This is a genomic window from Leifsonia sp. Root227, assembly GCF_001428745.1.
Lineage (GTDB): Bacteria > Actinomycetota > Actinomycetes > Actinomycetales > Microbacteriaceae > Leifsonia.
On the sequence record NZ_LMIO01000002.1, the window covers coordinates 1 to 56712 of the forward strand.

The window sequence follows — 56712 nt, forward strand, 5'->3', positions numbered from 1 at the left end:
ACTGCAGGGGGGACCCTGTGGGAGAGTAGGACACCGCCGGACTTCTTTTCACGAAATGGCCACCCACCGGGTGGCCATTTCGCATTTAACAACCAACACCACCGTCTGTATGCCGTTTCGGACATGAAGAAAGGGCCACCCGATTCCGGGTGGCCCTTTCTGCGTTCTGTGGCTGCTACTTGTGGCGCGGCTTGCGGGCGGGACGGTCGTCGCGGTCGGCGCGAGGAGCGCGATCGTCGCGGTGCACGGTGCCTCCGCGGCGGTCGGGGCGCAGCTCGATGAGCTTGCCGCCGATGCGGGTGCTCTCCAGGCGCTGCAGGACGTCACCGGGCAGATCGGCCGGCAGCTCCACCAGGGAGAACGCCGGGAGGATCTGGATGGCGCCGAAGTCCTCGCGGCTCAGGCCGCCCTCGTTCGCCAGCGCGCCGACGATCTGACGCGGTTCCACCTTCTGACGGCGGCCGACCTCCAGCCGGTACGACGCCATCGGCTTGCCGCTCGGACGACTGCGGCGCTCCGGACGCTCCGGGCGCCCACCACGGTCTCCGCGGGCGTCGCGGGAGTCCCGCCCGTCGCGGGAGCCACGCTCACGGGAGTCGCGGCCGTCGCGCTCCACGCGACGGGCCAGCTCGTCCTCCGGGGAGAGCAGCAGCGGCTCCTCCCCCTGGGCCACCACGGCGAGGGCGGCGGCCACGTCGGCCTCCGGCACGTCGTGGTGCTCCACGTAGTGGGCGATGATGTCGCGGAAGCGGGTGATCCTGTCTTCCTGGCCGAGCGCATCCGTGATGGCGTCGTCGAAGCGGGCGAGGCGAGTGACGTTGACGTCCTCGACCGTCGGCAGCTGCATCTGGGTGAGCGGCTGGCGGGTGGCCTTCTCGATCGCGCCGAGCAGGCGGCGCTCGCGCGGCGTGACGAAACTGATCGCGGCGCCGCTGCGACCAGCGCGCCCCGTGCGGCCGATGCGGTGCACGTACGACTCTGTGTCGATCGGGATGTCGAAGTTGACCACGTGGCTGATGCGCTCGACGTCCAGGCCGCGGGCGGCGACGTCGGTGGCCACCAGGATGTCGAGCTTGCCCGACTTGAGCTGGTCGACCGTCCGCTCGCGCTGTGCCTGAGCCACGTCTCCGTTGATGGCCGCAGCGGAGTATCCGCGGGCGCGCAGCCGCTCGGCGAGCGTCTCCGTCTCGTTCTTGGTGCGGACGAAGACGATCATGCCCTCGAAGTTCTCGACCTCGAGGATGCGGGTGAGCGCATCCACCTTCTGCGGGTACGAGACCATCAGGTAGCGCTGCGTGGTGTTCGCCGAGGTGGTGGTCTTGTTCTTGACCGTCACTTCCTCAGGATCGTGCAGGTACTTCTTCGAGATGCGGCGGATCTGCGCGGGCATGGTCGCCGAGAACAGGGCGACCTGCTTGTCGTCCGGGGTGTCCGCGAGGATCGTCTCGACGTCCTCCGCGAAGCCCATCTTGAGCATTTCATCCGCCTCGTCGAGCACGAGGTACTTGAGCTCGGAGAGGTCGAGGGTGCCCTTGGCCAGGTGGTCCATGATGCGGCCGGGGGTGCCGACGACGACGTGGACGCCACGGCGGAGCGCGGAGAGCTGGACGCCGTAGCCCTGGCCGCCGTAGATCGGCAGCACGTGCACGCCGCGCAGGTGCGCCGCGTACTTCTCGAACGCCTCGCAGACCTGCAGCGCGAGCTCGCGCGTCGGTGCGAGGACGAGGGCCTGGGGGGTCTTCTGCGAAACGTCGAGCCGCGACAGGATCGGCAGGGCGAACGCTGCCGTCTTGCCCGTGCCCGTCTGTGCGAGGCCGACGACGTCGCGGCCCTCGAGGAGGAGCGGGATGGTCGCGGCCTGGATCGCGGACGGGGTCTCGTAGCCCACGTCCTTCAGTGCCTTCAGCACAGCCCCGTCGAGTCCCAGCTCGGAGAAAGTCGTCGTTTCGCGGGCAGTCTCTGCCTCGTCCTGCGCTGTATCCGGTGCTGTCATGCTTCAACGGTAGTCCCCAGCGGAGCAGACCGCTCGCGCGGGGCTGGCCTGGGACCCCGCGGAGGTCGATGATGGCAGGTGTGAGCATCGTGGATGCACGGAGCGGTCGCCAGCGATGAACCCGGCCTCGCGCAGGGTGCAGCGCATCTACCTGACCCTTCTGCTCGGGAACACCCTTGCCGCATCGTTCATCTGGGGCATCAACACGCTGTTCCTGCTGGACGCAGGGCTGACCAATTTCGAGGCGTTCGCGGCGAACGCGTTCTTCACCGCGGGGATGGTGGTCTTCGAGATCCCGACCGGCGTCGTCGCCGACACCGTGGGGAGGAAGGCGTCCTACCTGCTCGGCACCGTGACGCTGTCGGTGACCACCGCGCTGTACTGGATGCTGTGGCTCTGGCACGCGCCGTTCGTCTGGTGGGCGCTGGTTTCCGTGCTGCTCGGTCTCGGGTTCACCTTCTTCTCCGGCGCCGTCGACGCCTGGTTGGTGGATGCGCTCGCCTCCACCGGGTACACAGGGAGCCTGGAGGCGGTGTTCGGCCGCGGTCTCGTGGTGGAGGGCATCGCGATGTTCGCCGGTTCCGTGCTCGGCGGCGTGATCGCGCAGGCGACGAACCTCGGTGTGCCGTTCCTGCTGAGGGCGGTGGTGCTGGTCGTCATGTTCGTCTTCGCGTTCGTGGTGATGAAGGACCTGGGGTTCACGCCGGACAAGACGATGGGCCCGCTGAAGGCGACGAGGAACGTGCTGGTCCAGTCGATCGACCACGGTCTGCGCAAGCGGTCTGTGCGGTACGTGATCCTGTCGGCGCCTTTCGCCTCCGGGGTCGGCATCTACGCGTTCTATGCGCTGCAGCCGTATCTGCTGCAGCTGTACGGCGACCCGTCCGCATACTCGGTTGCCGGCCTGGCCGCCGCGATCCTCTCGCTGGCGCAGGTGGCAGGCGGGGTGCTCGCCTCGCGCATCCGGGGGCTGTTCGCCAGGAGGACGACGACGGTGATCGGCGCGTCGCTGGCGAGCGTCGTGGTGCTGGTGGTGCTGGGGATCACGAGCCTGTTCTGGCTCGCCGTGGTGTTCCTGGTGGTGTGGGGGTTCGTGTTCGCGGTGGCTGGGCCGGTGCGCCAGGCGTACCTGAACGACATGATCCCGTCCAAGCAGCGCGCGACGGTGCTCTCCTTCGACTCGCTGTTCGGGAGTCTTGGCGGGGTGTTCATCCAGCCGGCGCTCGGACGTGCCGCCGATGTCTGGGGGTACGGGACGTCGCTGGTGATCGGAGCGGCGGTGGAGCTGATCGGCGTGCCGATCCTGTACCTGAGCAGGCGGCAGCGCGATCCGGCGGACACGAACACGGTGCGCACCTGAGCGCGTCGGGTCAGGCGTCCGTGGCGAGGGCCTCGGCGACGGCCTGCTCGACGGTGAGTTCGCGGCCGGCCGCGATCGCCGCATCCAATCGCTCGCCGTCACCCGGGGCGGTGAGGCGGTCGAGATACGCCTGGTGGAACGTGAAGGTCGGGCCGTTGTGCAGGCCGCTGCGTTCCCGCAACGCTCTGGATGCACCGGCGAGCCGCCCCGCGCGAACGACGTCTCCGCCGATGGCCGCGATCGCGACCATGCCTTCGAGGCCGTACGCGAGACCTTCGACGTGGCCGAGCGTGGCCGAGACGGCGACGCTGCGGGCGAAGTCGGTGCGCGCGTCGTCCGTCTCGCCGAGCATGAGCTGCGCCCAGCCCAGGTGGTATGCGGCGATCCGCTCGCCGACGGCGTCGCCCTCGCGCTGGGTGATGGCGAGGCTCGTGGCGAACCTGTCGCGCGCCTCTGGGATGTCCTGCTTCCGAAGCGAGACGCGACCGAGGAGGACGAACGCCATCGACTCGCCCCAGGTGTTCCCACTGGACCGGAACAGCCGGAGGCTCTCCTGCATCACCTCTTCGGCGCGGTCGGGGTCCGGCTTCGCTCCGGTCAGCAGCGCGAGAGCAAGCGAGATGCGCGCGAGACCTTCCCCATCCGGGTCGCCGACGCTGCGGAAGAGGTCGGCGCTCTCCGTGAGCTCGGCGGCGACGCTGCCGTCCGGGTCCTTCCAGAACATGATCGTGCGGGTGAAGTAGAGGGCGATGGCCCTGGTGCGATCGGAGAGCGTGCTCCCTGAGTCGAGGGCCTCGTCCATCCAGGTGCGCACCTCGCCGAGCAGGCCGGACACCCACCAGTAGAGGTAGAGGCTGAACGCGAGGTGGGCTGCGCGATCCCAGTCGCGGGAGCCGAGCAGGAATCGCTCGGCGGCGCGGAGGTTGTCCCGCTCGTCGCCGAGCCGCGTCAGCCACTCGCGTTGCCGCCCGGCTTTGAGGTCGTCCTTCGCACTGTCTCCGAGACCGAGGAAGTACCCGGCGTGTGCGTCGCGGGCGGCATGCAGGGCGCCGGCGTCCCACAGCTGTTCGCGGGCGTACTCGCGCACGATGGCCTGCATGGCGAACCTGGCACGCCCATCCCGATCGTGCTGGCTGACCATGCTGCTGTCGACGAGGGCGGCGAGGTCGCCGAGGACATCCGACGACGGCGCGCGCCCATCGCCGTGGCCGTCGAGCTCTGCGGCTCCGACCGCCTCCGCCGCGTCGAGGGTGAAGCCGCCCTCGAAGACGCCGAGGCGCGCGAGCAGCGTGCGCTGGCTCTCCTCCAGGAGCTGGGTGCTCCACTCGATCGTGCGGCGCAGCGTCTGCTGCCGCTCCGGGAGGTCGCGGGAGCCGCCGACCAGCACCGCGAGGCTCCTGTCCAGCCGGTCGAGCAGGTCGTCGGGGGAGAGCACCCTGATCCGCGCGGCGGCGAGCTCGATGGCGAGCGGCATCCCGTCGACCGCCGCGCACACCCCGGTGACGGCGGCGCGGTTGTCATCGGTGACCTCGAAGTCGGGTTTGACGGCGTGGGCGCGTTCGACGAACAGGTGCAGGGAGGAGTCCTCGGGGAGCGGGCCGACCTCGAAGCTCTGCTCTGCGCTCAGCCGGAGCAGGGCGCGGCTGGTGACCATCATCGACACCCCCGGCGCGGCGGCGAGAAGCGCCGTCAGGGTGGGAGCGGCGGTGAGCACCTGCTCGAAGTTGTCGAGGACCATGAGCAGGTGCCTGTCGTGGAGGGCGGTCTCCAGGTTCTCCATGATCGGGGCGTCACCGGTGTCACGCACCCCGAGCGCCTGCGCGATGGCGGCGGGGACGCGCTCGGGGTCGTGGACGGCGGACAGATCCACGAACACGGCGCCGTCGACGAACGCCGGGGTGACCGCGCGGGCGGCAGCGAGCGCGAGGCGGCTCTTGCCGATGCCGCCGGGACCGGTGAGGGTGACGAGGCGGGCGCCGGCGCTGTAGAGATTGCGGATGGCGGTCAGATCGGCCTCGCGCCCGATGAGGCCGGTGAGCGGTTTCGGCAGACGGACGGGCTCCGCCACCCTGTCGGCGTCGGCAGGCACGTCGACGACGGTGAGCGATCTGCTCTGCTCGAAACGCTCGGCGAGGAGGGTGGCGAGGTCGGCCTCGACCAGGCGGGAGAGCTCTTTGGCCGACTCGAAGTATTTGTACGCCGCCCTGTCGTCGTCCCTGATGCGGTTGAGCAGGTCGGTCAGCTTCGGCTCGCGGTTCTGCGCCGGCGTCTTGACGTAGAGCAGGCGCGGAAGGTCGTCCGGGCAGAGGTTGTACTCGTCTTCGAGGCCGGAGACCTCCTCCTCAGGGGCGACCCAGCCGTAGCGCTCCCAGTAGAGCCCGAGGAAGACATCGCTCTGCTCCAGATAGGCGCGGTACAGGTCGCGCGGCGGATGCGGGCGGGCGCCGAGCTCGAACATCACGGGCGCGAGGTGCAGGCGCTCGATGGCGCTGCGCGCCGCTCGGCGTTCGTCCGCGAGCTCTTGCAGGGTGGAACTGACGAAGATCCGCAGCCGTTGATCCGGCGTGCGGATAACATGAGCGCTCCTCATAACGGCATTCTGTTGCGGCCGACAACAATAGTCCAGTGTTTACGGGCAATCCGGGATGCGCGGGGTGGCCGTGGCGGGCAGGGGAGGCGCACAGTGAACGGGACGACAGGACGACGGGAGACGAGGGCCGGGCGATGAGCGAACCGGGAGGAGACCGGTGGGAGCGCGGCGACGCATACGAGCGGTTCGTCGGTCGGTGGAGCGCGCTCCTAGCGGTGCCGTTCCTGGACGGACTAGGGGTCGCAGACGGGCTGGACTGGCTCGACGTCGGCTGCGGCACGGGGGCACTGACGGAGGCGGTCCTGGAGCGGTGCGCGCCCGCATCCGTCGTCGGGGTGGAGCCATCGGCCGGGTTCCTGAGCGTGGCGGCGGAACGGCTGGGCGGGAGAGCCGAGCTGCTGCGGGGGAGCGCTGACGCGCTGCCGGCGCCGAGCGCATCCCGCGACGCGGTGGTGTTCGGGCTGGTGCTCAACTTCGTGCCGGATGTGCAGGCGGCGCTCGCCGAGGCCGTCCGCGTCGCGCGGCCGGGCGGGACGATCGCGGCGACCGTCTGGGACTACGGCGCTCGGATGGAGTTCCTGCGCATCTTCTGGGATGCGGCGGTCGAGCTCGACCAGGAGGCGGCGGCGCTCGACGAGGCCGTACGCTTCCCGCTCAGCGATCCGCGCGCCCTCCGCCGCGCGTTCGAGACGGCCGGGCTCACCGGGATCGTCGTGCTGGCGATCGAGGTGCCGACCGTGTTCGCCGATTTTGACGACTACTTGCGGCCCTTCCTCGGCGGGCAGGGCCCCGCGCCCTCGTACGTCGCCGGGCTGGACCGTGCGGCGCTGGACCGGCTGCGCGACCACCTGATCGGCCATCTTCCGGTGGCGGACGACGGCACGATCCCGCTCACGGCGGGCGCCTGGGCGATCAGCGCATCCCGGGCCTGGTAGTCGGCGCATCCTGGTGGGATGATGAGCCATACCGATTGCACAGACTTGGAGGTCGTGCGATGTGTAGATGGCTTGCATACTCTGGGGCTCCGATCAATCCATCGACCCTGGTGCTCGACGCGCAGAACTCGATCGTCGCGCAGTCGCTGAACTCGTCGCTCGGGGCGGAGCCGGTCAACGGCGACGGCTTCGGGCTGGGCTGGTATCCGAGCGGAGGCACACGCGAGCAGACGCCTGCGCTGTTCCACAGCACGGAGCCCGCGTGGAACGACGCCAACCTGCGCGAACTGTCCACCGCGATCGAGAGCCCGATGTTCTTCGCGCACGTCCGCGCGGCGACGCACCCACCGATCCAGCAGACCAACTGCCACCCGTTCCGCTTCGAGCACTGGATGTTCATGCACAACGGCGCGATCATCGACTTCCCGAAGATCAAACGAGAGCTGACCTTCGCCGTCGACCCGGAGCTGTATCCGCACATCGAGGGGACGACGGACACCGAGGTGCTGTTCTACCTCGCCCTCACCTACGGGCTCCGCGACGACCCGATCGCGGCAGTGGGCGCCGCCATCCGGAAGATCGAGGAGGTCGGGCACGCCGCCGGCATCCGGTTCCCGATGCAGGGCACGATCGCTGTCGCGGACGGGTCGACGATCTGGGCGTTCCGGTACTCGACGCAGCACCAGACGCGGTCCCTGTTCCACGCGGTGGACATTCCGACGCTGCTGCAGATGTACCCGGACATCGAACGGTTCCGCATCTTCGATCGCAGCGCCCATCTCGTGGTGTCCGAACCGCTGAACGACCTGCCTGGCGTCTTCCTCGAAGTGCCGGAGTCGACCGTCGTGGTGCTCGACGGCACTGGATACCACCACGAGGCGTTCCTCGACGACGCGTGGGTGCCTGCCAGCGGAGTGCCGACGTCACACGGCTAGACTCCTCTGCATGCCGCAGACCACCGCGACCGCGCTCCTCCGCTGGATCTCCGACGACCGCATCAGCAGCGTGTATCAGCACTATGTGATCGAGGACTCCGAACGCTGCATCGCCCTCTGGCAGCCGGCAGGCACGGTCGGACGGGTCGCCGTCGGGGAGCGGGGAGGACCGCGTGGCCGCAACATGGTGCCAGGCGGATGGAGCGGGAGCTACACCGAACACGAGTGGACGGGCGACGGCGTGCTGCGCATCCACGTGCCCGGACAGCCGTGGTCGACGTGGCGCTGGCTCACTGCAGACGGGTGGACGGAGCACGCGTACGTGAACCTCGAGACGCCGTGGACGCGCACCGGCCTCGGGTTCGACACCGCCGACTGGATCCTCGACGTGATCGCCGAGCCGGACGGCAGCCACAGCCTGAAAGACGAGGACGAACTCGCCTGGGCGGCTGAGACGGGCAAGTTCGACGCCGCGAAGCTGGCCGCGGTCGAGGACGCGCGACGCCGCGCGGTCGCTGCCGTCGAGGCGCACGCCTTCCCGCTCGCAGCCGACTGGGACGCCTGGGGCGCGCTTCCCGCCGAACCGCTGCAGCTCGCGGCGGGCTGGGAGATCGTCGCCCCGCAGCCCAGCCGTTCTCCCTCTCCGACGCTGGACTGAGCCGAAGACGCCTGGGCTCGATCGCGTCGGAGCTCAGGATTCGGGCAGAGGTTCCTTGGGGAGCTTGCGCACCTTGTGGCGACGGCGGCGCCGCTCGGGGATCATCGAGCGCATCTCCTCGAGCCTGCCGAAGCAGAGGAGGCGGTCTCCCGCTTCCAGCTCGACGTCGCCGCGCGGGTTCGGGATGACGGTCGCGCCGCGGTGCAGGGTGAGCACGGTGATGTCGCGGTCGCCGAGACCGGAGTCGCGCATCCGCTTGCCGACGAGGTCTGCATTGCCGTGCACGACCAGCTCGGCGACGCCGTAGCCGGTGGAGACACTGAGGCGCTGACGCACGTCGATCTCGGGGAACGCCACCTGGTTGTCGATGAAGTCGATGATCGCGCCGGCCACGTCCAGCCCGGTCGCCGTCTCGATGCCTTCGAGCCCCGGCGAGGAGTTGACCTCCATGACCAGCGGGCCGTCGTTGCCCTCGAGCATGTCGACCCCGGCGACGCGCAGCCCCATGATCTGGGCGGAGCGCACGGCGGCCTGCTCGTACTCCGGCGTCAGCTCGACCGGCTCGACGGAGCCGCCGCGGTGCACGTTGGAGCGGAACTCGTCGCCGTTCGCCCTGCGGCGCATGGCGGCGACGACCCTGTCGCCGACGACCAGTGCCCTGATGTCGCGGCCGCGGCTCTCCGAGATGAAGCTCTGGATGAGGACGTTCTGCTTGGTGGAGTGCAGCGTCTCGATGATCGCCTCGGCGATCTTCACCTCTGGCGCGAGGATGACGCCGATGCCCTGGGTGCCTTCCAGCAGCTTGATGACGACGGGAGCGCCGCCGACCTTCTCGATGGCGAGGCGCACGTCGGCGCGGCTGTGCACGAACGCGGTCGCGGGCATCCCGATGTTGTGCCGGGAGAGGATCTGCGTGGCCCGCAGCTTGTCGCGGGAGTTCGTGATGCCGTTCGCCGTGTTGGGCGTGTACACATCCATCTGCTCGAACTGGCGAACGACGGCCGTGCCGAAGTAGGTGATCGAGTTGCCGATGCGGGGCAGGATCGCGTCGTAGTCGGAGAGCAGCTTGCCCCGGTACTGCAGGTCGGGCTCCTCGCCGGAGAGGTCGATGGCGAACCGCAGCGTATCCAACACCTTGACCCTGTGCCCGCGTTGCAGTGCGGCCGCTCGGAGCCGCTGAGTGGAGTACGCCTGCGGGGCGCGCGAAAGGATCGCGAGTTTCATCGGGGGTGTCCTGCCAAGATGGTGGGTGTGAAAGACGACCTCCATTCAAGCACCATCGTGGGCTGGCGCGAATGGGTGAGCCTGCCCGATGTCGGCGTGCCCTGGATCAAGGCCAAGCTCGACACCGGCGCCCGCAGCTCGGCGCTGCACGCGTTCGACATCGAGGAGCTGCCGGGGGAGGGCACCCCCGATGGAGAAGGCACCGGCGGCGATCGCGTGCGCTTCCGGGTGCGTCCCTGGCAGCGGTCGGAGGACGATGTCGTGACCGTCGAGTGTCCCGTGCACGACAGGCGGACGGTGCGCAGTTCGTCCGGTCACGCGGAGGAGCGCATCGTCGTGCTCATCGACGTGCACCTGTTCGGACGAACGATCACGGCCGAGACCACGCTCAGCAACCGTGACCAGATGGGCTTCCGGATGCTGATCGGGCGCGAGGCGCTGCGCCAGGGCTTCGTGGTCGATCCGGGCCAGTCGTTCCTCGCCGGGCGCGCTCCGCGCCAGGTGCGGCGGAGGAACCGCGGGCGCGAGTAGCCGGTAAGCGGCGGTAGACGCCCGTCGCTCAGACGACCAGCGGAGCGAGCGTCTTCGCGATGGCGGTCGCTCGCGTCGCCACCGTCTCCGAGGTGCCCGTCGCTCCGGTCTCGGCCCACTCGCGGAGGGCGATCCGGATGCTGCCGATGCAGGCGACGACGACGAGCTCGGCCTGAGCTTCGGCAGGGACGGGGCTGTCCGCATCCACCAGCTGTTCGCGGAGCATCAGCTCGGCGATGCAGCCGACGAGGCCGGTGCGCAACTCGTCGAGGCGACGCATCCTGCTCTGGATGAGGCCGGGGTTGCGGGAGGCGATGATCATGCGCGCCTCCTGCAGGTCGGGGTCGGCCGCTGAAGGCAGGCCGCGGACCAGGGTCTCGACGACGCAGGCCACGATGCTGCCCGCATAGGTGCGCGCGAGGTGCTCGCCGACGAGCTGTGCGTCACCCCAGGCGTGACGGAAGCCGAGGAGGGCGTCCTCTTTGCAGTCGAAGTAGTTGAAGAACGTCCGGTGCGAGACGGGGACGGCGGCGCAGATCTCGTCGATGGTGACGTCGTCGATGGGGCGCTCGAGCACGAGGGCGACGGCGGCGCGCTCGAGGCTGGCGCGGGTCTGTGCCTTCTTGCGCTCGCGGAGGCCGGGCTCCGGCGCGGGAGGAAAAGTCTTCATAGTTTGAAATATTGCAGCAATGCAGAAAGTTAGTTGATTTCGGTCATCTAATTATATATGGTTGCTCATCGTCAACCAATTGCGAAGGAAAAACATGTCACGATCTCTCACTCGAGAGGAAGAGGCGCCCGCGGGAGCCATGTCGCACCGGCAGGTGCTCGAAGCGCTGTCCGGCCTGCTGCTCGGGATGTTCGTCTCGATCCTCGCCGGCACCGTCGTCTCGTCGTCGCTGCCGCGCATCATCTCCGAGCTGGGCGGCGACCAGTCCGCCTTCACCTGGGTGGTCACCAGCACACTGCTCGCGACGACCGTCTCCACGCCGATCTGGGGCAAGCTCGCCGACCTGCTCAACCGCAAGCTGCTCATCCAGCTCGCCCTCGGGCTGTTCGTGCTCGGCTCCGCGCTCGCCGGGTTCTCGCAGAACCCGGAGATGCTCATCACGTTCCGCGTCGTCCAGGGCCTCGGCGCCGGCGGTCTGACCGCTCTCAGCCAGATCATCATGGCCGACATCATCAGCCCCCGCGACCGCGGGCGCTACATGGGCCTCTTCGGCGGCATCATGGCCGTCGGCACCATCGGAGGGCCGCTGATCGGCGGTCTCCTCACCGACTCCATCGGCTGGCGCTGGAACTTCTTCGTCGGCGTGCCCGTCGCGATCCTCGCGATCATCCTGCTGCAGCTCACCCTGCGGCTGCCGAAGCGCCCGAAGGGCAAGGTGCGCATCGACTACCTCGGCGCCGTGCTCATCGCCGGCGGCGTCTCGCTGCTGCTCATCTGGGTGAGCATGGCGGGTAGTCAGTTCGAGTGGTGGAGCTGGACGACCGCGTGGATGGTCGGAGGGTCCGTCGTGATGCTGGTCGCCGCCGTCATCACCGAGCTCCTGGTGAAGGAGCCGATCATCCCGCTCACGCTGTTCAAGAACCGCACGTTCACGCTCGCGGTGATCGCATCCATCTCGGTGGGCGTCGCGATGTTCGGAACCTCGGTCTTCCTCAGTCAGTACATGCAGCTCGCCCGCGGCGCGACGCCGACCGAGTCCGGTCTGCTGACGCTGCCGATGATCGGCGGTCTCCTGATCTCCTCGATGGTGGTCGGAAACCTGATCAGCCGCTTCGGCAGGTGGAAGCCGTACATGGTCGTCGGTTCGATCATGCTCACGGTCGGTCTCTACCTGATGAGCACGATCGAGTACGACACGAACTACGTCATCGTCTCCGTCTACATGTTCATCCTCGGCGCCGGCGTCGGCATGGTGATGCAGAACCTGGTGCTGATCGTGCAGAACACGGTCGACCCGTCGCAGCTCGGCGTCGCCAGCTCGTCCGTGGCGTTCTTCCGCAGCCTCGGCGGCACGGTCGGCGTCTCGGTGATGGGAAGCGTCCTCGGCACCAAGGTCGTCTCGATGCTCGCCGACCGTCAGCATGACCTGCAGGCCGCGATCGGCAAGCTCGGAGCTGCGGGCGCCGACGTTGCGAAGTCGCTGCAGAGCGGGACCCTGCCGGAGGTGAACAAGCTGCCTGAGGGTGTGCGCGTCATCATCGAGTCGGTCTACGGCCAGGCGGTCGCCGACATCTTCCTCATCGCGGTGCCGCTGGCGATCGTCACGATCGTCGCGATCCTGTTCCTGCCGAACCTGAAGCTCGGCACGCAGACCGCCATCGAGAAGATGCGAGAGCGTACAGGTCACAGCGGTGCGGAAGAGGCGGAGGAGAGCCTGGTCGAGGTCGCGGAGGCCATGATCGCCGCGCCGGTGACGGGATCGCTCGGCGCCGTGCATCCCGGGCAGGACGAACGACAGGATGCGTCGGCCGTCTCTTCCAAGGAACGGCGTTAGCCGGTCGGTTATGATCGCGGCCATGAGCAACGTGGAACGGGTGGTGGCGCCGGATGGCGCCGCCACCCGCGCGAACGACGAGGCGATCGCCTCCGTCGAGGAGCAGTTCACTCTCCTCTTCAACAGGGTGAGCGTCGGGATGCGCGAGCGCGCCGCCGGCGTGCACCCGGATCTGCAGCCGGTCGGCTTCAAGATCCTCTACTCGCTGGTGCGCAGCGGACCCACCCACTCCGGCTCGCTCGCCGAGAAGCTGTCGACGGACAAGAGCGTTGTCAGCCGCCAGGTGCGCATCCTGGAGGACCTCGGCTTCGTCGAGCGGCGCGTGGACCCCGCCGACCGCAGGGCCAGCTACCTCGTCGCGACGGTCGCGGCCATCGAGAAGGTCAACGAGGTACGGGCGAGCGACCAGCAGCTCCTCTACAGCAACCTGCGCACCTGGGACCGCGGCGACGTCGAGCAGCTCGCCGCGCTTCTCTCGCGGGTGAACACCCCCGGCCGGGCACGCGGCCGCACCCGCTGACCCGTAGCTCGATCGCCTGTAGCTCGATCGCCCGTAGCTCGATCGCCCGTCGCTCGATCGCCCGTAGCTCGATCACTCAGGGCGGTCGTAGCATGGGGGATGGCCAACCCGGTTGTGCACTTCGAGATCATCGGCCCGGACCCTGACGCGCTCCGGGCGTACTACGCGGCGCTGTTCGACTGGGATGCGCCGCCAGGCGCTCCTGTCGCCGCCGAGGTCTCCGACCAGGACGCGTACTCGTTCATCGACGCGCCGGGCGGAGCAGGCATCCCCGGTGGGATCGGCGGCGGCCCAGGCCGGCCGCCTCGCGTGAGCTTCTACGTCGGCGTGCCGGATGTCGAGGCAGCGCTGCGCGACGCGGAGCGGCTCGGCGGCAGGCGCGTCCTGGGGCCGGTGCGGAACGAAGGAACCGGCGTGGTGGTCGGTCAGTTCACCGACCCGGCCGGCAACCTGGTCGGCGTCGCGGGACCGCAGTAGCGGACACTCCGTCTGGCGGTCAGCTGCAGAGGGAGACGCCCGCCGAGGTGAGGATGACAGAACGGTTCTGCTCGGCGAGCGCGTCCGAGTACTTCCCCGACGCGTCGGTCTCGCTCTTCCAGCCGCACCAGTCGTAGCCGACCCCGGCCGTGGTGAGCAGACCCGACGGGACGCCGAGCTGCACGAGCGCGGCCTTGACGGCGTCCGCGCGCTTCAGCGAGAGGGCGGTGTCCGCGGTGTTGCTCGTCGCCTGGTCTTTGGAGGCCGTGCCGGTGATCGTGACCTGCTGGCCGTTCTGCTCGATCGACGGCACGAGTTCGCCGAGGACGCTCTGCGCCTTCGCAGGGTCGGCGAAGGTGGCCGTGTCCTTCGTGAACAGCAGATCGCTGTTGCGGATGACGATGGGATGCGTCCAGTCGGTCTTGGTCTGCACCGCATCCACGGGGACGGCGGAGACCGACGGAAGGCCGGACGCCGCTGCACCGGATGCCGGCTCAGGCAGCAGGGACAGCGTGCCGCCCGCCGCCTTGACGATGGCGGTCCAGATGGCGGCCAGGTTACTGCGCGCCGGGATGGTCAGCGGCTTCTGCGCGCCGGCAACGTCGCCCATCCCCGACCAGTAGACGGTCACGCCCTTGAGGTCGGTGGGGAGCAGCCCCCTGGACTGCAGGTCGCTGACGACCTGCGCAGGGTCGGCGTAGAGCACGCCGCTGGCGGAGAAGTTCAGCGGGTCCGTGGTCTGCAGGCCGCTGCCGACCACGAGCACGCCCATCGGGTTCGAGCCGAGGTTGCGGGCCGCCTGGTCGATCGAGCCGAGGAAGTCGACCTCGGGGGCGGAGGCCTTGAGGCCGTTGATGTACGCGGTGATCTGGGTGAGCTTGGTGCGCTGATCGTTCTGACAGACCACCGCGTCCTGAGCCGTCGAGCCGATCACGGTCGTGCCCATCACCTGCGGGGAGCCAGAGGGGACGACCACCGTGACGCTGCCGTTGCTCTTGCCGACGGCCTCGAGCTGGGCGACGGCGGAGGACGGAAGGCTGGTGACCGGCGCGTTGGCGGTGCTGCCTGCGACGACGCCCATGTTGCGCTTCTGCGACTGGTCGCAGGATGCGCCGGCAGCGGTCGCCGACGCGCACGCGGTGAGGCCGGCGCCCAGGGAGAGAGCGGCCGCGATGGCGACGCAGGCTCTGACGAGGTGTCGGGAGGTCACGGGGTGGTCCTTTCGGGGTGGGGCACAGCGGCGGGAGGGGGCGCGAGCGCAGCCGTCAGTCGGTGAGCCGGCCCGGCTGAGCGCCCTGGCCGAGCTCGGCGTCGCTCGCCCGCCTGGCGCGGAGCTCGCGGATGATCTGGCTGGTGCTCTCAGGGTCGCGCTCGTGCTGGGCGAGGCGGGTGGCGAGCTGCGCGCGGACGACGTCCAGACGGGAGGCGAAGGTGATCCTGGCGCCGGTGTACCTGGCGTGGTCCGCCGCATCCAGGTGCATGGCCTGGATGGTCTCCTCGCGGGCGGCGACCGCCTCGCCGAGCAGCCGGTCGCGGTAGCGGCGCAGCTCGTCGACGTGCGCGTGCGCCTTCTCGCTGGCGAGCAGGAGCGGACGGGTGGTGAGCCAGGCGACGATGAAGCTGATCGCACCGGACGTGGCGAGCACGCCGAGCATCAGGAACGCCATGATCGTGTCGGGGGCCGTCCAGGAGAATCCGGTGGTGGCCGGCGCCGTCGAGCCGCCGACGAGGCCGGTCAAGCCGCCGGCGTTCTGCGCGTCGATGCCCGCCTTGATCCTGGCGATGGTGATCGCGGTGAGCAGCGCGACCCAGACCAGGCTCATCAGCACGGCGGCGATCGACCAGCGGCGGTCCATCACCCTGGCCTGGATGCGCCGCATCACGATCGCGACGACGTGCGGCAGTGTGACCACCGCGAGCGAGATGCCCAGCGTGATCACGTACATCTGCAGCCCGATAGAGCCGTACTGGCTGTCGTTGCGCAACAGCAGCGTCAGCGCCTGGGAGAGCAGGACGTAGTCCACGGTGATCATGCCGAGGAGCAGCAGATAGACGAGCACGTGCGCGAAGCGCGACATGTGCCCGACGCGGGAGCGGATGCGCGGTGGTCTCGCGACGATGTCTCTGGCCATGGTGTCTCTCCTTCCGTCTCAGGCGAAGTTGTGCAGGTCGGGGTCGTGGCCGAGCAGGCGCGCGTCCAGCCGCTCAGCGGCGACTTCGGCGCGTTCGAGCTGACGCTCTGTGCGCTCGATCGAGCCGCGGATCAGCTCCTCGCGCTTCTGCGAGGCGATGACGCGGGCGGCGGCCGCCGCCATGTTGCGGGTGCGCTGGCGCTCGATCTCGGCGACGCCGCCGCGCTCGAACGCCGCGAGCTCGTGCTCGAAGACCTCGAGGGTCTCGACGTCGACGGCGGCGCGCATCCTGCGCAGCCGCCAGAACAGGCGACGACGGAGTCGTGCGGTCTTCGGAACCGTGTAGTCGGCGGGCAGCCGGTCACGCTTGGGCATCGTTTCTCCCCTGCCAGAGTTCGAGCAACCTGGTGTTCTCTTTCGTGGTGAGCCAGTCGGAGCGCTGAAGCACAGGCGCCCTGTCGAGCGTGCGATCCGGGGCGGCGGCGCGATCGGCCGCGAGCTCGCGCCGGTATGCGCCCCAGTAGACGGCGAGCTTCTCGTCCGCGTGGTCGAAGTAGCGGTTGGCGCGCAGCTTCGCGGCGGTGAAACGGGAGTGGATGAGGGCGGACAGCTCGTCGACGCGGCGCTTGCCGCGCGTGATCCGGCGCTCCAGCCTGCGCAGCTCTTCGAAGCCGGGGCCGGATCCGTTCGCGATGAAGTCGCGGTCGTCGAAGGAGATGTCGCCTGTCAACCTGTCGTAGGCGGCGAGGTCGGTGTCGAGCGATCGCGACAGCACCCGGTACTCGGTCAGCTCGCGGTCGATGCGCACGAAGAAGCGCTGCTCCTCGCGCCTGGCGTACGCGGCGGCGTGGGCCTGCATGGCCTGTACGTGCGGCGTGGTGGGCTCGCCATGGTCCCCATCCCGTGCCGCACCCTGAGCGGTCGCTGCCGCATCCAGCCTGGCCTGCTGGGCGAGGCGGCGGCGGGCGAACGGGCCGACGCGGAACGGCCGGCGGTCGGCGCGCGGCGCAGGAAGCGTCCGTGTCGTCATGCGTTTCCCCTCCGTACGGTGAAGCCGACAGTGCGGCGGACCTCGAAGGTTACGCACGCTGGCTGGCAAAGAACTAGGCGAATGTCGTATGCCAGCCGATAGCCGACCATTGCGGCCACGGCCGTGGGGGGAACATACTGACCCCGAGGAGCCGCGCATGAAGAAATGGTCGGTCGTGATCGTGCTGGGCGCTGCCCAGTTCGTGATGGTGCTCGACGGCACCGTGATGAACGTGTCGATCTCGACCGTCGTCGCCGATCTGCACACCACGGTCGCGGCGATGCAGGCGGCGATCACCTTCTACACGCTGACGATGGCGGCGTTCATGCTGCTCGGCGCGAAACTCGGCGACGTCTGGGGGAGGCGCAGGGCGTTCGTCATCGGGGCGTGCGTGTACGCGGTCGGATCGCTGCTGACGGCGCTGAGCCCGAACATCGAGCTCCTGTTCCTCGGCTGGTCGGTGATCGAGGGACTCGGCGCCGTGCTCGTCATCCCCGCCATCGCCGCACTGATCGCCGACAACTACCGCGGCCACGACCGGATCACCGCGTACGCGATCATCGGCGCCGTCTCCGGCGCCGCCGTCGCCGCCGGCCCGCTGATCGGCGGGTACGTCACCACCTATCTCGACTGGCGGTACGTCTTCGTCGCCGAGGTGGTCATCATGGCCGTCGTCGTGATCTTCTCCAGGCTGGTGAGGGACGAGACAGGCAGGACCAAGTCTCGGATCGACATCGCGAGCGTTCTGCTCTCGGCGTTCGGCCTGGTGTTCGTGGTCTACGGGATGCTGCAGAGCAAGACCTGGGGGTGGCTCATCCCCCTGCACTCCCCGGTGGTCGGCGGCGTGCCGATCAACCCGTTCGGCATCTCGCTGACGGCCTGGTTCATCCTCCTCGGCGGGGTGCTCATCGTGCTGTTCGCCCGGAGACAACGGAAGCTGGTCGACGCTGGGCGCTCGCCGCTGGTGCACATCGAGATGTTCTCCATCCGGCAGCTCCGCAGCGGCCTCAGCGTGCTGGGCGCGCAGTACGCCGTGACGGCCGGGCTGTTCTTCATGGTGCCCGTCTATCTGCAGATGACCCTCGGCCTGGATGCGCTGTCCACCGGGCTCAAGATCTTCCCGCTGTCGGTGTCGCTGATCCTGTTCTCCGTGCTCGGCACGATGCTGTCCAGGTTCTGGTCGCCGCGGCGGATCGTGCGGGTGGGCCAGATCATCCTGGTGCTGAGCTCCATCTTGCTGCTCGGCGCGGTCACGCCCGACCTGCGGAGCTGGCTCTTCGGTATCGGGATGTTCCTGGCGGGCGGCGCGCTCGGGCTGCTGGCGTCGCAGCTCGGAAACGTGAACATGTCGAGCGTCGGGGAGAAGCAGACGAGCGAGGTCGGCGGCCTGCAGGGGGTGTTCCAGAATCTCGGCTCATCGCTCGGGACAGCGCTCATCGGCTCGATCCTGATCGGCGCGCTCGCGACCTCGTTCGCCTCCGGCGTCGCGGCGAGCAGCCTGCCGGACAGCGTGCAGTCGACGATCGCTGAGCGGACGAACGGCGGCGTGGAGATCGTGCCGGCCGACAGTGTGCAGAAGATCGGCGAGGACGCCGGACTGTCCACGAGCGACGCCGACACGCTCGAGTCGATCTACCGGGACTCGCAGCTGTCGTCGCTCCGGGTGGCGCTCTTCGGCCTGATCGCGATCTCGCTCGGCTCGCTCGCGTTCTCCCGCGGCATCCCGACCGAGGTGCTCGGCCGCACCCGCGAGGACGAGACCGTCAGCTGAACGCCTGCGTGCCGAGCACGCCGAGCAGTGCGAGCTTCTCCGCACCCTCGGTGCGGGGAGGGGCGGTGAGGACGAGCAGGCACTGGGACTGGTCCTCGGTGAAGAGCACCTGGCAGTCGAGCTCGATCGGGCCGAGCTCCGGATGCACGAGCGTCTTGTGGTCCTCGAACCTGGTGGCCACCTCGTGCCTCTCCCACAGCTCGGCGAACTCCTGGCTCTCCCGCAGGAGGGTCCGCACCAGCTCGCCCGCCTGCGACGCCGCGCCCATCGCCCCGTACGCGACGCGCAGCGACGCGACCTGCGCGCGGCTCTGCCGCTGCCTGTCGTCCTCCGGGTAGTGGCTGCGCTCGGTCTCCGGATGCACGAACCAGCGGTACGACTCGAACCGCTCGATGCCGGTGTATCCGGAGCGGTCGCCGAGCAGCGCGGCGGACAGCCGGTTCTGCACCAGCGTCTCTCCGAGGTTGGAGAGGATCAGCGCAGGGGTGTCGTCGAGGCGGTCGAGCACACGGAGCAGCGCTGGGGCGACGTGCGACGCTCCACTGAGGCGATCGGGCGGGTTGTGGCCGGCGGCGCGGAACAGGTAGTCGCGCTCGTCCCCGCTCAGGCGGAGGGCTCTGGCGAGCGATGCGAGCATCTGCTCGCTCGGCTGCGGACCTCGCTGCTGCTCCAGTCGCGTGTAGTAGTCGGCCGACATGTTCGCCAGCTGCGCCACCTCCTCGCGCCGCAGCCCAGGCGCCCGACGGCGCGCTCCCGAGGCGAGCCCGACGTCGGAGGGCTGGAGTTCCTCGCGGCGTCTGCGGAGGAAGTCGGCGAGGGAGGAGCGGTCCATGCATCCATCATCCGCTGTCGCGGCCCGCGCAACCAGGGATCGCGGGTCCCCCGATGACCGCTCTCTGCCTGGATGCGCGCGGCCGGCAGACACTCGAAGCATGAACATCACAGGAAACACTGTCTTCATTCCCGGCGCGACCAGTGGCATCGGTCTCGCCATCGCCGTCGCGTTGCAGGCGAAGGGCAACGCCGTCATCGTCGGCGGTCGCCGAACCGAACTGCTGGAGCGCATCGCGGCCGAGCACCCCGGCATCCATACGGTGCGGATCGACACGACGGACGCCGGCAGCATCCGCGCGGCGTCCGCCCAGGTGATCGCCGCGCATCCGGAGCTCAACGTGGTTGTCGCAATGGCCGGCATCATGCGCGTCGAGGACTGGACCACCCCGTCGGGGTTCCTCGAGACGGCGGAGGCGACCGTGACCACCAACCTGCTCGGGCCGATCCGGCTGATCGCCGCGTTCGTCGAGCACCTGCAGACCAGGCAGGACGCCGCGATCGTGACGGTCTCGTCCGGGCTTGCCTTCGCGCCGCTCGCCGCGACCCCCAGCTACAACGCGACGAAGGCAGCCATCCACCAGCTGAGCGAGAGCATCCGGCTGCAGCTCGCCGACACCAGCGTGCAGGTCATCGAACTCGTGCCGCCCGCGGTGCGCACCGGACTCCTGCCTGGACAGGAGGAGAGCGAGGTCGCGATGCCGCTCGACGACTTCGTCAGCGAGACGATGACGCTGCTCGAGACCCAGCCGGACGCGCGGGAGATCCTGGTGGAGCGGGTGAAGTTCCTCCGCTACGGGGAGGCGCGCGGTGACTACGACACGGTCGTCGCCGCGCTCAACGCATCCGACCCGCACGGGAAGAAGCCGGCGCAGGTGAGCTAGGACCGTACCGTCCTGCGCGCGTGGCCGGCGTCACGCGCGCTCGACGGCGAGGCCGAGCCAGTCGGCGAGGTCGGCGATCTCCGCGTCGACCGCGCTCCTGGTGGACCGGGTGAACGGCGTGTCCTCGTGCACCGCGGCCACCCGGAGGACTCCCGCCTTCCTGTCAGCCGTCGCGTCGAGCTTGCCGACCAGGGAGTCGCCGTGCAGGATCGGCAGCGCGAAGTAGCCCCAGCGGCGCTTGGCGGCGGGCTTGTACATCTCCAGCAGATACTCGAACTCGAAGACCTCGAGCGTGCGCACCCTGTCGTGGATGAGCCGGTCGAACGGCGAGAGCAGCGCGGTGCGGCCCGTGAACGCGCGGCCGGAGCCGAGCGCATCCAGAGCGGCAGGATCGACCCGCCACAGGCGGGAGCTGCCCTCGATCTCGACCGGCTCTCCCGCATCGCCGACCATCGCGGCGCGCGAGACGCCCTGCGAGCGCAGCCGCGCGGCGTCCCTGATGCCCTTGGCCTCCTCTTCTGGGACGACAGCGATGCCCGACGGGTACACCCTCTCTGCGATGTCCCAGGTGCGCTGCCTGCCGATGCGGCCCGCGGTGGCGATCTCGCCGCGGGCGGACAGGAACTCGAGCATCCTGGTCACGTTCTGGTTGTGGGTCCAGCCCGTCGACTCCCACGGAGCGGCGGCGGTGTCAGGGATGTCGCGCGAGAGGATGGGACCTTCCGCGCTCAGCAGGGCGAGTACATCCAGGCGGAACTGCGCGTTCGCCTCCAGCCAGGCCTGCACGCGGCTGCCGGCCGACGGCCAGCGCGACATGGCGTCGAGGTGCAGCCGGAGAGCAGAGGTCGGCCGCAGCATGGCGATGGGCGGCGTGCTCTCGTCGTCCTGGGCCTTCTGCTCGAACAGGGTGCGGTCGACCTCGACCGCCCGCTGCAGGTGCTCAGGGCGGTACGACGAGCCGATGCGGGTCCACGCGATCAGATCGGCGGCCGGGGCGATGGCGGCAGTGGGGTCGAGTTGCAGCAGAGTGAGCTGTTCGACCAGCGGCAGCAGCTCGGTGGGGCGGTCAGCGTCGAGGCGCTGAGCACGGACGGCGATCCTGCGGGCGTCTGCGCGGCTCAACCGGGGGACAGCCATCAGCCCTGGTGCCCGGCGTCCGACAGCTCGTCCACGATGTGCTGGTATAGGGCGGCGGAGATCAGGCGGCGTCGCAGTGCCGTGGCTGCCACATCCATCGGCCCCCCACCTCCCTGGCCGGACGAGTTCTGGCCGATCGGGATGCCGTCGAGCGGCACAGGGGGGATCTCGCGCAGCCGGGCGACGAGCTCCGCCTCGTCGAGCCGGCCCTGGCCATACGCCTCGAACAACCGACCGGCGTACGCACCAGCATCCCGGAGGGCGGCGACCCTGGCGCCGACCTCGTTGAGATAGCCGAGCTCTCGCCACTGCAGGATGTTGGCGTGCGCCTTCCTGGCGGCGTTCGCGACGGCCGATTTGGCCTGCGCAGGCGGGGTCGACAGCGGGACCCTGGCCCGGAAGGCGGCGAGGGGGAGGTCGCTGAACCGCACGAGAAAGCGGGCCGCATCGTGCTCGACGGAGACGGTGTCAGGGTCGGCGTGCATAGGCGACTGGAGCGCTGACGCCACCGCGTCGTACAGCGCCCTCGCCTTGGCATTCGCGACGCCATTCCTGGAGCCGACGCGACCTTCCATCCCTCAAGGTTAACGCGACGCGGAGCGGTCGGCGCACGCGCCACGGCTTCGCACCGGCTTCTTGGCGGCTTCTCAGAGAGGTCGCGGCGGCGTCGCCGCGCTGCGATGCCGAGGCGTTTTCGGCGGCCACGGGAATATCAAGAACCCCGAAGCGTTGAACTTGAGTGCAGTTCACTCAACTTTCAACACACAGGAGATTTCGTGCCCGAAGACTTCACTCCCGACAGTGACGGCGGCAACTCGTTCGACGAGTTCCTCGCCCGTTACCTCGCGGGTGAGCGTGCGCGTACCGCGCGCTCCATCGACATCAGCCGGTTCCTGAGCCGGCGCACGCAGGAGACCCTCGCCGAGGCCGGCCGGTTCGCGCTCGAACACGGCCACAGCGAGCTGGACGCCCTGCACATCCTCCGCGTCATGGCGACGGAGGAGCCCGCCGCGGACGCCATGCGCCGCATCGGCGCCGACCCGCAGGCGGTCGCCGCCGCGGCTGAGCAGCGGCTCCCGCGCACGGGCGACCCCGTGGACGCGGACGCCGCATCCATCACCCCGTCCGCCCAGCGGGCGCTGTTCCACGCGTACCAGGTGGCCCGCGCATCGGGTTCCACGTACATCGACCCTGAGCACCTGTTCTTCGCCCTCGTGATCGTGCAGGACGCCCCGGCCGGGCAAGTGCTGCAGGCCGCCGGTGTGACACCGGATGCGCTCACCTCGGCCATGCGCCAGACCGCGACGGTCGGTGCGGGCGCCGCAGGACAGGACACGCAGGACGACGGTGCTGACGCATCCACCACTCCGATGCTCGACAGGTTCGGCACCGACCTCACCCAGCTCGCCCGCGACGGCAAGCTCGACCCGGTGATCGGCCGCCTCGACGAGATCGAGCAGACGGTGGAGATCCTGTCCCGCCGCACCAAGAACAACCCGGTGCTGGTCGGTGAGGCAGGCGTCGGCAAGACCGCCATCGTGGAGGGGCTGGCCAGCGCGATCGTCTCGGGCGACGTGCCGGAGCAGCTGCGCGACAAGCGCGTCGTCGCGCTCGACCTCGCCGGGATGGTGGCGGGAACCCGCTACCGCGGCGACTTCGAGGAGCGCCTGACGAACCTGATGGACGAGATCAGCGCGGGAACGGACGAGCTCATCGTGTTCATCGACGAGCTGCACACCGTCGTCGGCGCAGGCGGCTCCGGTGAGTCCGGCGGCATGGATGCGGGAAACATCCTGAAGCCGCGGCTGGCCAGGGGCGACCTGCACCTGGTCGGTGCGACGACCCTGAAGGAGTACCGCCGCATCGAGAAGGACCCGGCGCTGGAGCGCCGCTTCCAGCCGGTGACGGTCGGCGAGCCCAGCGTCGAGGACGCCGTGCTCATCCTCTCAGGGCTCCGCGGAGCGTACGAAGAGCACCACGGGGTGCAGTACACCGACGACGCGATCCGCGCCGCCGTCGAGCTGTCCGCCCGCTACGTCTCCGACCGCTTCCTGCCGGACAAGGCGATCGACCTGATCGACCAGGCGGGGGCACGCCTCCGCCTGCGCCTCGGCAAGCGCGTCGACACGACAGCGCTGATGAGCACGCTCGCGACGCTCGAAGCGGAGAAGAACTCCGCCGTGGCGGCAGAGCACTACGAGGAGGCGTCGCGCCTGCGCGACGAGATCGAGAGCGTCCAGCGCTCACTCGACGAGCTCGGCTCAAGCCCGCGACCGGATGCGGTGGTGGGGGAGCCGGAGATCGCGGCCGTCATCTCTCGGGCGACGGGCATCCCGGTCAGCCGCCTCGGAGAAGCAGACCGTGAGCGCCTGGCGAAGCTCGAATCCGAGCTGCACGAGCGCGTGATCGGCCAGGACGACGCGGTCGTCGCCGTCGCCAAGGCTGTGCGCCGCAACCGCACCGGCCTCGGAGACGAGCGCCGCCCCGTCGGAAGCTTCCTCTTCCTCGGCCCGACCGGTGTCGGCAAGACAGAGCTCGCGAAGGCGCTCGCCTCCTCCCTGTTCGGCGACGAGAAGGCGATGCTGCGCTTCGACATGAGCGAGTTCGGCGAACGCCACACGGTCGCCCGCCTGGTCGGCGCCCCTCCCGGATACGTCGGCTACGACGAGGCAGGACAGCTCACAGAGCGCGTGCGCCGCAACCCGTACTCCGTCGTGCTGTTCGACGAGATCGAGAAGGCGCACCCCGACGTGTTCAATCTGCTGCTGCAGGTGCTCGACGACGGACGCCTGACCGACGGTCAGGGACGCACGGTCGACTTCCGCAACACGGTCGTCATCATGACGTCGAACCTCGGTTCGGAGTTCCTCGCATCCCGCAGCGGTGCCCTCGGCTTCGTCCCGGTGGGCGGAGACGCCTCCGTGGCCGGCTTCGCCTCGGAGAAGGACCTGCGCGACAGGGTGATGGGCAAGCTCCGCGAAGCAATGCGGCCCGAGTTCCTGAACCGGATCGATGAGATCGTGCTCTTCAGGAAGCTCGACGCAGAGCAGCTGCGCGACATCGTGCGCCTGCTGCTGACGGCGACCTCCGGCCGCCTCGGCTCCCGTTCCATCTCCTTCGACGCGACGGACGCGGCGGTCGCCTGGATCGCGGACGCCGGCTACGAGCCGGAGTACGGAGCGCGACCGCTGCGCAGGGTGATCCAGCGCGAGATCGACGACAGGATCGCCGAGCTGATGGTCAGCGGAGAGCTGACGGACGGCGGCACGGTGACGGTGGATGCGCAGGGCGACGAGCTCCGCGTGACCGCCGGTGCGCGTGCGGGCGAGTGGATGCGGGCGGCGGCGTAAGCGGCGGCTCTGCCCCCGCGCGACGGGGGTGAGAAGAGGCGGTGATCCCGGACGGGGTCACCGCCTCTTCTGCGTGATGCGGCGCGGTCAGACGAACGCGCGGGAGAACGTCCAGCCGAAGTACGCAAGGGTGGCGACCCCCAGGATCACCCCGATGATGGCCGTGACCTTGCCTGAGTATCGGACGACGGAGGACAGCTCACCGGACCTTGCCCAGCCGATCGAGGAGAACACGATGCCCAGAATGCTCAGGATCGCGAACGGGTTGACGATGAGCCCGAGCAGGGAGAAGACGAGCCCCAGGTAGGCCATTGGGTTGTTACGACGGACCTGACGATCCTTCTCGCCACGAGCGATCGTCATGCGCGGCTCGCGCGTGTATGTGGGCTGCGCTGTCTGCTGCCAAGAGGGCTGCGCTGTCTGGTACTGCTGTCCGAACGCCGGGTTCGGAGGCTGCGGCGCAGGCGCAGGCGCAGGCTCAGGGAACGGACGAACGTGCTCCGTCCATCCGTCGCCCGCCCACCAGCGCACCATCCTGCCGTCCGCCGGATCGGAGTACCAGCCGGGTGCGGGTGTTGTCACGGTTCCCCCTGAGTGTGGATGCCGCCTCACTCTAGGGAACGCGGAGACGCCGGCTCCAGACCCCAGCCCGGGTGACGCGCGTCGGAGCCGACCTACTTGTCCGCGAAATGCCTGACGGTGTCGCGGATGTGTGCGGCGTGTGCATAGATCTCGTCGAGCGAACCGAGCTCGTGCCTCGTTTCGTTCTTCTCCTCGTCGAACAACCCGATGTACTTCTTCGCCTTGCCGTTGAAGTGGAGACGTGCGATCGGCTTGCGGTTGTTGTCGTCGAGGAGGATCGCGAAGTACGACTTCGAGTCCCGGTGCACGACCCGCTGTGGCTTGACCTCGCTGCACGCGATCGCCTTGACGATCTGATAGCCCTCGAGCTCTTCGAGCGTCGTCTCGATCTCGGTGTCGCGGTCGAGGTCGTCATGAGCGGGCGGTTGGCTCGTGACTGCATCGTCTGGTGCTGGCTCGATGGGCGCGTAGTTCGATCCGCCGAGCGCCGTCTTGAGGCGCTCATTGACCTGATCGTTGAGGAACTGTTTCGTCGCCTTGGCCACGAGGGGTGCGAACTGCTCGCGCACGCGTTGAGTGATCGAACCGTCGTACACGCGGCCGATGAAGAAGCGTGTCCAGTCGTCGTCCGGCTCGCGGAACTGCGATGCCAGCGCGCGCTTGATCTGCCCGATGTACTTGAGCTCTCCGGCTGCATTGATGATCGAGTCGAGGTCGAAGGCGTCCTTGGTCAGCTTGCGCAGCTCCGGGATGAGCGTCTCGTCTACGTCGAGGAGGTCGAGGACCAGGAAGGGCTTCGCATCCATCCGGTTGGGAGCGTCGAGGTCGGTGTAGAAGTGATAGGTCTCGCCGTTGGTGAGAACCGCGATGCGCGCATTCGTCACCGCGAAGTAGCGGTACAACTGCGATGCGTTCTCGATCTTGAGGCTCTCATTCGACTTCTTGCACTCGATGAGCATCTGCACTTCGCCATCCCGCATGATGGCGTAGTCGATCTTCTCGCCCTTCTTGATCCCGACGTCCGCGGTGAATTCCGGCACGACCTCGAGAGGGTTGAACACGTCGTAGCCGAGCACGTTCGAGATGAACGGCATGATGAATGCGTTCTTGGTGGCCTCTTCGGTCTGGATCGCGTCGCGCTGGTTCTTCACCTTGAGCGCCAGCGCGGCCAGAACTTCAGCGAAATCCATGGTTCCTCCGTCTGTAAAGTCACTCAGAGGCTAGCGAGTCGCCGAATCGAAACGGGCTGTCACGGCCCGAACCACACTCGAACTGGGGACAAAATCGGACGACCGGTTCACACTGCTTGATCGAAAACTGCGATCGCAGGACGCGCAGCCAACCTGAGTGCCGCGCATCCCGTGTCTGTGAGGAACGACAGCATTCGGCAGCACGCGTCAGAGGTTTCTTAGTGTTCCGGTGGAACGCTGGACCGATGCCTACCCGACCGCCGCTCCGTGACCGCCCGCGGTTCGCCGCATTCTCGCGACGTTTCGACCCGCTGCGGCGCTACGAGATCCGGCCTGCCCGGTCTCGCGCGGGGCTGATCATGCAGTTCGGGGTCGTCGCGCTCATCGCAGCGGTGCTGACATCGGCGTTCGTCCTTCCCGGTTTCCTGGGAGTCGGCCAAGCGGCGGCGGCCGCGTCGAACGCGTTCGAAGCGCTGCCGTCGAACCTCGAGATCCAGCCGTTCGCGCAGAACACCACCGTCTTCGCCAAGAAGGGCGGCGTGGATGTTCCGATTGCGTCGTTCTACGCGCAGAACAGGCAGGACGTCGGCTGGAACGACGTGGCACAGACCGTCAAGGACGCCACCGTCGCCGCCGAAGATCCCCGCTTCTATCAGGAGGGCGCCGTCGACCTGCTCGGCACCGTCCGCGGTGCGCTCTCGACCGTGAGCGGCAGCTCCGTGCAGGGTGGCTCGTCGATCACCCAGCAGTATGTGAAGAACGTCGAGGTCGAGCGCTGCGACGCGCTCACCGACGAGAAGAAGCTCAAGGCCTGCTATGCCGACGCCGCCGGTGTCACCCTGCAGCGCAAGGTGCAGGAGATGCGATACGCAGTCGGGCTGGAGAAGAAGTACTCCAAGCAGCAGATCCTGCTCGGCTACCTCAACGTCGTCGGATTCGGCGGCACCGTCTACGGCATCCAGGCCGCGGCGCACTACTACTTCAACACCACGGCAGCGCAGCTCACCCTTCCGCAGGCCGCGACGCTCACCGCCATTTTGAACAACCCGGCCAACCTGCGCATCGACGAGCCGGACAACAAGGACAACGGCGCAGCGAACGGGTACAAGGCCACCAAGGAACGGCGCGACTACGTGCTCGACCGCATGGAGATCAACCACAAGATCACCGCAGCGGAGCGGGATGCGGCCAAGAAGACGCCCATTCAGCCGACCATCACGCCGACGACCTCCGGATGCGCGTCCGCCTCCCAGTACAACGCCGCGTTCTTCTGCGACTACGTGCGGGATGTGGTGCTCAACGACCCGGCGTACGGCGCGACCGCCGACGACCGCTGGGCGACGCTCAACCGCGGCGGCCTCAAGATCTACACCACCCTCAACCTCGACCTGCAGGCGGTGGCGCAGCAGTCGCTGAGCTCGTACATCCCGCCGTCGATGGCGGGGATCGACCTCGGCGCATCCAACGTCTCGATGGAGCTCGGCACGGGCAGGATCGTGACGATGGTCGAGAACAGGGCGTTCAACAACACCGATCAGCCGATCGACGGCACGACGGCGGTGAACTACAACACCGACGAGGCGTACGGAGGGTCCCAGGGCTTCCAGACCGGGTCCACGTTCAAGGCGTTCGACCTGGCCGCGTGGCTTGAAGCGGGCAACAGCCTGTACGACACGATCAACGCGTCGCAGCACGACTTCCCGACGTCCGACTTCACCAACAGCTGCGCCGACATCAACGGGCCGGACTGGCCCGTCACCAACGACGAAGGCTCGGCGAGCAGGCTCTCCGTGATGGCCGCGACGGCCGAATCGGTGAACACCGCGTTCGCCAAGATGGGCACCCAGATCGACCTGTGCTCGATCCTGAACGCCGCGAAGGCGCTGGGCGTGCATCCTGCGTCGTCGAGCAACCCGCTGACCTCTGTTCCGTCGATGATCCTCGGCGTCAACTACCTGTCTCCGCTGACGATGGCCACCGCATACGCAGGCATCGCCAACAACGGCGTGGTCTGCACGCCGGTCGCGATCGACAAGGTGGTGAACGCGGACGGCTCGGCGCACAAGGTCAGCCCGACCACCTGCACGCAGGGCCTCCAGCCGAACATCGCCGCCGGGGTGACGTATGCGCTGCAGGGCGTGATGCGCGGCGGAGGAACGGCCGAGAGCGCCAACCCGTACGACGGGACGCCCATCATGGGCAAGACGGGCACGACGGACGACTCGCTGCAGAACTGGCTCGTCACCTCCACCAGCAAGGTGTCGACGGCCACCTGGGTCGGCAACGTGTCCGGCTCGACGCCGCTGCGCAGCCTCGACTTCGACGGGATCGGCGGCGGCGACGTGAAGTTCTCGATCGCGAAGCCGATCCTCAGCGCCATCGACGGCCTCTACGGCGGCAGCGCGTTCACCAAGCCGACCAACGCCGTGCTCTACGGCGACCAGGTGACCATCCCCGATGTGTCTGGCAAGACCCCGCAGGAAGCCCAGACCCTCCTGCAGGGGCTCGGGCTGGACGCGACGATCGACAGCACGCCTGTGGACTCGTCGCAGCCGGCCGGCACCGCCGCAGGCACTGACCCTGCGGCGGGGACCTCCGCCAACAAGGGCAGCTCGGTGACGGTGCAGGTCAGCAACGGGCAGTCGGCGAGCATCCCGGGCGGCCTGATCGGCAAGACGGAGAGCGAGGCGAAAGCAGCGCTGACCGCCGCAGGGTTCACGAACGTGACCGTGAAGAAACCGGACTCCGGCGGGAACGGGAACGGGAACGGGAAGTCGGACGCCGATCTGCGCGTGACCGCCGTCGATCCTGCGGAGGGTTCAGCGGCCTCGAAGAGCCAGACGGTCACCATCACGCTCGGCTGAGCAGGCAGCGCCCTGAGCCGGAACGCCGCCCGGTGACGCACAATGGAAGGATGCAGGCCGGGAGCGGGGGAGCGAGCGCGACATGCCCGTCGTGCGGCGCCGAGGCGAACGCCGTGCGCAACCCGTACTACGGAGCGGGGCTCGCCGTGCACGAGCTGATCGTCGAGTGCCCGCAGTGCGGGGTCGGCTTCCTCGACACAGTGACGGCTGCCCCCGACGCCGCGCCGCGCAGGCGACGCGGCCTCTGGGAGATGCTCAGGACGCTGTTCGGGCGCTAGTGCGTGGCGCCGGGCGTCGCGGCGGCGGCCGCGGAGGCGGGGCTGGTGTGCTCCAGCTCGGGGAACGCCGTCAGCACCATGTCGACCAGCGCGTCCAGCGGGCGGGAGAGCGGGTCCGTCGCGGGAAGGCCGAGCTCGAGCTCGTGGGCGTCGATGGCCGCGGTGACCTCGGCGTCCGTCATGTTCTCGTGGTTGATCGTGATGCCGATGACGCGCGTGGCGGCGAACGACTCGATGAGCCGGATCTCCTGCGCTGCGGACGGCACGGGCATCATCGGGAAGTCGTCGAGCATGACGCGCGCCGGCGCGTGCTGCAGGATGACCGCATCCGGTCGGCTGCCGCGCAGGATGTACGCGCTCGTCAGATAGGCCGGGTGGCTGAGCGCGCCCTGGCCCTCGACGACGATGACGTCCGGCTGCTCGTTCTCGAACGCCGCGACGACCTCGTTCTCGACCTCTCCGGAGAGGAACTGCGGAACGCTCGCATCCAGCGCGACCGCATACCTGGCGCCCTGGATGAGGGCGGTCTGGCCGGTGCCGACCATCACGGCCCTGATGCCGCGAGCGTTCAGCGCCTGCACCAGCAGGGTGCTCGTGGTGCGCTTGCCGACCGCGCCGTCCGTGCCGAGGACGGCGATGCGCGGGCAGGTGACGTCGAAGATCCGGCCGGAGAACAGGTGCATCTCGCTCTTCGGCTTCGGACGGCGGACGTCCTCGATGGTGACGCCGGCGAGCAGAGCGGCGGCAGCGAACTCCGGCTCGTCGTCGAGGAACTCGTGCAGGCCGTTGACGAGGTTCATGCCGCGGGACATGCCGTCGAGGAGGGCGGTGCGGTGACCGGCGGAGAGCATCCCGTCTGCCGGAGCCATGCCGACGATCAGGGTGCCCGGCACGAATCCGGCGTGAGCGATCGCCTCGGCGATCGAGCCGAGCACCGGGATGCCATTGGCCGCGCCGTCGAGCACGAGGCCGGAGTCCTCTCCGGCGTGACGGCTGTCGACAACGCTGAGGATCCGGTAGCGCTCCGAGTGCCGGACGAGTCCGTTCGCGGTCTTGCCGTCCTGCTCGGCGAACAGGCCTTCGCAGTAGACGACGGCGGACGTGGGAGCAGGGAGGGACGCGGGCATGGGAATGCTCCTCTGATAGCACAGAGGAGGCGACGGGTTCGAGGCGGAGCCGCAATCGGCTCGACGTTCACGAGGCGTCTTCCCTGAAAACCGGCTCGGTGCCGGTGTGCGAACCATAGCAGCCCAGGCTGATGGACCTTACGGGCGCGGTCCGCGGGACTCGAGAGGGTTGGCCGCGAGCTTGCGCTCGACGCCGTTGGCGACGATGCGAGCGGCCTGCGTCGTCGGCTTGCGGGCAGCCTGGTCGGTCACGCAGGCGCCGAACTCCGCAGCCAGAGTGAGCCGGGGATACACGGCGAGCACCTCCTCCTGGAACGCGAGCGGGAGGTCGTCCGCGCGGAAGCCGGAGATGTCGAGTCCTGTGGCGATCTCGAGCAGGTTGCCCTCCACATCCAGCGCGGGGTCGACGGACGGCCAGTTGTGGCGCACGATCACGTCGTGCACGCGCTGCCGCCGCTCGGCGGGCCAGCCAGCGCCCGCGGTGAGCGCTGCGGCGACGTGGCCGCCGGCGTCCTCGTAGCTGAGCGTGACGTTGTCGAACTCCTCGACCAGCCCGAGATCGTGCAGCAGTGCGGCGACGTAGAGGAGTTCGCGGTCGGCATCGTCCCTGCCGTCCAGCTCGGCGAAGCCGACGGCCCACAGCCACGACCGGATGCAGTGGTTCAGCATGGCGGGCGACTGGCGCTCAGCGGAGAACTCGTATGCGGCGCGGGCGGCCTGGGTGGTCGGCGGGGTGATGTCGGCGAGGTGCATACCGACATCATGCCGCGTCCGGGGGGACGGCGCTGCCTCAGGCGGGATGCACGACGGTGATCCCCGTCGGCGACGCCGTGTCTGCCTGTGGAAGCATGGTCGCGCCGGTCTCCAGGGTGACAGCGCCGGCCAAAAGGTCCTGCGGGCGGAGGGCTCCGGTGGCGACGAGATCGAGCATCCCCGGATAGTCGGCGGCGGACATCCCGTGGCTGCCGAGGATGTCGAGTTCCCAGGCGATGACGCGGTCGAGGGGGAGAGTGGGGAGCTGGTCGGCGGACAACAGGCCGACTTGCACGTGGCGGCCGCGGCGGCGCAACGACAGGATGGCATCCGCGCTCGTGGAGGCTGCGCCGACCGCGTCGATGCTCACGTGCGCTCCGCCTCCGGTGAGTTCGGCGATGGCGGCCGGAGCGGAATCACCGGCTGCGACGACGTGCTCTGCCCCGAGGCTCGCCGCCAGGGCGAGGGCGGCGGGGGTGCGGTCGACGGCGATCACCCTGGCGCCGATGGCCGCGGCGATCATCACGGCGCTCAGGCCGACGCCGCCTGCGCCGTAGACGGCCACCCACTCGCCTCCGCGCACGGCCGCGCGCGAGCGCACCGCCCGATAGGCGGTGGCGAAGCGGCAGCCGAGGCTCGCGGCCGCGTCGTCGTCCAGCGCATCGGGCACGGCGACCAGGTTGAGGTCGGCGGCACGAACCGCCACCAGTTCGGCGTGCGAGCCCCAGTGGGTGAAACCGGGCTGGGTCTGGTCGGGGCAGACCTGCGCCTGCCCGCTGCGGCACCACTCGCAGACGCCGCAGCCGTTGACAAACGGCGTCGTCACCCTGTCGCCGACGCGCCAGCCCGTCACGCCCTCTCCGACCGAGGCGACGGTGCCTGCGAACTCGTGGCCTGGCACGTGCGGCAGGTGCACGGAGTCGTCGTGGCCCGCCCAGGCGTGCCAGTCGCTGCGGCAGAGACCGGATGCGCCGACTCTGACGATCGCGCCGCCGGGAGGGGCGACGGGGTCGGGGACCTCGCGCACCTCGATGGGGCCGCGGAAACGGTCGTAGGTCATGGCTCTCACGGGGTGGCTCCTCTGGGGTTGGCGCTCGTGCTGCTGGTGCTGCTGCCGGCGCTTTGCCTGACCGCCCGGCAGGCCAGGTGCACGGCCAGCCTGGTCTCCGGATCGGACAGGTCGAGCCCCAGGAGGTCCTGGGCGCGAGCGATGCGGGTGGAGACGGTGTTCCTGTGCAGGTCGAGGGCGTCGGCGGTCGCTGCGATGCCCGATTCGTGGTCGAGGTAGGAGGTCAGGGTCTCCAGCAGCTCTGGGGCTCGGGAGATGAGCGGGCCGAGCAGCGACTGGGCTGCCGGCACGAACGTGTCGTTCTCCGTCCAGGAGAGCAGGAGCTGTTCCAGGCCGAGGGCGTCGATGCGCACGAACCAGCCGGTCGCCGACCGGCTCACCGCGATGCGGGCGGCGTCGGCAGCGCCGTCGATGGTGGTCGCCAGCCCCGTCGAACCGCTCTCCACGGAGCCGACGCCGGTGGCGACGTTGAAGGAGCGGCGGGCAGCGGTGTGCAGGGAGCGGAGGGCGGAGACCGCGGCATCGACCTGGCTTGGCGCCGGGGGAGCTGCGAAGCTCAGCCAGCCGGTCACGCCGCGACCGCTCGTCACGACGTGCGAGTCTGCTGGGACGGCGGCGAGCTCTCGCGTCACGAAGCGGAGCAGCTGGAAGGTGTCGACCCTGGTGCGCCCGACGATGCGGAAGCCGAGGTGGTAGCCGGCCGTGCGCCAGCCGCGGTCGAGCATCCGCTGCTCGCGTTCCGCATCCCTGGTGTCGCGCTGTTCGAGGAAGTCGCGCAGCAGGTCGGCGGCCACGGCGGCGTCGTTGACGTCGGCGACCTCGTCGATCAGGATGCGCGCCGCAACGGCGGGCATGGCGACCTCTGCCGCGACAGCGAGCGCCGTCAACTGCACGGCGTTCAGGCCGGTGCCGAAGAACGCCAGCCGGAGTCCTGCTCGGCTCGGGCTGTCGACGTGCACAGATGCCGCAGAACCATCGTCGACAGTCACCGTGTCCAGCCACGGGCCGAAGTCGATCGCGGCGTGCACCGCGGCAGGCAGCGTGCCTCCCGACTGGAGCAGCACGCCCTCCGCGTCGATCAGGGCGATCCCGTGGCCGACACTCGCCGACAGGTGCCGCAGCAGGTCGGCGAGGCCGACCGCGTGATACTCGATCGACTGCGCGACCCGGCGCACGTAGCCGAGGGTCAGCGCATCCCGGCCTTCCAGCAGCAGCCAGCAGGCCTTCGCGAGCGCCATCGGGTCGTCGACGTGCAGCAGGGCGAGCCCCACGCGCTCGGCGAGCACGCGACTGCCGACGCCGAACAGGTCGGAGTTCGGCATCGCGAGCGCCAGGTAGCCGCGATCCCGGATGCGGCGGATCAACGCATCCTGCTGCCACGGCGCTGATGGCGGCTCCGTGGTGAGGATGGCGAGGTCGGCGTCCGCGCCGCCTGCCCCATCGGCAGGAAGCCCTGACTCGCCGGAGGCCACGACGACGTCGTGCCAGACGGTGGCGGGATCGGCGGCGGCGACCGGGCGGAGGCCGCCGTTGGCCGGGTGAGCGAGCAGGGCGCTGAGGTCGATGGTCTGGCTCATGCCGCATCCAGCCCGTCGATGCCGAACGCGGAGGGCGTGACCTGCCGCAGCCGCTCTGGGCGCTCGGTCCACCAGGCGGGCGCAGGCAGGGCGATGAGTGCGACGTGGCGCGCGATGGAGAGTCCGTCGACCTGGAGGATGTCGCGGGAGATCGAGTCGATCGTGACGATGATCTCGGGGGAGGACGCCTCCAGCGATCCGTCGCGCAGCACGGCGAGGACTTCGGAGCGCGCGACCAGGCGCAGGAGCGCTCCGTCGTCTGCTGTCACCTCGACGGCGGAGGAGTACGCGTCGGACGGTGCAGCCTCGACGGCCGCGACGCGTCCCGTGCCGAGCATCCGGCCGCCGAGGCGTCCCGCGAGCTCGGAGAGCGGTGCGGCCGCCGCCGCGTCGAACGCCGTCCCCAGTTCGAGCGCCCGCTCGTAGCCGTCGTGCACCGCGTGCTCGATCAGATCGCCCACGGTGAACCCGGCGACCACGACACCGGCCGCTCCGCCGGCCTGCACGATCGCGCCGCGCACCAGGCTCTCGACGTCCGCTGCGCGGTCTGTCTCGATCAGGACGACGCCTCCAGCGCCGGAGCCGCAGACCGTGACCGTTCCAGGCACCCGGTCGATGAACAGCGACAGCTGGTCGAGCCGGGGGAGCGCGCGACCCATGAAGTCCGCATCCACAAGGGCGAGACGGCCGGCGAGAGTGAGCGGGGTCAGCCCGTTCAGGCCCGCGCCCTCCAGCGGACAGACAGCGCCAGCGCGAACGCCCGTCCATCGCTCAGCGGCGGCGATCAGCTCGTCGAACGGGTCGGAGCCTGGGATGCGCTCGGTCAGCAGATACGTCGACCCCGCGAACGCCGCGGCGATGCACGGAGTGGCTGGATCGAGCCCGGCGACCGGATGCACGGTGAGCGGCCAGTCCGCGTCCGCCAGCATCAACTCGAGCATGGTCGTCGTGCCTCCGCCACCGGAGCCGAGCAGCGAGAACCCCCTGGCCAGCGACGGCAGGTCGCCGTGCTCGAGGGTTCTCGCCATGCCTCAAGCGTAGACGGGCGCGGATTCGACCGGCACGAACGGCTCGGTGAGACCGAACGCGCTCGGCCCGAACGCGGCGAGCGCTTCCGGCGTGCGCATCATCTCGGGGGTGGAGATGCCGAGCACGCGGACGCGCTGGCCGTAGCGCAGACCCTCGGTCGTGATGGGCTCTCCCGATTCGACGTCGACGACGCAGATCAGATCGGGGACGATGGCCACGACCTCGTCGCCGTGGTGGGCGATGAGGTTCTCGTTCTGGAAGCGGATCTCCAGCGTGTCGTCGTCTCCGTCCAGGGAGGTGATCGTCGCGCGGCCCTTCGCGAATCCCTCCGTCGTGCGCCGCTCGACGTCGGTGACCTTTCCGGTGAAGAGCTCGCGGACCTCGGAGTACAGGGTCGTCGACAGCGTGCTCGCAATCGCAGCGAACGGCGACCGGTGCTCCTCCCTGGCCTCGCGGATGGCGCGGCCGATGGCGAGCGCCATCGAGAGGGTGCGCGGGACAGCGGTGCGCTTGACGTCGGCTCCTGTCATCGCGTACTCGGCGATGTGTGCCACACCGCCCAGCCGGATGGTGACGCCGCGCGCCAGCCACTCCATCTGCCTGTCGTCGTCTCCCGTGTCGATGATCACCCGCTCGCCCCGCTCTCCTGCGAGGGCGAGCGGGGAGCCGTGCACGCCGTAGACGGCGAAAGTCTCCATGGAGAGCTCGGGGAACGCGCGGCCCATGCCGTCCGCATCCACCACAGGTAGCCCGGTCTCCGCCGCGACGATGAGCGGGATCATCGAGTTGATGCCGCCGCACTCGATCGGCATGGTCGCGTCGGCCTTCCTGCCGAGATGCTCCTCGAGCGTGCGCAGCGCGAGGGTGGGCTCCGTGCCGGCGGGGATCTTCTCGATCATGACCGTCGGAGCCCCCATTTGGGCGGTCGGGATGACGAACAGGTCGTCAGCGAGCTCGTCGGGATCAAGGATGGTGATCGAGCTGTCGCCGAGGACGCGCTCTACCAGCATCGTGCCGATGTACGGGTCTCCTCCTCCTCCGGTGCCGAGGAGGGTCGCTCCGCGGGCGAGGTCGGGCAGGTCGGCCGCAGTCAACTGCCAGCTCATGCCGTCGCCTCCGCCGGCTCCGCGGTTACCGCCGCTTCCTGCGTGCCGTCGAAGCGGTGCGACGGCACGTCGTAGCCGAAGTAGCCAGGGCCGACCATCGCGAGAGCGTCTGCGGAGTGCCAGCGCGGGTCGCTCGGCGCGGCGACGACCCGCACCCGCTGACCGTAGCGCAGGCCCTCGGTGGTGATCGGCTCTCCCGAGTCGTGGTCGAGCACGATGATGAGGTCCGGAGTGGTCACCAGGACCTCGCCGTCCGCCTCCGCGATCAGATGCTCGTTCTGGAACGACAGCGTGAGAGTGCAGTTCGGATTCTCGATCCGCGCGGTGCCTCTGGCGAACCCGGAGGTGGTCCCGCGGTGCACGTCGACCACCTTGCCTGCGAAGAACTCGCGGCCGCCGAGCAGCTCGACGGTGCGGCCGACGGCGTCCTCCTTGGCGGCTCGTGCGTCCGCGATGCCTGCGCCGATGGCGATGCAGTGCTGCAGCGAGCCTGGCACGAGCGCTTCGCGGGCGACGGCGCCCTCCATCGGGAAGCCGGAGATCATGATGGAGCAGCCCATCTCGACGCAGGCGACGCGGGCGATGCGCTCCGTCCAGTGGTTGTCGACCGTCTGCAGCACGCCGACGTTGCCTTTCTCGTCGCTGAACGCGAGCGGGGAGGCGGTGACGCCGTAGAGGGTGGGGAGGACCATCTGCAGCTCGGGGAAGGCGCGGCCCATGCCGTCGCCGTCGATCAGCGGAAGGCCGAGCGCTGCGGCGGCCGCGACCGGGATGGTGGAGTTGACGCCGCCCACCTCCGCGCAGGCGATGTGGGTCACAGGGCGGCCCAGGTAGGTGCCGAGCGCGGCCACGGGCGCGATGACCTCATCCAGGCTGGGCAGCTTCTCGACCATCACGGTCGGGGCGCCCATCATGGCGACGGTGAGCACGAGCGCGTCGTCCGGCACCTCGTCCAGGGTGACGACGGTGACTTCGCCGTGCTCGGCGAGCGCCTGCTTCGCCAGCAGGGAGCCGATGTACGGATCGCCTCCTCCTCCGGTGCCGAGGACGGCTGCGCCGCGGGCGAGGGCGGGGACGAGGTCGGCGGTCAGTGTCCAGCTCACACCTGCACCCCCATGTCCAGATCGCCGACGGCTTTCACCCTGATGCGGGTGGCGTTGCCCGGCAGGTATGGGATGGGCACCTCGTCGAAGTCGACGATGGCGACGGACTGCGGGGATGCTCCGGCCGCGATGGCCTTGTCGACGGCCTCCGCGCGCACCTCGGCGATGGCCTGCTCGCGCCGGCCGGGCTCGATGGCGTACACCTTGTCGATCTCGCCGCCGACTTGGGCGATGGATGCGCCGATCGCGTTGGCGACGGCGTAGTTCTCCGGGCGGTGCACGGTGCCGAACAGCGGGAGCTCGTCCGGCAGCAGGATGGAGCCGCCGCCGACGGCGACGACGGGGATGGGGTCCGGCGACGTGCGCATCCGGTCGACGGCCTCTGCGACGCGCTCGGCGATCCTGTCGAGGACCCGGGCGACGAAGGCGGGGTCGAGGTGCGCGACGAGCGCAGGGTCGCCGATCTGGGCGCGGCCGGCGGCGACCGCGATGTCCGTGGCGGTGAGGGTGGAACCGCCGAAGACCAGCGCCTCCGTGCTGAGCCGGTAGCCGACCGACTCGGGGCCGACCTCTCCGGTCTCCAGGTCGACGATGCTGCCGCCGCCGATGCCGATGGACAGCACGTCCGGCATCCGGAAGTTGGTGCGGACCCCTGCCACCTTGACCTCGTTGGCGGTCTCGCGGGGGAACCCGTTGACCAGCAGGCCGATGTCGGCCGTCGTGCCGCCGATGTCGACCACGGCGCAGGTGTCCAGCCCGCTGGTGAGGGCGGCGCCGCGCATCGAGTTCGTCGGCCCCGATGCGAAGGTGGCGACGGGGTAGAGGCGCACGTAGTCCTCGTCCATCAGCGTTCCGTCGTTCTGGCTGAGGAAGATCGGAGCGTCGATGCCCTGGGCGCGGACGGCGGCGGTGAGGCCGTCGACGATCTCGGAGGCGAGCTCGCGGAGAGCGGCGTTGATGATCGTCGCGTTCTCGCGTTCGAGCAGGCCGATGCGGCCGATCTCGTGGGAGAGCGAGATCGCGACGTCGTCGCCGAGCGTCTCGGCGATGATGGCAGCCGCGCGGGTCTCCAGGTCGTGGTTGACCGGGCTGAACACCGACGAGATGGCCACGGAGCGCACGCCGTTCTCCGCCATGTCGACCGCCAGGCGGGTCAGCTCCTCCGGGTCGAGCGGGGAGATGGGGCGTCCGTCGAACTCGTACCCGCCGTGCGCCAGATAGCCGCGTGCGCCGATCGCCTGCTTGAGCGGCTCCGGCCAGTCCACCAGCGGAGGGAGGGCGCGCGTCGCAGGGAGGCCGAGGCGGAGCGCCGCCGTCGGGGCGAGGCGCTTCGCCTCGACCAGCGCGTTGATGAAGTGGGTCGTGCCGATCATCACCGCGCTGATGTCGGCGCCGTCGAAGTGCTGCGCCTCCCTGAGGGATTCGATGGCCTGGACGATGCCGGTCGTCACGTCAGGGCTGGTCGAGTTCTTGGTGCCGGCCAGCGTCTGCTTGCCGTCCATGAGCACTGCGTCGGTGTTGGTTCCTCCGACGTCGATGCCGATATGCATACTTCCCGCTTTCTTCGTGGTGCTGGTGGTGCGTGTGCTGCCGATGGTCAGTTGGTGCTGGGGAGCGCTCCGGACTGCTCGCCCGGCTGGTCGCCGACCCGCTCGCTCGTCTCCGGGTCGACCTGCGCCTCGTCCAGCGCAGGCTGGATGGTGGTGGCGCGGCCGACGCCGCGCACCCAGCCGAGCTTGCCCGCGATCGTGTAGAGCACGATCGAGAGGGCGAGCGACAGCAGGGCGGGGATGCCCCAGGTGACGAAGTAGCCGACGACGGCCGAGATGATCCAGATGACGATGGTCGCAGGCACGAACCGCGGAGCGGTCTGCGGCAGCCGGCCGGATGCGCGGGTCTCGTCGAGCTCGCCGCGCCAGCGCCGCACGAAGAAGTACTCGGCGACCATGATGCCCGCGATGGGAGGGAAGGCGACCCCGAGGATGATGAGGAAGCCGGTGAACTGCGACAGGATGCCCGCCGCGGCCAGGATGGAGCCGACCACGCCGAGCACGATGGTGGTGGTGACGCGGTTGAGGTTCTTCGAGAACGCGGTGGAGATGAAGTTCACCAGGCCGAGGGTGGACGAGTAGAGGTTCCAGTCGTTGATCTTCAGCGTTCCGGTGATGACGATGATGAGGCCGACGAAACCGATCGACGACGTCACGATGGCGACGATGTCTCCGGTGGCCGCTGCGTGGGCGAGCAGGACGCCGGCGAGACCGATCACGAACTCGCCGAGGCTGACGCCGACGACGGTCTGCTTGACCACATCCGCCTTCGAGCGGTTGAACCTGGTCATGTCCGCCGTGATGATCGCGCCGACGATGAGGCCGCCGGCGACGATGCCGGTGCCCGCCCAGACGCTCATGGTCGGGCCGGGGGCCGGGGAGGTGAGCAGGTCGCCGAAGGAGTGCTTGGTGAGCTCGCTGATGACGGACCAGCCGACGAGGATCAGGAACAGCGGCACCGTGATGTTGGCCAGCCACTGCATCCCGACGAAGCCGAAGCTGACGATGGCCGTGACGGCAAGGCCGAAGATCAGGCTCCACGACCAGATCGGCATGACGCCGGGCATCAGCACGTCGAGCGATTGGGCGGAGATGGCGCTCTGGATGCCGAACCAGCCGATCAGGCTGATGCCGATGGCCAGTCCGACCAGGGATGCGCCGATCTCGCCGAACCCTGTCCAGCGGGCGAGGAGCGCGGTGTTCAGCCCCTCCTTCTGCCCGATGATGCCGACGATGCACATGATCACCTCGAGGATCACAGAGCCGAGGAGCAGCGCGAGCGCCGCCTCGCCGAACGTCATGCTGTAGCCGAGGGTGGCGCCGAGCAGGAATTGCGAGAGGGCGGAGACCTGGCCGAAGCGCTGCACCGCGATGCCGAACCAGGGTTTACGGGCATCGGGAGAGACACGGCTGAGGGCGAAGTCGTCGGCAGGTGCTGTGCGTGCCATGGAGTGTCCTTCTGACGGGGGTGGGGGTTGGCGAACAGGTTATGTCGCCACCCACCCCCGCGCGATGTGCAGAGTGCACTGATCGGCGCGCGACGGGTGCAGGATGCACATGGCTGTTGTCCGGCGGCGTCGTGCAGCTCGGTCAGGCGGTGAGGATGCGCACCGCCGGCACATCCGCCGCTGCCCACTCCAGCGCCGCCAGCTCGGTCGTGCGCACCCAGAGGAGCGCGTCGTGGTCCGTGCTGCGCGACGGCAGGTCTCCTGTCAGCTCCGCGCGATAGCAGGCGAGGTCGATCGACCGGCCGCCCGACTCCGTGACGCTGCGGTCGATCAGCTCGCCGACCAGGATGCCGACGCCGAGCTCCTCACGGATCTCGCGCACCAGGGCTGCCTCCGGCGTCTCTCCGGTCTCGACCTTGCCGCCTGGGAACTCCCAGAGGCCGGCCGCATCCTTGCCGGGCGCGCGGCGGCACGCCAGCACGCGCCCGTCGCGCACGAGGACGGCTGCCACCACTTCGAGGGGTTCCACACGTCCATCCTGCCCCTCCAGCGCGGAAACCGCCGGACCGCCACAGGCGCGCGGTAGCATCCAGAAATGCAGGCACAGCCGGGTGAAGGCGCCGTCGAGGGGACGAGACCGCTCGTCGTGGTCGGATTCGTCGTCAGTCTGATCGCCCAGCTCGGGATGATCGTGCTCGGAGTGCTGCTCATCGCCGCCGACGACGACGATGCCACGTTCCTCATCCTCCTCGCTGTCTGGTGCGGCATCGCAACGCTCTACGAGGCCGTGACGCTGATCGTTCTCGGCCGGCTGGCGAAACGTCCTCCGCCTCCGCCGGGGCACCGGCCGACGCGCATCGAGGTGAGCCGCGTGGCGAGGGTCGTCTCCCTGACGGCCACCATCCTGTCGAGCCTGATCGGCCTGTTCGCGGCGTTCTCCGTGCTCGGGCTGCACAACGATCCGACCGTCGGCTCCCTGATCGACGTCGTGGGGGTCTGGGCGATGCTGCTGTCGTGGGGCTTCCTGCACTGGGGCTTCGCGCAGGTGTACTACCAGCGCTACTACGCGGCGGAGGAGCCGCCATTCCGGTTCCCGAACACCGAGCATCCGCGGATCGTCGACTTCGTCTACTTCTCGTACACGGTCGGGACCAGCTTCGCCGCCTCCGATGTGGAAGTGCTGTCCACCCGGGTGCGCTGGACGATCGTCTGGCACTCGGTGATCAGCTTCTTCTTCAACGGGCTGATCATCGTGCTCGCGCTGAACACGATCACCGGGGCTGCCGGCTGAGGCTGGCCGGTGAGTCTGCCCGCCGCGCGTGCCTGCTGAGTATGGCGGTCAGCGGGTGAAGGTGCCGACTCCTTCTGTGGCGTAGCGCTCGAAGACGAACGACGCGCTCCTGCCCTCCGCCGGAGGAGAGAAGGCGATCGAGGACACGGAGCCGGGCGGCGCGTTCTCGCTGTCGAGCGGAGCCACGAACTCGTTGCCCGTCCAGTGCTTCAGCGTGTAGACCGTGTTCTTCGGGCCGAGGGTGACCGTGAGCGTCCCCCCGGTGTCGGCGACGGTCGCCGGTCCTGTGTACGGGTTCTGGTACGTGCCGACGTACGCGCTGAGCGGTGCTGCTTGGACAGGGGATGCGGGAGGAGCCTGGCCGGCCAGGTCGCCGATCGGCGCATCCAGGTGGGCGAACGCGTCGTGGTACAGCGCTCCCCAGTCCGTGCGGGGAGCGCCGTACTGCACCAGGTCGAGGAACTGCATGGCCAGGGTCTCCGCCGTGCCGTTCGCCGCGGCGTTCACGAGGACGACGATGCCGAGGTCTGCGGACGGGAGCAGGACGAAGTTCGTTCCAGCGCCGAGCGCGAACGCGCCGGAGTGGCTGACGGTCGTGCGGCCGGATGCGGCGACGCCGACGTTGAAGCCGTAGCCGTACTGCCCGGGGCGGGTCTCGGCGTTCGCGACGGGGCCGGTGACGATCTGCGGCGAGATCGCCGGGAGCAGCGCCTTCTCCGAGACGATCTCGTGGCCGCCGTACCGCCCGCCGTCGAGGACCATCGCCATCCACTTCGTCATGTCGTTGACGGACGAGCTGACGCCTCCGGCCGGCGACTGCGCATCCGGTTGCCGCTGGTACTTGGCCTCGTACTGGCCGTCCACGAGAACGTGCGGAACGGCGCGGTCCGTGCGGGCGATGTAGTCGGAGAACCGGGAGCTGGTGGACGACATCCCGAGCGGGCCGTAGATGTCGTTCTGGGACAGCGTCTCCCAGTCGGTGCCCGCGGCGTCTGCGACGGACTGCGCGGCGGCGGTGATGCCGAAGTTCGTGTACGTCCACTGTGCACGGAACGGGTCGAGGGGCAGGTAGCGCAGGCGGGACAGCACCTCCGCGCGGTCGTAGCCGAGCTCCTCGAGATCGTCTCCAGCGTGGTCAGGCAGGCCGGAGCGGTGCGCGTACAGGTCGGCGATGGTCGCGTGGTCCGTCACGTACGGGTCGGCCAGCTCGAACGATGTCAGGTTCTTCGCGACCGGCGTGGTCCACGAGACGGTGCCCTTGCCGACCTCGTCGGCCACGACCGTCGCGCCGACCGGCTTCGACAGCGAGGCGAGCTGGAACACGGTGTCGGCGTCGACGGCGTCCTGCGTGCCCACCTTCCGGACGCCGAACCCCTGGGCGAACACGGTCCTGCCCTGGTACGTGACGCCGACCGCGAGACCGGGAACGCCGCTCTGCGACAGGATCGACGACGCGAGCGCAGGCAGCTTGTCGATCGCGGCCGCGATGGCGCCGTCCGCGATCGGGACGCCGGCATCCGCTCCCGGATCGGTGTTCAGCCCAGTGGATGCGGGAGCGGGCGTCGTCGCCGTCCCCGCGCTCGCCGTGCATCCCGCCAGAGCGGCCACAGCCACGACAGCACCGACAACCGACCCCACCCGTCGCATCCTCACGACCGCACTCTAGCGGCTCAGTGGGGTGCTGCGGCAGTGGATGCGCGGACGATCAGACGGGGCTCGACGGAGGCCGGCGCGAGGGTGGTGCCAGGGTCGGCGATATAGCGGAGGAGGTGGGCGACGGCCAGACGGCTCATCTCCGGGAACGGCTGGGCGACGGTCGTGAGGGAGGGCGAGCAGTACTCCGCGAGGGCGATGTCGTCGACGCCGACCACGGAGACGTCCTCCGGGATGCGCTTGCCCAGCTCGTGGAAGGCGCGGATCACGCCGAACGCCATCTCGTCGCTCGACACGAACACCGCTGTGACGTCCGGGATGCGGCCGAGGATGAGACCGTTCTGGTAGCCGGAGGCCGGCGACCAGTCGCCCTTGAGCTCGGGAGGCGGCGTGATGCCTGCTGCCTCCAGGGTGCTGCGCCAGCCTTCGCTGCGGCTGACCGCATCCAGCCACTCCGTCGGCCCGGAGACGTGCCAGACGGTCTCGTGGCCGAGGTCGAGCAGGTGCTGCGTCGCCAGCTTGGCCGCCTGGGACTGGTCGACGGCGACGACCTCGGTGGATGAGGTGCGCGAACCGTCGATGGTGATGGTCGGGATGGCCTTGGTGAGCTCTTCGATGCCGCGGGTCACCTGGATGAGCGGGAGGGCGAGGATGATGCCCTCCACGTTCTGCTCGGCGAGGCGGGACATCGCGTCCTCGATCGCGACCGGTTCGAGCGACGGGCTGGTGGCAGCGCTCACCGCGTATCCGGCGTCGCGGGCGGCCTGCTCCAGGCCGGCGGTGACGGCGATGCGGGAGTACGAGTTGGTCTGCAGCAGCACGATCCCGATGGTCCTGCTGTGCCCGGACGACAGGATGCCGGCCGCCTTGTTCTTGCGGTAGCCGAGCTGCTCCACGGCGGCGAGCACCCTGGCGCGGGTCTTCTCCTGCACGTTGGGGTGGCCGCTGAGCGCCCGCGAGACGGTCTGGGCGGAGACGCCGGCCACCCGTGCGACGTCTGTCATGCCGGGCGGCTTCGCTGCCGCATCCCGCGCTTCGGTGCTGCTCATGGTCTCGATGATAGCGGGCGCATCTGCGTGTTCGCGCAGTTTCAGGGCGTTTCCGATCAATTCGAGTGAATGAGTTGTTATCGCTATCAATTCTATGCGACACTCACATCTCGAACCCGCTGAAGGGTGTCTGTGATCAAAGGAGAGGCAGTGAAGAAGTCAGCAGCAATCCGCATGGCGGGCGCGGCGGGGGCGATCGCGCTCGGCCTGATGTCGCTCGCCGGGTGTTCCGGCAGCACCGGCTCGTCAGAGTCCGGCAAGGCAACGGTCACGTTCTGGGGCTGGGCGCCTGGCTACGCCGACGCCGTCAAGGCGTTCAACGCCTCGCACTCGGACGTCACGGTGAAGTACCAGGAGGTGCAGCCGGGCTCCAAGGGCGGCTACCAGAAGATGCTCAACGCTGTCACGGCGAACAACGCCCCGTGCCTGGCGCAGGTCGGCTACGAGACCCTGCCGAGCTTCGCGGCGCAGGGCGCACTCGACGACGTCTCGCAGTATGCGAACGATGACAAAAGGGACTTCCAGCCGGCGGCCTGGAGCTCGGTGAGCATCGGGGATGCGGTGTACGGCGCTCCCGTCGACACCGGCCCGATGGGGCTGTTCTACAACAAGCAGCTGTTCGACTCGCTCGGCCTGACCGCTCCGACCACCTGGGACGAGTACAAGGCGGACGCCGAGAAGATCCACGCGTCCGACCCCAAGAAGTTCATCTCGTCGCCGTACCTCGACTACGACTACGCGGGGTTCGCCTGGCAGACCGGCGCCAAGTGGTTCGACGTGGACGGTGACGCCTGGAAGGTGACGATGGCGTCCGACGCCAACAAGAAGGTCGCCGATTACTGGCAGGGCCTCGTCTCCGAAGGCCTGATCAGCAGCGCGCCGATGTACGACCAGGCCTGGTACACCGGCCTCGGCGACGGCAGCATCGCCACCGTGGTCGGCGCCGTCTGGCAGGCGGGCGTGATCAAGGGCGGTGCGGCGGACGGCTCAGGCAAGTGGGCGGTCGCCCCGATGCCGCAGTGGTCGGCGGGCGACGACCAGGTCGGCAACGCAGGAGGCTCGGCGACCGCCGTGCTGAAGGGCTGCTCGACGCCGAAGGCCGCGTGGGAGTTCGCGCACTGGCTGAGCACGGACAAAGACACGTACAACACGCTCGTGCAGAAGGCGGGCCTCTACCCGGCCGCGACGGCGCTGACCGACCTGCCGGCGCTCACGGAGGGCGACCCGTACTTCGGCGGACAAAAGATCTTCGACGTGTTCGCCAAGGCGGCGCCGAAGGTCAACCAGGACTGGACCTGGGGTCCCGTCATGACGAAGACCGCCGCCGACCTCGACGACGGCCTCGGCAAGGCCTGGGCAGGGCAGGGCACCATCGCCGACGCTCTGAAGACCGCGCAGGAGAAGACCGTCGCGGAGCTGAAGAAGCAGGGCCTGACGGTCTCCGAGTAACACCACGTGGATGCGGTGGACCGGCCAGCTGGCCGGCCCGCCGCATCCATCGTCGACGAGCACGCGCATCCCGTGTGCGGAGAGAAGGAAACGTGACCGACCTGGCCGTCGCCGAGCATCGGGCGACCACCGCGACCCCGCCGGACGGCGGCAGGAGGCGAAAGACCATGGCGCGCGTGCGCCGGTCGTTCGACTGGCGGTCTCCTCTGCTGTTCCTCGGGCCGTTCGCCGTGCTGTTCCTGGCGATGTACATCGCCCCGATCGTCTACGCGTTCGTGAGCAGCCTGTTCACGGTCAAGCGTTCCGGCCTCGGGCTCACCGCGCCGACCCAGGTTTTCGACCCGTTCGCGAACTACGCGCACGCGTTCGCCGACCCCGATTTCGTGGCGTCGCTCGGCCGGGTGGCGCTGTTCGGCGTCGTGCAGGTCCCGCTGATGCTCGGCCTCGCGCTGGCGCTCGCGCTCCTGATCGACTCGAAGTCCGCGCGCGGCAAGGGCTTCTTCCGGCTGTCGAGCTTCCTGCCGTACGCGATCCCCGGCGTGAGTGCCGCTCTGGTCTGGTCGTTCATGTACTCGACCACCTCCAGCCCGATCAACCACCTGCTCGAGCCGCTGGGCATCCACCTGCCCTTCTTCGACGACGGGACGGTGCTGTGGTCGGTGGCGAACATCGTCACCTGGAGCTGGACCGGCTACAACATGATCATCATCTACGCCGCCCTGCAGTCGATCCCTGCCGAGGTGCTGGAGGCGGCGAAGCTCGACGGGGCGTCCGCGTTCCGCACGGCGTGGAGCGTGAAGATCCCGATGGTGCGCAGCGCGATCGTGCTCACGGCGGTCTTCTCGATCATCGGCTCAGCACAGCTCTACAACGAGCCGACCGTGCTGCAGCCCATCTCCGGCGGCTCTGTGTCGTCGACGTTCACCCCGATCATGTCGGCACAGGCCGCCGTCGGGGCGGGCAACTATCCGTACGCGGCGGCGCAGTCGGTCATCCTCGCGGTGCTCGTCGGCGTGATCTCGTTCGTGTTCTTCCGCCTCACCAGCAAAGGAGAGAAGGCGTGACCGCCATCAGCCCCCGCGGAATCCGGAGCAGGAGGGACACCTCGCCGCTCAGCCGCACGGTCGTGATGGTGCTCCTCGCCGTCTCCACGATCTACTTCCTCTTCCCGCTCTGGTGGCTCCTCGTCGCGGCGACCAAGCCGTTCGGCGAGCAGTTCTCCGGCAGCGGCCTCTGGTTCGACGGGTTCGGCCTGTTCGACAACCTGGCCAGGCTCACCGCCCAGAACGACGGCATCTTCTGGCAGTGGATGCTCAACAGCCTCGTCTACTGCGGGCTCGGCGCAGCGATCGGCACCGTGCTCTCCGCGATGGGCGGGTACGCGCTGGCGAAGTACGACTTCCCCGGCAGGGGAGCGGCGTTCGGCGTGATCCTCGCCGCCGTGCTCGTGCCGAAGATCCTGTTCACGCTGCCGCTGTACCTGATGTTCTCCGGCGTGCACCTGATCAACAATCCGCTCGCCGTGCTGCTGCCCAGCATCGTCAGCCCGTTCGGCGTCTACCTGGCGCGCGTGTTCGCGGCGCAGTCCGTGCCGGACGAGGTGATCGAGGCAGGACGGCTCGACGGCGCGAGCGAGTTCCGCATCTTCCGCGCCATCTCCACCAAGATGATGCTGCCCGCCCTGGTGACCATCTTCCTGTTCCAGTTCGTCGACATCTGGAACAACTACCTGCTTCCCGCGATGGTGCTCGGCGACGACCACATGCAGCCCGTGACCGTTGGCCTGGTCGGCTGGAACGCCAGCCACGTCGCTGTGCCGCCGCCCCTCGTGGTGATCGGCTCGCTGGTCTCTGTCGTGCCTCTCATCGTCGCGTTCCTCGCGCTGCAGCGGTTCTGGCGCGCAGGCATGACGGCGGGAGCTGTCAAGTGACGGTCGCGACCAGCACAGCGCTGCTGAGCTACCAGGACGGCGCGCTGCTGCGCGGGGGAGAGCCGCACCGCGTGCTGTCCGGCTCGATGCACTACTTCCGCGTGCATCCCGAGCAGTGGCGCGACCGGTTGGAGCGGCTGGTCGCCCTCGGGCTCAACACGGTCGACACGTACGTGGCGTGGAACTTCCACCAGCGGCACGAGGAGCGCGCCGCCTCGTTCGACGGCTGGCGCGATCTGGAGGCGTTCGTCCGGCTCGCGGGGGACGTCGGTCTCGACGTGATCGTGCGGCCCGGGCCGTACATCTGCGCCGAGTGGGACAACGGGGGACTGCCGGCGTGGCTCACCGGACGGGTCGGGATGCGCGCGCGCAGCTCTGAGCCGGCGTTCCTGTCCGCCGTGTCCACCTGGTTCGACGACCTCATCCCGCGGTTGGCCGCGCTGCAGGCGTCGAACGGCGGGCCGATCGTGGCCGTGCAGGTGGAGAACGAGTACGGCAGCTACGGCGACGATGCCGCATACCTGAGCTGGCTGCGCGACGCGCTGGTCGAGCGTGGAATGACAGAGCTGCTGTACACGGCGGACGGCCCGACCGACCTCATGCTCGACGGGGGGAGCATCCCCGGGGTGCTCGCGACGGCGACGTTCGGATCGAAGGCCAGGGAAGCGTCGGAGCTGCTGCGAACCCGGCGCGAGGGGGAGCCCTTCCTCTGCGCCGAGTTCTGGAACGGCTGGTTCGACCACTGGGGCGAGCTGCACCACGTGCGAACGGTGCTGAGCGCAGACGCGACGCTGGACGAGATCCTGGATGCGGGCGGCTCGGTGAGCATCTACATGGCGCACGGCGGGACCAACTTCGGGCTCTGGGCCGGCGCCAACCACGACGGGCGGCTGCAGCCCACGATCACGAGCTACGACTCGGATGCGCCGGTCGCGGAGCACGGCGCGGTGACGCAGAAGTTCCTCGCGTTCCGGGAACGGTTCGCCGCAGTGCGCGGCGGCGATGGTGCGGACGCGGCGCTTCCGCCCGTTCCGGCCGATCCGCGCATCCTGGCTCCGAGAGCCGTGCAGGTGGTCGCGGGCAGCGGGCTGCTGGCGGCGCTCGCATCCGCGCCGGCGACAGCGGTGCACGCGGCGCCGCCGAGCTTCGAGGAGCTGGGCATCGCATCGGGGCTGGTGCTCTACAGTGCGACGCCTCGGCTGCCGCGCGGCGAGAACACGATCACGGTCAGCGGACTGCACGACCGCGCGCAGGTGTTCGTGGACGGCGTGCTGCGGGGGACGCTGGACCATGACGGCTCCGTCCAGGTGACAGGCTCCGGCGTCCCCGTCCTGCTGCAGCTCCTGGTCGAGAACCAGGGACGCATCAACTACGGCCCGCTGCTCGGTCAGGGGAAGGGCATTCTCGGGGGCGTGCAGATCGGCCGCAGGCTGGTGCACGGCTGGGTCGCGCGTCCTCTGCCGCTGGACGAGTGGACGCCGGGCGAGCTCGCTGGCTTCTCGGCGGCTGCGCCTGCGCGGGATGCGGCTGCCGCCGGGTTCTCGACAGCGCGCTTCGTCCTCGGCGGGGATGAGCCGGCGGACGCGTTCCTCGCGCTCCCCGGCTTCGGCAAGGGCTTCGTCTGGGTGAACGGCTTCCTGCTCGGGCGGTACTGGGAGATCGGGCCGCAGGTCACGCTCTACGTCCCTGCGCCGCTGCTGTCGCAAGGGGAGAACACGGTGACGGTGCTCGAACTCGAGCACTCCGGCGCCACTGTCGAGTTCAGGGCGGAGCCGGAACTGGGCCCCTCCGAGGAGTACGTGGAGACCTTCTAGCCGCTCGGCCGAAGCCGAACAGCAATCGAGTCCGGACTTGTTCACGCGACACGCCGGTGTCAGGGGTGAACAAGTCCGGACTCGATTGTTTTGGGGGAGGGGGAGGAGAGGGGGGGAGGGAGCGGCTAGACCTGGGCTCCCAGCTTGAAGCCCTTTTCCTCGGAGTCTTCGCTCTTGCGGGTGTACGAGAAGCCGTCTGCGCCGATGGTGACCTCCATCTCGGAGTCGTCGGTGCGGGCGGTCAGCGGCTGAAGGTTGCCGTCGAGGTCGAGCACCGGCGATGCGTCGGTGTACCAGGACGGCACGACGGGGTTGCCCCACCAGTCGCGGCGCTGGTTGTCGTGGACGTCCCAGGTGACGACGGGATTGTCAGGGTCGCCGGTGTAGTAGTCCTGCGTGTAGATCTCGACGCGGTGGCCGTCCGGGTCGCGGAGGTACAGGTAGAACGCGTTGGAGACGCCGTGGCGGCCTGGACCGCGCTCGATCGCGTCGCTGCGGCGCAGGGCGCCGAGCTTGTCGCAGATGGCGATGATGTTGTGCTTCTCGTGCGTCGCGAAGGCGACGTGGTGCATCCGCGGGCCGTCGCCGCCTGTCATGGCGGTGTCGTGCACGGTGGGCTTGCGGCGCATCCACGCGGCGTACGTGGTGCCCTCCTCGTCCTGGATGTCCTCCGTCACGCGGAAGCCGAGGTCCTCCATGTACTTGACGGCGCGCGGCACGTCGGGGGTCACCTGGTTGAAGTGGTCGAGGCGGACGAGCGCGCCGGGCGTGTAGAGATCGTAGCGCCAGGCGAGGCGCTCGACGTGCTGCACGTCGTAGAAGAACTCGTACGGGAAGCCGAGCGGGTCCTCGACGCGCACGCTGTCGCCGATGCCCTTCGTGAACCCTGAGGCGTTGCGCTCGACGCGGCAGCCGAGCTCGGTGTAGAACTCGACGGCGCGGTCCAGGTCTTCCGGGGTGCGGACGCGGTATGCGAACGCGGCGACGGCGGCGACGGGGCCCTTGCGCAGCACCAGGTTGTGGTGGATGAACTCCTCGAAGCTGCGCAGGTAGACGGCGTTCTCGTCCTCCTCGGTCACGACCAGGTCGAGCACGTCGACGTAGAAGTCGCGACTGGCCTGCAGATCGGTGACGACGAGTTCCATGTACGCGCAGCGGACGATGTCCGGCGGGGTCGCCTTCGGGGTGGGGATGGCGGTGGTGGTCATCGGGGTGTTTCGCTTTCTCTTCGTTGAGGGGGTGTGAGTCAGTTGGCGCCGAAACGGGCCGTGTGCACCTGGCCGAGGGTGATGTGCACGGCCTGCTGGTCGGTGTAGAAGTCGATCGAGCGGTAGCCGCCCTCGTGGCCGAGACCGGACGCCTTCACGCCGCCGAATGGGGTGCGCAGGTCTCGGACGTTGTGCGAGTTCAGCCACACCATTCCCGCCTCGATGTTCTGGGCGAAGGTGTGGGCGCGCTTCAGATCGCTGGTCCAGATGTACGCGGCGAGGCCGTAGCGCACGCCGTTCGCGAGCTCCAGGGCCTCCTCGTCGCTGTCGAACGGGGTGATCGCGACGACCGGGCCGAAGATCTCCTCCTGGAAGATCCGCGCATCAGGGGCCACATCGGCGAACACGGTCGGCGCGACGTAGTTGCCGGTGTCGAAGCCCTCCGGACGGCCTCCCCCCGCGAGAAGACGGCCCTCCTGCTTGCCGATCTCGACGTAGCTCATCACCTTGTCGTAGTGCTCAGGGTGCACGAGCGCGCCGACCTCGGTCTTCGGGTCGTGCGGGTCGCCGACCACGATCTTCGCGGCGCGCGCGGCGTAGCGGGCGCAGAAGTCGTCGTAGATGCTGCGCTCGACAAGGATGCGGCTGCCGGCCGTGCAGCGCTCTCCGTTCAGCGAGAACACGCCGAACAGCGTCGAGTCGATGGCGGCGTCCAGGTCGGCGTCGGCGAAGACGACGGCGGGGGACTTGCCCCCGAGCTCCATCGAGAGTCCCTTCAGGTACGGAGCGGCGTTGCCGAAGATGAGCTGGCCGGTGCGGCTCTCGCCGGTGAACGAGATGAGCGGGACATCCGGGTGCTTGACGAGCGCGTCTCCCGCTTCCTCTCCGAGGCCGTTGACGAGGTTGAACACGCCGTCCGGCACCCCGGCGCCGCGGAAGATCTCCGCCCACAGGCTCGCGGACAGCGGCGTGAACTCGGCCGGCTTGAGCACGACCGTGCAGCCGGAGGCGAGCGCGGGGGCGAGCTTCCAGCTCTCCAGCATGAAAGGCGTGTTCCACGGCGTGATCAGACCGGCGACGCCGATCGGCTTGCGGTTCACGTAGTTGAGCTGCGAACCGGGCACCTTGAACGCGTCGTCCGACTGGGCGACGATCAGGTCGGCGAAGAACCGGAAGTTCTCCGCTGCGCGCTGCGCCTGGCCGAGCGCCTGGGTGATGGGGAGGCCGGTGTCGAACGTCTCCAGCTCGGCGAGGCGGGCATCCTGGGCTTCGACGGCGTCGGCGATGCGGTTCAGGATGCGGGCGCGCTCGCGCGGCTTCATGCGCGGCCACGGGCCGTCCGTGAAGGCGCGGGTGGCGGCGGCGACGGCGAGGTCAATGTCCTCCTTCTGCCCTGCGGCAGCGGTGACGTATGTCTGATTCGACACAGGGTCGAGCACGTCGAAGGTCGCGCCAGAGACGCTGTCGACGAACCGGCCGTCGATGAAGTGCTGGATCCTGTCTGGAAGATTCTCCGGAATGTAGTGCTGCGCCATGGGACGCGCGCCTCCTTCGGCGGTCGGTGATGCGGTGGATGCAGGTGATGCGGTGGGAGTCAGGTGTGCGGGTGCTTGTGCTCGTCCTGGTACGTATGGATCGCATCCAGCGTGGCCAGGCGGTGGCGGCGCGCGGTCAGCTCGATCTCCAGCGGCTCTGCGCCGTTCTCGATCAGCCGCAAGATCTGCTCGTGCTCCTCGACGGACTCGCGGGCGCGGCCGGGGACGAAGCCGAAGGTGGAGTCGCGCAGCACCCGCAGCCGGTTCCAGCCGCGGTGCACCAGGTCCAGGATGTGCGGGTTCGGGCACTCCTCGAACAGCACGGCGTGGAACTCCTGGTTGAGCTGCGTGAACCGGTGCGGGATGAAGTCGTCGAGGCACGCGATCATCTCGCGGTTGATCGCCCTGGCCCGGTAGATGTGGTCTCCGGTGAGCAGCGGAGCGGAGAGCTGGGTCGCCGCGCCCTCGACCAGGGCGAGCGTCTCCATCGTGTACGTGTACTCGGTGTCCTGCAGCAGGGCGACCTGAGCGCCGACGTTCTTCTCGAACGTCACCAGTCCCTCCGCCTCCAGCCGCCGGATGGCCTCGCGCACGGGCACGACGCTGATGCCGAGCTCGCCGGCGATCTGCCCGAGCACCAGCCGGAAGCCGGAGACGTATCTGCCGTCGTCGATCCTGGCCCTGATCCAGTCGTACGCGAGCTGGGACTTGCTCGGCGTCGCCGTCTTCACGGCGCCTACTGCTGTGTCAGCCACGCGCGGTACCTGTCCTTCCATTCGGCGTTCATCGGGAACAGCCCCTCGATCGGCTCGCCGGCAGCGACCTGCTGGGCGATGTACTCCTCTTCGCGCTCCTGTTCGAGCGCGTCGGCCACGACCTCCTCGACCAGCCCGGTCGGGATGACGAGCAGCCCGTCCGCGTCGCCGACGATCACGTCTCCCGGCTGCACGGCTGCACCGCCGCAGGCGACGGTGATGTCCGCATCCCACGGCACGTGCTTTCGGCCGAGGACGGCCGGGTGACCACCGGCGTGATAGGTGGGGATGTCGAGCGCTGCGACGATCGCGAGGTCGCGCACGCCCCCGTCCGTGACGATGCCCGCGGCACCGGTGACCTGCGCGCGGAGCGCGAGGACATCGCCGACGGTGCCGCTGCCGCGCTCGCCGCGGGCCTCGATGACGAGCACGTCGCCGGGACCGAGGGCGTCGAACGCGCGCTTCTGCACGTTGTAGCCGCCGCCGTGCGACGCGAACAGGTCTTCGCGGTTGGGGATGTAGCGCAGGGTCTTGGCGCGGCCGATCAGCTTGGCGTCCGGCCTCGTGGAGGTGAGGCCGTCGATCGAGACGTTGTCCAGCCCGCGCGTGCGCAACTGCGAGCTGAGGGTGGCGGTGGAGACGGCGGCGAGCTTGTCGCGCAGTTCGGCGGTCAGCTCGAACGGCGGGGTCACGTTCCCGACCTCGGTCGCAGGCTCCCTCGGCGCTGGGGTCGCGGCATCGCTCCGCGCTGCTGTGCTCTCCGCCACGCCCCATGCCTCGGACCGCTGCAGATCGTCGACGGCCGGCTTGGTGCCGAAGTCGCCGAACGGGACGGTGCCCGCCGTGATGCGGGTGACGAGGCGGCCGGTGCTCGGCGCATCCTGAGCGGTCGGCGCATCCACCTCGACCTCGACGACGTCGCCCGGCTGAGTGACCGACGAGCCGGCGGGGGTGCCGGTGAGGATGACGTCGCCTGGTTCCAGTGTGAGGAGCTGGGAGAGGTCGGCGACGAGCTGGCCGAACGGGAAGAGCAGGTCGTCTGTGGTGCCCTCCTGCACGAGTTCGCCGTTCAGCCAGGTGCGCACGCGGAGCGCGTCGGGGGAGACGGAGGAGGCGGGGATGATGCCAGGGCCGAGCGGCGTGAAGCCGTCTCCGCCCTTGGAACGCACGTTGGAGCCTTTGTCGGCGGCGCGGAGGTCGTAGACGCCGAAGTCGTTGGCCGCGGTGATGCCGGAGACGGCGGCCCATCCGTCCTCCGGCGAGACGCGGCGGGTCGGGCGGCCGATGATGAGGGCGATCTCGCCCTCGAATGCGAGCAGTTCCGTTCCTGCCGGGCGTTCCAGTTCCGAGCCCGAGGCGGCGATCGAGGAGGCGGGCTTGAGGAAATAGGACGGCGTGGCCGGTGTGCGACCGCGCTGCGCTGCACGGGAACGGTAGTTCAGGTGCACGGCGATGATCTTGCCGGGAAGGCTGATGTCGCTCACGGGGTGGTTCTCCTCGTCATCGGGGACTGTATCTGAGATTGTATACGATCTGGAATCGCTGCGCCAGTGCCTCTGCCCGTCCAGCGGGGGAGGCCGTCAGTAGCTGGTGCGGATCGCATCGGAGCCCTCGCCGATGTACCGGTCGGCCAGGGCCTCGGAGGCGCGAGCCAGCAGGGCGACATCGGCTCCGACCAGTACCCACGCAGCGCCGGCGGCGAGGTAGCGGTCGGCCGCCGCCGGGTCGAACGCGTTGACGCCCACCGGCTTGCCAGCCGCGACGCCGGCCGCGATGGCCGTCTCGACGGCGGCGATCACGTCCTGGTGCGTCTGCTGACCGAGCAGGCCCATGGATGCGGCGAGATCGGCCGGACCGACCAGCAGCCCGTCGACGCCGTCGACCGCGGCGATCTCGGCGACGTTGGCCAGCCCGTCCACGGTCTCGATCTGCACGTACAGCGAGACGAGGCCGTCGGCGCGGCCGAGGTAGTCGTCGATCCTGTTCCAGCGGGCGGAGCGGGCGAGCGAGCTGCCGACGCCGCGCACTCCGGCCGGCGGGTAGCGCACGGCCGAGACCATGGCCGCCGCCTGCTCTGCGTCGTTGACCATCGGGATGAGGAGGTTCTGCGCCCCGATGTCGAGGAGCTGCTTCACGATCACGGTGTCGCCGATCGGCGCCCGCACCAGTGGGGCCACGGGGTACGCGGCGACCGCCTGGAGCTGCGCGAGGATCGACTCCAGCCCGTTGGCCGAGTGCTCAGCGTCGATCAGGACGATGTCGAGTCCGGCTCCCGCGCAGATCTCCGCGACCAGCGCGCTTCCCGAGCACGCCCAGATGCCGAACTGGGGCCGGGATGCGGTGCGCAGCCGGTCGGCGAGGGTGGGCGTCGGCTCTAGACGAATCGGCATGTGATGGCTCCCAGGGTTCCGTAGTCGGCGTGGACGGTGTCGCCGCGCTCCACCCACATCGGGCGGGTGAAGGATCCGGCGAGGATGATCTCGCCGGCGTCGAGGGTCGTGCCGTGGGCGGCGAGCTTGTTCGCAAGCCAGGCGACCCCGGATGCCGGGTGGTCGAGCACGGCGGCGGCGACGCCGGACTCCTCGATGGTCTCGTTGCGGTAGAGCAGGGCGGAGACCCAGCGCAGGTCGACCGCATCCACCGCCACAGGGCGGCCGCCGACGACCATGCCGCCCATCGCGGCGTTGTCGGAGATGGTGTCGACGATCGTGCGGCCCTGCATCTCGATGCGCGAGCTCAGGATCTCGAGCGCAGGCACGACGTACTTCGTGGCGTCGAGCACGTCGTAGAGCGTGCAGTCCGGGCCGCTGAGCGGCTGGCCGAGCACGAAGGCGAGCTCGACCTCGATGCGCACGTTGGAGTACGCGTCGAACGGGATGACGGACCCGGTCTCGAACACCATGTCGTCGAAGATCACGCCGTAGTCGGGCTCCGTGATCCCCGTGGCCTGCTGCATCACCTTGGAGGTCAGGCCGATCTTGTGTCCGACCAGGCGGCGGCCTGCCGCGATGCCGCGTTCCTTCCACACGTTCTGGACCGCGTACGAGTCCTCGACGGTCATGCGGGGATGGCGGGCGGTGAGGAGGGGGACGGTTCCGCGGTCGCGCTCTGCGGCGGCCAATTCGTCCGCGATCGAGTGGATGATCGAGTCTTCGAGCACCGGGTGGTCCCTTCGTCGTCGGAGGTCCTGCCCGCAGGGGCAGCCATGGGGGAATCGTATATCATCCCGTACACCTTCGCGATTTCGCGGACGGACCGAGTCGTGAAAAGCTCGTCTCACCCCGTTTTTCTCCACAGGTTGTTTTTCTTGTCAACAACTGTAGAATTACCGCCACGACACAGCGATGTGTAGCCAACCTCGGTTGACGACCGGATCAGTAACTGCTGTGTCGTACGCCTGCGCAGCGTGCGATTGAAGTTCCACCTCCTGCCCTGCCAACCGAGAGAAGAAGACATGAAGAAAGCATTGATCGCGGTGGCTGTCGCCGCC

At 69.1% G+C, this 56712-nt stretch carries 50 protein-coding genes (1 of these 50 only partly in view); 19 read left to right on the forward strand and 31 right to left on the reverse strand.

Features of this window, described 5'->3' with window-relative positions; all coding sequences use genetic code 11:
* Window positions 1–175: 175 nt before the first annotated feature.
* Window positions 176–1993, reverse strand: coding sequence for a DEAD/DEAH box helicase (locus tag ASE16_RS04970; protein WP_055891690.1), 1818 nt, complete (start codon window positions 1991–1993; stop codon window positions 176–178).
* Between the two features lie 115 nt (window positions 1994–2108).
* On the opposite strand from ASE16_RS04970, the gene ASE16_RS04975 reads away from it, so the two are divergent.
* Window positions 2109–3353, forward strand: a complete 1245-nt coding sequence (locus ASE16_RS04975) for an MFS transporter (RefSeq protein WP_055891693.1) — start codon at window positions 2109–2111, stop codon at window positions 3351–3353.
* A 10-nt stretch (window positions 3354–3363) separates the two neighbouring features.
* On the opposite strand, the gene ASE16_RS04980 is transcribed toward ASE16_RS04975, so the two are convergent.
* On the reverse strand, window positions 3364–5943 hold the full coding sequence (locus ASE16_RS04980) for an ATP-binding protein (protein WP_055891695.1): 2580 nt from the start codon (window positions 5941–5943) through the stop codon (window positions 3364–3366).
* A 134-nt stretch (window positions 5944–6077) separates the two neighbouring features.
* Here ASE16_RS04980 and ASE16_RS04985 point away from each other — a divergent pair, with 134 nt between their 5' ends.
* The 3 genes from ASE16_RS04985 to ASE16_RS04995 are packed head-to-tail and all read left to right on the forward strand — an operon-like array spanning window position 6078 to window position 8471.
* Complete coding sequence (locus tag ASE16_RS04985; RefSeq protein ID WP_055891698.1) at window positions 6078–6878, forward strand: class I SAM-dependent methyltransferase; 801 nt, start codon at window positions 6078–6080, stop codon at window positions 6876–6878.
* 59 nt (window positions 6879–6937) lie between these two features.
* Window positions 6938–7813, forward strand: coding sequence for a class II glutamine amidotransferase (locus ASE16_RS04990; RefSeq protein WP_055891702.1), 876 nt, complete (start codon window positions 6938–6940; stop codon window positions 7811–7813).
* 10 nt (window positions 7814–7823) lie between these two features.
* A complete protein-coding gene (locus tag ASE16_RS04995; RefSeq protein ID WP_055891706.1) occupies window positions 7824–8471 on the forward strand; it encodes a DUF402 domain-containing protein in 648 nt (215 codons plus the stop codon).
* 33 nt (window positions 8472–8504) lie between these two features.
* Here the strand turns inward: ASE16_RS04995 and rimK are convergent, their stop codons facing one another.
* The gene (rimK, locus tag ASE16_RS05000; protein ID WP_055891709.1) at window positions 8505–9695 is read right to left on the reverse strand and encodes a 30S ribosomal protein S6--L-glutamate ligase; all 1191 of its coding nucleotides are present in this window, start codon (window positions 9693–9695) and stop codon (window positions 8505–8507) included.
* 18 nt (window positions 9696–9713) lie between these two features.
* Between rimK and ASE16_RS05005 the strand changes: the two genes are divergently transcribed.
* A complete protein-coding gene (locus ASE16_RS05005; RefSeq protein ID WP_055891712.1) occupies window positions 9714–10226 on the forward strand; it encodes an ATP-dependent zinc protease in 513 nt (170 codons plus the stop codon).
* Between the two features lie 28 nt (window positions 10227–10254).
* Here the strand turns inward: ASE16_RS05005 and ASE16_RS05010 are convergent, their stop codons facing one another.
* Window positions 10255–10896, reverse strand: a complete 642-nt coding sequence (locus ASE16_RS05010; RefSeq protein ID WP_055891714.1) for a TetR/AcrR family transcriptional regulator — start codon at window positions 10894–10896, stop codon at window positions 10255–10257.
* Between the two features lie 94 nt (window positions 10897–10990).
* Here ASE16_RS05010 and ASE16_RS05015 point away from each other — a divergent pair, with 94 nt between their 5' ends.
* The 3 genes from ASE16_RS05015 (at window position 10991) to ASE16_RS05025 (ending at window position 13727) form a co-directional block, all read left to right on the forward strand.
* Window positions 10991–12730: an MDR family MFS transporter gene (locus tag ASE16_RS05015; protein WP_414843023.1), complete on the forward strand. Its 1740-nt coding sequence runs from the start codon at window positions 10991–10993 to the stop codon at window positions 12728–12730.
* A gap of 22 nt (window positions 12731–12752) precedes the next feature.
* On the forward strand, window positions 12753–13250 hold the full coding sequence (locus ASE16_RS05020) for a MarR family winged helix-turn-helix transcriptional regulator (protein ID WP_235500372.1): 498 nt from the start codon (window positions 12753–12755) through the stop codon (window positions 13248–13250).
* A 99-nt stretch (window positions 13251–13349) separates the two neighbouring features.
* The gene (locus ASE16_RS05025) at window positions 13350–13727 is read left to right on the forward strand and encodes a VOC family protein (RefSeq protein WP_055891718.1); all 378 of its coding nucleotides are present in this window, start codon (window positions 13350–13352) and stop codon (window positions 13725–13727) included.
* Between the two features lie 19 nt (window positions 13728–13746).
* On the opposite strand, the gene ASE16_RS05030 is transcribed toward ASE16_RS05025, so the two are convergent.
* The 4 genes from ASE16_RS05030 to ASE16_RS05045 are packed head-to-tail and all read right to left on the reverse strand — an operon-like array spanning window position 13747 to window position 16889.
* On the reverse strand, window positions 13747–14937 hold the full coding sequence (locus ASE16_RS05030; RefSeq protein WP_235500373.1) for an OmpA family protein: 1191 nt from the start codon (window positions 14935–14937) through the stop codon (window positions 13747–13749).
* Window positions 14938–14992: 55 nt separating this feature from the next.
* Complete coding sequence (locus tag ASE16_RS05035) at window positions 14993–15859, reverse strand: hypothetical protein (RefSeq protein ID WP_055891720.1); 867 nt, start codon at window positions 15857–15859, stop codon at window positions 14993–14995.
* A gap of 18 nt (window positions 15860–15877) precedes the next feature.
* Window positions 15878–16234 (reverse strand): hypothetical protein, encoded by a 357-nt coding sequence (locus ASE16_RS05040; protein ID WP_055891722.1) that lies wholly within the window; start codon window positions 16232–16234, stop codon window positions 15878–15880.
* The gene (locus ASE16_RS05045) at window positions 16221–16889 is read right to left on the reverse strand and encodes a hypothetical protein (RefSeq protein ID WP_055891727.1); all 669 of its coding nucleotides are present in this window, start codon (window positions 16887–16889) and stop codon (window positions 16221–16223) included. Before ASE16_RS05045 ends, ASE16_RS05040 begins: the two co-directional genes overlap by 14 nt.
* A 157-nt stretch (window positions 16890–17046) precedes the next feature.
* Here ASE16_RS05045 and ASE16_RS05050 point away from each other — a divergent pair, with 157 nt between their 5' ends.
* Complete coding sequence (locus ASE16_RS05050) at window positions 17047–18660, forward strand: MFS transporter (protein WP_055891730.1); 1614 nt, start codon at window positions 17047–17049, stop codon at window positions 18658–18660.
* Here the strand turns inward: ASE16_RS05050 and ASE16_RS05055 are convergent.
* Window positions 18653–19492, reverse strand: coding sequence for a helix-turn-helix transcriptional regulator (locus ASE16_RS05055; RefSeq protein ID WP_055891734.1), 840 nt, complete (start codon window positions 19490–19492; stop codon window positions 18653–18655). The two genes, ASE16_RS05050 and ASE16_RS05055, sit on opposite strands and share 8 nt — an antisense overlap.
* A gap of 100 nt (window positions 19493–19592) precedes the next feature.
* Here ASE16_RS05055 and ASE16_RS05060 point away from each other — a divergent pair, with 100 nt between their 5' ends.
* On the forward strand, window positions 19593–20375 hold the full coding sequence (locus tag ASE16_RS05060; protein WP_055891739.1) for an SDR family oxidoreductase: 783 nt from the start codon (window positions 19593–19595) through the stop codon (window positions 20373–20375).
* A gap of 30 nt (window positions 20376–20405) precedes the next feature.
* On the opposite strand, the gene ASE16_RS05065 is transcribed toward ASE16_RS05060, so the two are convergent.
* Complete coding sequence (locus ASE16_RS05065) at window positions 20406–21512, reverse strand: DNA glycosylase AlkZ-like family protein (RefSeq protein WP_055891742.1); 1107 nt, start codon at window positions 21510–21512, stop codon at window positions 20406–20408.
* The gene (locus tag ASE16_RS05070; protein ID WP_055891745.1) at window positions 21512–22087 is read right to left on the reverse strand and encodes a hypothetical protein; all 576 of its coding nucleotides are present in this window, start codon (window positions 22085–22087) and stop codon (window positions 21512–21514) included. The genes ASE16_RS05065 and ASE16_RS05070 overlap by 1 nt, the downstream gene beginning before the upstream one ends.
* Window positions 22088–22288: 201 nt before the next feature.
* On the opposite strand from ASE16_RS05070, the gene ASE16_RS05075 reads away from it, so the two are divergent.
* Window positions 22289–24862: an ATP-dependent Clp protease ATP-binding subunit gene (locus tag ASE16_RS05075; protein ID WP_055891749.1), complete on the forward strand. Its 2574-nt coding sequence runs from the start codon at window positions 22289–22291 to the stop codon at window positions 24860–24862.
* Window positions 24863–24949: 87 nt separating this feature from the next.
* On the opposite strand, the gene ASE16_RS19360 is transcribed toward ASE16_RS05075, so the two are convergent.
* Together ASE16_RS19360 and ASE16_RS05085 are read right to left on the reverse strand one after the other, a co-directional pair.
* Complete coding sequence (locus tag ASE16_RS19360) at window positions 24950–25444, reverse strand: DUF2510 domain-containing protein (RefSeq protein WP_157480158.1); 495 nt, start codon at window positions 25442–25444, stop codon at window positions 24950–24952.
* Window positions 25445–25536: 92 nt separating this feature from the next.
* Window positions 25537–26634: a type I restriction endonuclease gene (locus tag ASE16_RS05085; RefSeq protein ID WP_055891755.1), complete on the reverse strand. Its 1098-nt coding sequence runs from the start codon at window positions 26632–26634 to the stop codon at window positions 25537–25539.
* A gap of 245 nt (window positions 26635–26879) precedes the next feature.
* On the opposite strand from ASE16_RS05085, the gene ASE16_RS05090 reads away from it, so the two are divergent.
* Window positions 26880–29498: a transglycosylase domain-containing protein gene (locus ASE16_RS05090; protein WP_162255968.1), complete on the forward strand. Its 2619-nt coding sequence runs from the start codon at window positions 26880–26882 to the stop codon at window positions 29496–29498.
* A gap of 50 nt (window positions 29499–29548) precedes the next feature.
* Entirely contained in the window at window positions 29549–29776 is a 228-nt protein-coding gene (locus ASE16_RS05095) for a hypothetical protein (RefSeq protein ID WP_055891758.1), read from the forward strand.
* Here the strand turns inward: ASE16_RS05095 and ASE16_RS05100 are convergent.
* The 10 genes from ASE16_RS05100 to ASE16_RS05145 all read right to left on the reverse strand — a co-directional run bounded on the left by ASE16_RS05100 (window position 29773) and on the right by ASE16_RS05145 (window position 41067).
* Window positions 29773–30903, reverse strand: coding sequence for a DUF1611 domain-containing protein (locus ASE16_RS05100; RefSeq protein WP_055891762.1), 1131 nt, complete (start codon window positions 30901–30903; stop codon window positions 29773–29775). The two genes, ASE16_RS05095 and ASE16_RS05100, sit on opposite strands and share 4 nt — an antisense overlap.
* Window positions 30904–31041: 138 nt before the next feature.
* Window positions 31042–31656: an HD domain-containing protein gene (locus ASE16_RS05105; RefSeq protein WP_055891766.1), complete on the reverse strand. Its 615-nt coding sequence runs from the start codon at window positions 31654–31656 to the stop codon at window positions 31042–31044.
* A 37-nt stretch (window positions 31657–31693) separates the two neighbouring features.
* Complete coding sequence (locus ASE16_RS05110; protein WP_055891769.1) at window positions 31694–32725, reverse strand: zinc-binding dehydrogenase; 1032 nt, start codon at window positions 32723–32725, stop codon at window positions 31694–31696.
* Window positions 32722–34302 carry a PucR family transcriptional regulator gene (locus tag ASE16_RS05115; protein WP_055891772.1) on the reverse strand — a complete coding sequence of 527 codons (1581 nt, stop codon included), beginning with the start codon at window positions 34300–34302 and terminating at the stop codon, window positions 32722–32724. Before ASE16_RS05115 ends, ASE16_RS05110 begins: the two co-directional genes overlap by 4 nt.
* Window positions 34299–35330, reverse strand: a complete 1032-nt coding sequence (locus ASE16_RS05120; protein WP_055891775.1) for a DUF917 family protein — start codon at window positions 35328–35330, stop codon at window positions 34299–34301. The genes ASE16_RS05115 and ASE16_RS05120 overlap by 4 nt, the downstream gene beginning before the upstream one ends.
* A gap of 3 nt (window positions 35331–35333) precedes the next feature.
* Window positions 35334–36437, reverse strand: a complete 1104-nt coding sequence (locus tag ASE16_RS05125) for a DUF917 domain-containing protein (RefSeq protein WP_055891780.1) — start codon at window positions 36435–36437, stop codon at window positions 35334–35336.
* Entirely contained in the window at window positions 36434–37540 is a 1107-nt protein-coding gene (locus ASE16_RS05130) for a DUF917 domain-containing protein (protein WP_055891784.1), read from the reverse strand. The genes ASE16_RS05125 and ASE16_RS05130 overlap by 4 nt, the downstream gene beginning before the upstream one ends.
* The gene (locus ASE16_RS05135) at window positions 37537–39090 is read right to left on the reverse strand and encodes a hydantoinase/oxoprolinase N-terminal domain-containing protein (RefSeq protein WP_055891789.1); all 1554 of its coding nucleotides are present in this window, start codon (window positions 39088–39090) and stop codon (window positions 37537–37539) included. Before ASE16_RS05135 ends, ASE16_RS05130 begins: the two co-directional genes overlap by 4 nt.
* A gap of 47 nt (window positions 39091–39137) precedes the next feature.
* On the reverse strand, window positions 39138–40538 hold the full coding sequence (locus ASE16_RS05140; RefSeq protein WP_235500374.1) for a purine-cytosine permease family protein: 1401 nt from the start codon (window positions 40536–40538) through the stop codon (window positions 39138–39140).
* A gap of 142 nt (window positions 40539–40680) precedes the next feature.
* Window positions 40681–41067 carry a (deoxy)nucleoside triphosphate pyrophosphohydrolase gene (locus ASE16_RS05145; RefSeq protein WP_268765786.1) on the reverse strand — a complete coding sequence of 129 codons (387 nt, stop codon included), beginning with the start codon at window positions 41065–41067 and terminating at the stop codon, window positions 40681–40683.
* A 66-nt stretch (window positions 41068–41133) separates the two neighbouring features.
* Between ASE16_RS05145 and ASE16_RS05150 the strand changes: the two genes are divergently transcribed.
* Window positions 41134–41829, forward strand: a complete 696-nt coding sequence (locus ASE16_RS05150) for a DUF1345 domain-containing protein (protein WP_055891798.1) — start codon at window positions 41134–41136, stop codon at window positions 41827–41829.
* Window positions 41830–41877: 48 nt separating this feature from the next.
* Here the strand turns inward: ASE16_RS05150 and ASE16_RS05155 are convergent, their stop codons facing one another.
* Together ASE16_RS05155 and ASE16_RS05160 are read right to left on the reverse strand one after the other, a co-directional pair.
* On the reverse strand, window positions 41878–43467 hold the full coding sequence (locus tag ASE16_RS05155; protein ID WP_200949575.1) for a serine hydrolase: 1590 nt from the start codon (window positions 43465–43467) through the stop codon (window positions 41878–41880).
* A gap of 32 nt (window positions 43468–43499) precedes the next feature.
* Complete coding sequence (locus ASE16_RS05160) at window positions 43500–44531, reverse strand: LacI family DNA-binding transcriptional regulator (protein ID WP_055894278.1); 1032 nt, start codon at window positions 44529–44531, stop codon at window positions 43500–43502.
* Window positions 44532–44681: 150 nt separating this feature from the next.
* On the opposite strand from ASE16_RS05160, the gene ASE16_RS05165 reads away from it, so the two are divergent.
* From ASE16_RS05165 to ASE16_RS05180, 4 genes are all read left to right on the forward strand, one after another.
* Window positions 44682–45980, forward strand: coding sequence for an extracellular solute-binding protein (locus ASE16_RS05165; RefSeq protein WP_200949576.1), 1299 nt, complete (start codon window positions 44682–44684; stop codon window positions 45978–45980).
* Window positions 45981–46072: 92 nt separating this feature from the next.
* Entirely contained in the window at window positions 46073–47044 is a 972-nt protein-coding gene (locus tag ASE16_RS05170; RefSeq protein WP_235500375.1) for a carbohydrate ABC transporter permease, read from the forward strand.
* Entirely contained in the window at window positions 47041–47910 is an 870-nt protein-coding gene (locus ASE16_RS05175; RefSeq protein WP_235500376.1) for a carbohydrate ABC transporter permease, read from the forward strand. Before ASE16_RS05170 ends, ASE16_RS05175 begins: the two co-directional genes overlap by 4 nt.
* Complete coding sequence (locus ASE16_RS05180) at window positions 47907–49724, forward strand: glycoside hydrolase family 35 protein (RefSeq protein WP_055891806.1); 1818 nt, start codon at window positions 47907–47909, stop codon at window positions 49722–49724. Before ASE16_RS05175 ends, ASE16_RS05180 begins: the two co-directional genes overlap by 4 nt.
* 125 nt (window positions 49725–49849) lie before the next feature.
* On the opposite strand, the gene hpaD is transcribed toward ASE16_RS05180, so the two are convergent.
* From hpaD to hpaH, 6 genes are all read right to left on the reverse strand, one after another.
* Window positions 49850–50932, reverse strand: a complete 1083-nt coding sequence (gene hpaD, locus ASE16_RS05185) for a 3,4-dihydroxyphenylacetate 2,3-dioxygenase (protein WP_157480161.1) — start codon at window positions 50930–50932, stop codon at window positions 49850–49852.
* Between the two features lie 38 nt (window positions 50933–50970).
* Complete coding sequence (hpaE, locus tag ASE16_RS05190) at window positions 50971–52467, reverse strand: 5-carboxymethyl-2-hydroxymuconate semialdehyde dehydrogenase (RefSeq protein WP_055891810.1); 1497 nt, start codon at window positions 52465–52467, stop codon at window positions 50971–50973.
* Between the two features lie 59 nt (window positions 52468–52526).
* Window positions 52527–53222 (reverse strand): GntR family transcriptional regulator, encoded by a 696-nt coding sequence (locus ASE16_RS05195; RefSeq protein ID WP_235500377.1) that lies wholly within the window; start codon window positions 53220–53222, stop codon window positions 52527–52529.
* Window positions 53204–54706 carry a fumarylacetoacetate hydrolase family protein gene (locus ASE16_RS05200; RefSeq protein ID WP_055891818.1) on the reverse strand — a complete coding sequence of 501 codons (1503 nt, stop codon included), beginning with the start codon at window positions 54704–54706 and terminating at the stop codon, window positions 53204–53206. Before ASE16_RS05200 ends, ASE16_RS05195 begins: the two co-directional genes overlap by 19 nt.
* Window positions 54707–54802: 96 nt before the next feature.
* Window positions 54803–55612 (reverse strand): HpcH/HpaI aldolase family protein, encoded by an 810-nt coding sequence (locus tag ASE16_RS05205; RefSeq protein ID WP_055891821.1) that lies wholly within the window; start codon window positions 55610–55612, stop codon window positions 54803–54805.
* Window positions 55597–56382, reverse strand: a complete 786-nt coding sequence (gene hpaH / locus ASE16_RS05210; protein WP_055891824.1) for a 2-oxo-hept-4-ene-1,7-dioate hydratase — start codon at window positions 56380–56382, stop codon at window positions 55597–55599. Before hpaH ends, ASE16_RS05205 begins: the two co-directional genes overlap by 16 nt.
* A gap of 294 nt (window positions 56383–56676) precedes the next feature.
* Here hpaH and ASE16_RS05215 point away from each other — a divergent pair, with 294 nt between their 5' ends.
* Window positions 56677–56712: the beginning of an ABC transporter substrate-binding protein gene (locus ASE16_RS05215; protein ID WP_055891825.1), read on the forward strand. 1488 nt of this gene lie beyond the right edge of the window; only the first 36 of its 1524 coding nucleotides appear in the window; its start codon is at window positions 56677–56679; its stop codon lies off the right edge, out of view.

Excerpts from the sequence above, each read along its gene's own strand:
- ASE16_RS05055 (WP_055891734.1), bottom strand. The coding sequence starts at position 19,492 with ATGGACCGCTCCTCCCTCGCCGACTTCCTCCGCAGACGCCGCGAGGAA.
- ASE16_RS05150 (WP_055891798.1), top strand. The coding sequence starts at position 41,134 with ATGCAGGCACAGCCGGGTGAAGGCGCCGTCGAGGGGACGAGACCGCTC.
- ASE16_RS05115 (WP_055891772.1), bottom strand. The coding sequence starts at position 34,302 with ATGAGCCAGACCATCGACCTCAGCGCCCTGCTCGCTCACCCGGCCAAC.
- ASE16_RS04975 (WP_055891693.1), top strand. The coding sequence starts at position 2,109 with ATGAACCCGGCCTCGCGCAGGGTGCAGCGCATCTACCTGACCCTTCTG.
- ASE16_RS04970 (WP_055891690.1), bottom strand. The coding sequence starts at position 1,993 with ATGACAGCACCGGATACAGCGCAGGACGAGGCAGAGACTGCCCGCGAA.
- ASE16_RS05135 (WP_055891789.1), bottom strand. The coding sequence starts at position 39,090 with ATGCATATCGGCATCGACGTCGGAGGAACCAACACCGACGCAGTGCTC.
- ASE16_RS05015 (WP_414843023.1), top strand. The coding sequence starts at position 10,991 with ATGTCACGATCTCTCACTCGAGAGGAAGAGGCGCCCGCGGGAGCCATG.
- hpaE (WP_055891810.1), bottom strand. The coding sequence starts at position 52,467 with ATGGCGCAGCACTACATTCCGGAGAATCTTCCAGACAGGATCCAGCAC.
- ASE16_RS05095 (WP_055891758.1), top strand. The coding sequence starts at position 29,549 with ATGCAGGCCGGGAGCGGGGGAGCGAGCGCGACATGCCCGTCGTGCGGC.
- ASE16_RS05040 (WP_055891722.1), bottom strand. The coding sequence starts at position 16,234 with ATGCCCAAGCGTGACCGGCTGCCCGCCGACTACACGGTTCCGAAGACC.
- rimK (WP_055891709.1), bottom strand. The coding sequence starts at position 9,695 with ATGAAACTCGCGATCCTTTCGCGCGCCCCGCAGGCGTACTCCACTCAG.
- ASE16_RS05050 (WP_055891730.1), top strand. The coding sequence starts at position 17,047 with ATGAAGAAATGGTCGGTCGTGATCGTGCTGGGCGCTGCCCAGTTCGTG.
- ASE16_RS05010 (WP_055891714.1), bottom strand. The coding sequence starts at position 10,896 with ATGAAGACTTTTCCTCCCGCGCCGGAGCCCGGCCTCCGCGAGCGCAAG.
- hpaD (WP_157480161.1), bottom strand. The coding sequence starts at position 50,932 with ATGACCACCACCGCCATCCCCACCCCGAAGGCGACCCCGCCGGACATC.
- ASE16_RS05070 (WP_055891745.1), bottom strand. The coding sequence starts at position 22,087 with ATGGAAGGTCGCGTCGGCTCCAGGAATGGCGTCGCGAATGCCAAGGCG.
- ASE16_RS05035 (WP_055891720.1), bottom strand. The coding sequence starts at position 15,859 with ATGGCCAGAGACATCGTCGCGAGACCACCGCGCATCCGCTCCCGCGTC.
- ASE16_RS05005 (WP_055891712.1), top strand. The coding sequence starts at position 9,714 with ATGGTGGGTGTGAAAGACGACCTCCATTCAAGCACCATCGTGGGCTGG.
- ASE16_RS05105 (WP_055891766.1), bottom strand. The coding sequence starts at position 31,656 with ATGCACCTCGCCGACATCACCCCGCCGACCACCCAGGCCGCCCGCGCC.
- ASE16_RS05125 (WP_055891780.1), bottom strand. The coding sequence starts at position 36,437 with ATGAGCTGGCAGTTGACTGCGGCCGACCTGCCCGACCTCGCCCGCGGA.
- ASE16_RS05020 (WP_235500372.1), top strand. The coding sequence starts at position 12,753 with ATGAGCAACGTGGAACGGGTGGTGGCGCCGGATGGCGCCGCCACCCGC.
- ASE16_RS05160 (WP_055894278.1), bottom strand. The coding sequence starts at position 44,531 with ATGAGCAGCACCGAAGCGCGGGATGCGGCAGCGAAGCCGCCCGGCATG.
- ASE16_RS05100 (WP_055891762.1), bottom strand. The coding sequence starts at position 30,903 with ATGCCCGCGTCCCTCCCTGCTCCCACGTCCGCCGTCGTCTACTGCGAA.
- ASE16_RS04995 (WP_055891706.1), top strand. The coding sequence starts at position 7,824 with ATGCCGCAGACCACCGCGACCGCGCTCCTCCGCTGGATCTCCGACGAC.
- ASE16_RS05060 (WP_055891739.1), top strand. The coding sequence starts at position 19,593 with ATGAACATCACAGGAAACACTGTCTTCATTCCCGGCGCGACCAGTGGC.
- ASE16_RS05120 (WP_055891775.1), bottom strand. The coding sequence starts at position 35,330 with ATGGCGAGAACCCTCGAGCACGGCGACCTGCCGTCGCTGGCCAGGGGG.
- ASE16_RS05090 (WP_162255968.1), top strand. The coding sequence starts at position 26,880 with ATGCCTACCCGACCGCCGCTCCGTGACCGCCCGCGGTTCGCCGCATTC.
- ASE16_RS05140 (WP_235500374.1), bottom strand. The coding sequence starts at position 40,538 with ATGGCACGCACAGCACCTGCCGACGACTTCGCCCTCAGCCGTGTCTCT.
- ASE16_RS04985 (WP_055891698.1), top strand. The coding sequence starts at position 6,078 with ATGAGCGAACCGGGAGGAGACCGGTGGGAGCGCGGCGACGCATACGAG.
- ASE16_RS05065 (WP_055891742.1), bottom strand. The coding sequence starts at position 21,512 with ATGGCTGTCCCCCGGTTGAGCCGCGCAGACGCCCGCAGGATCGCCGTC.
- ASE16_RS05045 (WP_055891727.1), bottom strand. The coding sequence starts at position 16,889 with ATGACGACACGGACGCTTCCTGCGCCGCGCGCCGACCGCCGGCCGTTC.
- ASE16_RS05085 (WP_055891755.1), bottom strand. The coding sequence starts at position 26,634 with ATGGATTTCGCTGAAGTTCTGGCCGCGCTGGCGCTCAAGGTGAAGAAC.
- ASE16_RS04990 (WP_055891702.1), top strand. The coding sequence starts at position 6,938 with ATGTGTAGATGGCTTGCATACTCTGGGGCTCCGATCAATCCATCGACC.
- ASE16_RS05205 (WP_055891821.1), bottom strand. The coding sequence starts at position 55,612 with ATGCCGATTCGTCTAGAGCCGACGCCCACCCTCGCCGACCGGCTGCGC.
- ASE16_RS04980 (WP_055891695.1), bottom strand. The coding sequence starts at position 5,943 with ATGAGGAGCGCTCATGTTATCCGCACGCCGGATCAACGGCTGCGGATC.
- ASE16_RS05025 (WP_055891718.1), top strand. The coding sequence starts at position 13,350 with ATGGCCAACCCGGTTGTGCACTTCGAGATCATCGGCCCGGACCCTGAC.